Below are 57,671 nucleotides of genomic sequence, written 5' to 3'. Positions count from 1 at the left end.
GAAACGGATCTCGCTGCCGGAAAGGCCAATGCTGTCCAGCTCGCCCAGGCTGCCCGGCATATAGCGCGCGACCGCCCAGAGGTGCTCTTCACGCACCACAAAATTCACGGCCAAATCGCGCTCACGCGCTTTACGCAAACGCCAGTCCGCTAACAGCTGCAGGCAGGCCAGCTGACGCGTGCGAAGCTGCCAGGCGTTGGTGATATCACGCCAGGCCTCTTTCGGGTCAACCACTTCCTGGCGACGCTGCTGCGTCATACGGCACTCGTCCAGCGCGGCAGAGAGCCAGCCGGAGGCTTCCGCCTCTTTCATCAGCTGTCCGGCAATCGGCAGCAGGTAAAACACGTCTGCCGCCGCATATTCCAGCTGACGTTCGGTAAGTGGACGGGCCAGCCAGTCGGTACGGGATTCACTTTTATCCAGCGTCAGGCCCGTGTACTCCTCCACCATGGCGGCAAAGCCCCACGACAGCGGACGACCGCTGAACGCCGCGAGGATCTGCGTATCAATCAGCGGCTGAGGCATGATGCCAAAGGTGTTAAGAAAGACTTCCAGATCTTCACTGCCCGCGTGCAGATATTTCGTGACCGCAGTATCCAGCAGCAGGTCACGCATCGGCGCCCAGTCGGTAATGCCGAGCGGGTCGATCAGCGAGACGTGCTTACCGTCGTACATCTGTATCAAACCCAGCTGTGGATAATAGGTGCGAGTACGGACAAACTCGGTATCCAGAGCGATGGCAGGAAAGTCGCGCGTCACTTCGCACAGCGAAGCCAGCTCGTCGTTGGTCGTGATCATCTGGTAATTCAAATCGGATTCTCTTTTGTTTGCGCCCATAAAAAACGCCGGCTTAACCGGCGTCTGGGCGATTAACGTGAAGCTCAGGCCTTATTGTCTACTTTGGCACGGGCTTCGTCACGTAATTCTCGTCGTAATATCTTCCCGACGTTGGATTTCGGCAGCTCATCGCGGAATTCCACCAGCTTCGGCACTTTATAGCCCGTCAGCTGACGGCGACAAAACGTTATCAGCGCTTCCTCGGTAAGAGAAGGATCTTTCTTGACCACAAATATCTTCACCGCTTCACCGCTGCTGCCGGAAGGAACGCCCACAGCCGCCACTTCCAGCACACCGCTGTGCTGCATCACCACGTCTTCGATTTCGTTCGGATAGACGTTGAAGCCGGAGACCAGGATCATATCTTTTTTGCGATCGACGATGCGCAGGAAGCCTTCGTCATCCATTACCGCAATATCGCCGGTGTGAAGCCAGCCGTCTTTAATGATTTCGTCGGTAGCATCAGGGCGCTGCCAGTAACCCAGCATTACCTGCGGCCCTCTGACGCACAGTTCGCCCGGCTCGCCGTGAGGCACTTCGTTATCCTCATCATCCACCAGCTTTGCTTCCGTCGAGGGGACCGGCAGGCCGATGCTGCCGCTGTGGTAGTCGATATCGTGCGGGTTGACGCTCACCAGCGGGGCACACTCCGTCAGGCCGTAGCCTTCCAGCAGATATTGCCCGGTTAGCTTCACCCAGCGCTCGGCCACCGCCTGCTGAACCGGCATGCCGCCGCCCGCGGAGAGATGCAGCGTGGAGAAATCAAGCTGCTGGAACTCTTTGTTGTTGAGCAGCGCGTTAAACAGGGTGTTCACCCCGGTCATGGCGGTAAACGGGTATTTTGCCAGCTCTTTCACCAGACCCGGGATATCGCGCGGGTTGGTGATCAATACGTTTTGCCCGCCCAGCTCGATAAACAGCAGGCAGTTCATGGTCAGCGCGAAGATGTGATACAGCGGCAGCGCGGTGATTACCAGCTCTTTACCCGGATGCAGCAGCGGCCCGTAGGTGGCATTGACCTGCTCAAGGTTCGCCAGCATGTTGCGGTGGGTCAGCATCGCCCCTTTGGCCACGCCGGTGGTGCCGCCTGTGTATTGCAGGAAGGCCAGGTCTTCGGAGACGACTTCAGGCTTGACGTACTGCATGCGATAGCCCGCATGCAGCGCGCGGCGGAAAGAGATAGCATCCGGCAGATGGTATTTTGGTACCAGACGTTTGACGTATTTAACGACAAAGTTAACCAGCGTCCCTTTGGCGGTGGAAAGCTGATCGCCCATGCGCGTCAGGATGACATGCTTCACCTGGGTTTTGTCGACCACTTTTTCCAGGGTATGGGCAAAGTTAGAAACAATGACAATCGCCACCGCCCCGCTGTCGTTCAGCTGATGTTCCAGCTCGCGCGGCGTGTAAAGCGGGTTAACGTTGACCACAATCATCCCGGCACGCAGGATGCCAAACAGCGCCACCGGGTATTGCAGCAGGTTCGGCATCATCAGCGCGACGCGATCCCCTTTTTGCAGCCCAAGTCCTTCCTGCAGATAAGCCGCAAACGCCCGGCTACGCTCCTCAAGCTTACGGAACGTCATCACCTCGCCCATATTCACAAACGCGGGCTGGTCTGCGTAACGTCTTACCGAGTGCTCAAATAATTCCACCAGGGATTGATAACGGTCAGGATTGATCTCCGCAGGCACATCTGCGGGATAACGGTTAAGCCAAACCTTTTGCAATGCATCACCTCTGAAATGAGTGTTCGTCGTCATCACAGCCCCGATAATAAACAGTTTGTTAACATTATATTAACTCAGCGTACCAGTTTATTAATTGTTCAGATTGCAGGTTGCGAAGCGCGTCACTCTTTTTTTTCGTTTTATCCGTAAAAAAACAGAGACAGCGGCTGAGCCGCTGTCTCTTTCTTAACAATAACAGTAAGTTACTCAGTTACGATCGTTTGCACCTGTGCAGGGCCCGGGTTATACCAGCCCCATCCCGGATAACCGTAACGGTAAGGATGTGGGCCCCACATCCACGGGTCGATTGGCTGAGGCGGCATCACCACCTGCTGGGCGATACGCCAGCGCTTATAGCCGTTCACCTGCATGGTCATAAATTTATACGGCGTGTTGCCGATTTTGCCCTGCACCGAACCGGTAATCGGCCCGACAACGGTTACCAGCTGTCCGCGAAAATCGACCGGGTCGAGGAAACCACTAACGTCGGCATAGATACGCCCGCGAGAGGCTTCACCGAGTACGGGACGCGCGCCACTGTCGAGCGGTACCGTGGCAATTTCCAGACGGGTTTTCCCCTGCTGGTTCTGCACGTCGATCACTTTCCCACCGAAGCGGGCTTCCTGGCCGACATAAAGCTCGGGCGCATTCATTACCCGAACCAGATCCTGCTGTGGCGTCGGGCTGCTGCCCTTGATCGCATCAGGTACGGTTACGCAACCGCTCAGTGCTATGGCAACCGCGCCTGCCATAAAAAGGCGTACTACTTTAGTCTGAACCGCCATGATGCGACTCCTTTTTCTCAGTTCCTGTTACTGAGATTCATTCGCGGCCCGGAAGTTTCTTCCACGCGACGGTGTTTCGCAAATAAACCGGCTCCGCATGCTCAACGGCAACGGTTTTTCCTGCTGCAAGCAGTTGACGGGCAATCGGGAGCATATCTTCTGCCGCAGGCAGGAGCATATTGCCGTCCACCAGCGTCACGCCGGTGCCGCTCGCCATCTCTGGCCACGCCGGCCAGCCCGTGCCGACCGTCGCCCACTCGCCGGACAGCTGCTTCAGGCGTTCAGTAACGGCTTCAGGCTTAAGCACTGCTTCCGTCTCTTCGCCGTGCCAGACGCCGTTTTCATCGCGGGTATATTCCGCCCAGTAAACTTCACCCATGCGAGCGTCAATAGCGGCGAGCACGCGGGTCGCGCCCGTCATGCGCCAGGCTCCCTCCGCCATCGTCGCAAGCGTAGAGACGCCGATCATCGGCAGGTCAGCGCCCAGCGCCAGCCCCTGCGCGATGCCAATCCCAATGCGCACGCCCGTAAAGCTGCCGGGACCGCGGCCAAAGGCCAGCGCGTCGAGGTCGGTTAAGGTGGTGTTGCCCTGGGTTAAAATGGCTTTTACCAGGGGCAGAATACGCTGGGTGTGTTCCCGTGGGCACTCTTCGAAATGAGCAGAAACAGCACCGTCGTTCAACAGAGCAACAGAGCAAGCCTCTGTCGCGGTATCAATAGCCAGAATTCGCATCAGTCGTCGCGCTCTCGCAAGGGTCAGTCACAAAATGGCGCGCATCTTAGCACACTCCGGAGCGAATTACTCCGCCGTTGGGTTTGCCAGGAAACGCACCGCGCGTTTAATGTCCCGCGTACGCGGGGCGGGCGGCAGGCTGGCGAGGAAGGTTGCGCCGTAAGGACGCATCACCAGGCGGTTATCGCAGATCACCAGCACGCCGCGGTCGGTGACGTCACGGATAAGGCGCCCTACCCCCTGCTTAAGCGTGATGACCGCGTCCGGTAGTTGGACGTCGTCGAACGGATCGCCCCCGCGCAGGCGGCAGTCTTCCATCCGCGCCTTGAGCAGCGGATCGTCCGGCGACGTGAACGGCAGCTTATCGATGATCACCAGCGAGAGCGTGTCGCCGCGCACGTCCACCCCTTCCCAGAAGCTGCTGGTTGCCACCAGCAGGGCGTTACCGGCGCTGACAAACTGCTGGAGCAGCTGGCCTTTACTGGTTTCCCCCTGCAGCAGCACCGGGAGGGTCATGGTGGCGCGAAACTGCTCGGCGAGATCGCGCATCATGGCGTGTGAGGTGCAGAGCATAAAGCAGCGCCCGTTGTTGGCCTCAATCATCGGCTTGAGCATCGCCGCGAGATGCCGCGCCGCCCCCGGCTGGTTCGGCAGCGGGAGATTGCGTGGCACGCAGAGCAGCGCCTGCTTTTCGTAATCAAACGGGCTGGGCAGCAGCAGTGATTCCGCCTGCTCAATACCGAGGCGCTCGGTGAAGTGATGCAGATCGTCATTTACAGACAGGGTTGCGGAAGTGAAGATCCAGCTTCCCGGCTTCTGCGCCATCACCTCTTTGAATTTATCGGCCACCGTCAGCGGCGTGAGCGCGAGGGTAAAGTGGCGCGAGGTGCATTCATACCAGTAGCTGTACCCCGGCTGGTTGATCTCTTTTAGCCGTTTGAGCCGCCCGCGATAGAGCGTGGCGCGTTCGAAGGCGGCGTCAAGCAGCGCGGAGCGTCCGAGGGACAGCTTCGCCACGTCGTAGCAGAGCTCAAGTGCATCATCGAGCAGCAGCAGCGCGCGCTGGATATTTTTGTCCGCCAGCAGTTCGCGCAGATTGCCGCGATAGCCCGGCTCGCCAAGCTGTAAGCGGAAATCCTGCGCGCTTTGCGCCAGACGGTCGGCGCACTTCTGCAACTGCTGGGTATCTTTGAGTTCGGTCCGGTAGGCAATGGTAAAATCTTTCGCCAGATCCTGTAGCTGGCGGCTGGAGAGCGACTGGCCGAAATACTGGCTGGCGATATCCGGCAACTGATGGGCTTCATCGAAAATCATCACGTCCGCCTCCGGGATCAGCTCGCCGAAACCGCTGTCCTTAACCACCATGTCCGCGAGGAACAGGTGGTGGTTCACCACCACCACGTCTGCGTCCATCGCGGTTTTGCGCGCTTTCACCACAAAACAGTCTTTATACAGCGGGCAGTCGCTGCCGAGGCAGTTGTCGTTGGTGCTGGTCACCAGCGGCCAGGCCGGGGAGTCTTCCGGCACGCTCGCGCAGGTGCTGATATCGCCCTCTTCGGTCTGGTTCGCCCAGGCGCGCAGGATAATGACGTCGCTCAGGGTTTGTACCGGCAGATCGCCGCCGGCCAGCGCCTGCTGTTCGAGTCGCTCCAGGCAGAGATAGTTGGAGCGCCCCTTCAGCAGGGCCAGACGGCCTTTATATTTCAGCGCCTTTGCCACCGTGGGCAAGTCGCGGCTGTAGAGCTGATCCTGCAGCGCTTTCGATCCGGTGGAAATTATCACCTTCTTTTTCGCCCGCAGCGCCGGCGCAAGGTAAGCATAGGTCTTACCCGTGCCGGTTCCGGCTTCAACCACCAGCGGCTGGGCCTGATCAATGGCGCGGGCAACGGCGTGCGCCATCTGTCGCTGAGGCTCACGGGGCTTGAAGCCGGGGATCGCCTGCGCTAATTGACCTTCAGGGGAAAAATCGTCTGCCACGTTGCTCTCTCACTGTATTTTTGCACAGGGATTATGTCAGCCCATCTTCTCCTGTGCCACCCCAAATAGTGACGACGGCAGAACAATATGGCAGTCTTGCCGCCTGACGACGAAAAATAACGAGGAAACGTTTATGACAATTGTGCGCATTGATGCCGAAGCCCGCTGGTCTGATGTGGTGATCCATAACCAGACGCTGTATTACACCGGTGTACCGTCAAATCTGGACGCGGATGCGTTCGAACAGACGGCGAATACCCTGGCGCAGATTGATGCCGTGCTGGAAAAACAGGGCAGCGATAAATCCCGCATTCTGGATGCGACCATTTTCCTGGCAAATAAAGACGATTTCGCGGCGATGAATAAAGCCTGGGATGCGTGGGTGGTGGCGGGTCACGCGCCTGTACGCTGCACCGTACAGGCCACGCTGATGAAACCGGAATACAAGGTTGAGATCAAGATTATCGCGGCGGTTTAAGCCCGATTACTCTTCATCTTCATCCTCAAAACGCGCCACGATCCGCTCGCCGGTATGGGTGGCGCGCAGCTCCTCCGCCACCTGGGAAATCGCCTGTCCGCTGCTCATCCCCTGGGACATCAGTTCCTGAATTCGCTCAACCGCTTTCTGCTGCTGTTCATGGCTCAGAGAAGGTAAACCTGCAAACATCGTCAACTCCTGCTAAATTATTCGCGCTAATTATTTCACGCTGCCCGGTAGTATGCCATACATGAACATGCGCTTCCCCACTGTTGTTACCTTACCCTGGCGCGCTGACGCCGCTGAGTTCTGGTTTGCCCGTCTGAGCCATCTTCCTTTTGCCATGCTGCTGCACTCCGGCCATGCGGATCACCCGTACAGCCGCTTCGATATTATGGTAGCCGATCCCCTGAAAACGCTGACGACCGACGATCTGTCGACGACGGACGATCCGCTGATGCAGCTTCAGCAGGAAATCAACGCGCTGGGCTTATCCGCTACCCCTAACCTGGACCTGCCCTTCCAGGGCGGCGCGCTGGGCCTGTTTGGCTACGATTTGGGTCGCCGCTTCGAGATGCTGCCCGAGCATGCGCAGGCGGATATTGCCCTGCCGGACATGGCCGTGGGGCTATATGACTGGGCGTTGATTGTGGACCACCAGAAAAAAAGGGTCTCCCTGCTGAGCCATGATGACGTGCAGGCGCGTCTGGCCTGGCTTGAGGCACAACAGCCTGCTCCAGCTGAAGCGTTCACCCTGACCTCCGGCTGGCGCTCGAACATGACCGCGCTGGAATACGCGGAAAAATTCTCCCGCGTGCAGGCCTATCTGCAAAGCGGCGACTGCTATCAGGTTAACCTTGCCCAGCGTTTCCAGGCAGCATACCAGGGGGACGAGTGGCAGGCGTTTACCCGTCTCAATGCCAGTAACAGGGCTCCGTTCAGCGCGTTTGTACGTCTGGAACAGGGGGCCATCCTCAGCCTGTCGCCGGAGCGTTTTATCCATCTGGCGGAAGGGACGATTCAGACCCGCCCGATTAAAGGCACGCTGCCGCGCCTTGCCGATCCGGACGCCGATCGCCAGCAGGCGGAGAAACTCGCCGGGTCACCGAAGGATCGCGCCGAAAACCTGATGATTGTCGACCTGATGCGTAACGATATTGGCCGGGTCGCCGAACCAGGCAGCGTGCGCGTGCCGGAGCTGTTCGTCGTCGAGCCTTTCCCGGCAGTGCATCATCTGGTCAGCACCATCACCGCGCGTCTGCCCGCCTCTCGCACCGCCTGCGATCTGCTCCGGGCCGCGTTCCCGGGCGGCTCCATCACCGGTGCGCCAAAAATTCGCGCCATGGAAATCATCGACGAACTGGAACCGCACCGCCGCAACGCCTGGTGCGGCAGCATCGGCTATATCAGCCTGTGCGGCACCATGGATACCAGCATTACCATTCGCACGCTGACGGCCTGCGGCGGCAATCTGTACTGTTCTGCGGGCGGCGGCATTGTGGCGGACAGCCAGGTCGAGGCGGAATATCAGGAAACCTTTGATAAGGTGAACCGCATCCTGAAGCAACTGGAGAACTAACGGTGGAGAAAGAGAACCTGACGCTGGATGATTTTCTGTCGCGCTTTCAGCTGCTACGGCCGCAGGTCAACCGCGCCACGCTGAATCAGCGTCAGGCGGCGGTGCTGATCCCGGTGGTGCGCCGGGAACAGCCGGGCCTGCTGCTTACGCAGCGTTCGCCGCATATGCGCAAACACGCCGGTCAGGTGGCCTTCCCGGGAGGCGCGGTGGACAGCACCGATGCGTCGCTGATTGCCGCCGCGCTGCGGGAAGCGCAGGAGGAGGTGGCGATCCCGCCTGACGCGGTGGAAGTCATCGGCGTGCTGCCGCCCGTCGACAGCGTGACCGGCTTTCAGGTCACGCCGGTCGTCGGCATTATCCCCCCCAATCTTCAGTATCACGCCAGCGTCGACGAAGTCTCTGCGGTGTTTGAGATGCCGCTTGAAGAGGCGCTCCGGCTAAGCCGCTATCATCCGCTGGATATCCATCGTCGGGGGCATGACCATCGGGTCTGGTTGTCCTGGTATCAGCATTATTTTGTCTGGGGCATGACGGCGGGCATCATTCGTGAACTGGCGCTACAAATCGGCCTGAAGCCTTGACTATACTTTACATTCCAGCCTTTTTTGCAGGTTTGCGATCCGCGTCGCGCTATTAGCAAAACCCATCGTTAACCATTAGTTTAATTCATGTGAATAGTTAAGCCGAGGTTGGTGTTCCCTCTTACACTATGCGCAGTTATAACATCGTTACTGGAACCCCGGTAACCCTGTCAGGAGTGTGAAAGTGATTAGTATATTCGACATGTTCAAAGTGGGGATTGGTCCTTCTTCTTCCCACACTGTAGGGCCGATGAAGGCCGGTAAACAGTTCGTCGATGATCTGGTCGAAAAAGGATTACTGGAAAGCGTTACCCGTGTCGCCGTAGACGTTTACGGTTCACTGTCATTAACGGGTAAAGGCCACCACACCGATATCGCCATTATTATGGGTCTGGCGGGCAATATGCCGGACACTGTTGATATTGATGCCATCCCGGCATTCATCCGCGACGTGGAAGCGCGCGGTCGCCTGCTGCTGGCTAACGGTCAGCACGAAGTGGATTTCCCGCAGGATGACGGCATGCGTTTTCGCAGCGACAACCTGCCGCTGCATGAAAACGGCATGACTATCCACGCCTGGAGCGGCGAAAAAGAGATCTACAGCAAAACCTACTACTCCATCGGCGGTGGCTTCATCGTTGACGAAGAGCATTTCGGTAAAGAGAGCGCGGGCGACGTGAACGTGCCCTATCCGTTCAAATCGGCCACCGAGATGCTGGGCTACTGCAAAGAGACCGGCTTATCGCTGTCCGGCATGGTGATGCAGAACGAGCTGGCGCTGCACAGCAAAAAAGAGATCGAAGACTATTTTGCCAACGTGTGGCAAACCATGCGCGCCTGTATCGATCGCGGGATGAACACCGAAGGCGTACTGCCAGGGCCACTGCGTGTGCCGCGTCGTGCCTCTGCCCTGCGCCGTATGCTGGTGACCACGGACAAATTCTCTAACGACCCGATGAACGTAGTTGACTGGGTGAACATGTTTGCTCTGGCGGTGAACGAAGAGAACGCCGCAGGGGGGCGCGTCGTGACTGCGCCAACCAACGGTGCGTGCGGGATCGTTCCGGCGGTGCTGGCCTACTACGATCACTTTATCGAGCCTGTGACGCCGGATATTTATATTCGTTATTTCCTCGCGGCAGGCGCTATCGGTGCGCTGTACAAGATGAACGCGTCCATTTCAGGCGCTGAAGTGGGCTGTCAGGGTGAAGTAGGCGTGGCCTGCTCCATGGCGGCAGCCGGTCTGGCCGAGCTGCTCGGCGCGAGCCCTGAACAGGTTTGCGTGGCGGCGGAAATTGGCATGGAGCATAACCTCGGTCTGACCTGTGATCCGGTCGCAGGCCAGGTGCAGGTGCCGTGCATTGAGCGTAACGCGATTGCCTCCGTCAAAGCGATTAACGCCTCGCGCATGGCGATGCGCCGTACCAGCGAACCACGCGTGTCGCTGGATAAGGTTATCGAAACCATGTACGAAACCGGCAAAGACATGAACGCGAAGTACCGTGAAACGTCGCGCGGCGGTCTGGCCATTAAGGTGCAGTGCGACTAATCCTCTCTTTCGCCCATCCGCAACGGATGGGCGAATTTCTCCCTTCATTCTCGTCTCCTTCTTCTTTCCCCACTACACTTTTACGGTCGCGGCTGCTCGCGCTCGGCCTGGCATCAGGCAGCGGCTAAATAGCGAACGGGTTGAGAGAGAAGCAGGCGCGGTAGTAACGCCACAATGGCTGGCGAGAAAATCTTCCCCGCCAGAAGATCGTAACGGGCACATCGTACCCGTTAAGCAGACTTATTCGTCTTCGTCGTGTGCAGACTGTTCTTTAACAATGCGGACCAGATCGACGCGGTAGTCGTTAGCTTCAACGATAGTGATGTGCAATGGAGGAAGCTCGATCACATCCCCGACGCGCGGGATCTGACCGTTTACGGCGATAACCAGCCCCGCCACGGTTGCGATGTCTTCTTCATCGTTAACCACGTTTTCCAGCCCCAGCGTATGCGAAAGCGCGTGCAGGTCGGTCGCACCTTTGACCAGCCAGCCTTCGCCGTCGGCCACAATTTCAGGCGTTTCGTCTTCATCCGGGAATTCACCGGCAATCGCTTCAAGCACGTCCAGCGGCGTCACCAGCCCCTGTACCACACCAAACTCGTTGGTGACGATAACAAAGCTACCGCGCGCGCGACGCAATACGCCCAGCAGGTTGATCGGATCCAGCGTTTCCGGTACGACAATCGCCGGCGACGAAGCTGCAATGGCCTCCACGTTGACGCCCTCTTCCAGCGCCACCAGCATCTCTTTCGCCCGAACCACGCCGATGATTTCATCCAGCTCACCGCGGCATACCGGGAACAGGCTGTGCGGAGATGAGAGCAATTGCTGACGAATTTCATCAACGCTCAGGTTCGCATCGACCCAGCTAATTTCCCCGCGCGGCGTCATGATGCCGCGCAGCGAGCGGGAGGCCAGGGAGAGCACGCCGTTAATCATGTAGCGTTCTTCTTCCACAAACGCCCCTTCCGGAACCGGCACCGGGTTACGGTTTTCAGGGTCAGACTGGACGTTCACCTGACGGCGTCCGCCCATCAGGCGCAGAATGGCGTCCGCTGTACGGGCACGCAGCGGCTGATTTGACTGCTGCTTAATAAAGTTACGGCGCGCAATCTGGTTGAACAGTTCGATCAGGATCGAGAAGCCAATCGCGGCGTACAGGTAGCCTTTCGGAATATGGAAGCCGAAACCTTCCGCCACCAGGCTCAAACCAATCATCAGCAGGAAGCTCAGACAGAGCACGACCACCGTCGGATGCTGATTGACGAAGCGCGTCAGCGGTTTCGAGGCCAGCAGCATCACCGCCATCGCAATCACGACGGCCGCCATCATCACCGGCAGGTGGTTCACCATACCGACCGCGGTAATCACCGCATCCAGCGAGAAGACTGCATCCAGCACCACAATTTGTAGCACCACGACCCAGAAGCTGGCGTAGCCCTTACCGTGACCATCGTCGTGCTGCCGGTTCTCCAGCCGCTCATGAAGCTCTGTCGTCGCTTTGAACAGCAGGAATATCCCCCCGATTAGCATGATCAAATCACGACCGGAGAAGGTGTAATCCATGACGGAGAACAGCGGTTTGGTCAGCGTGACCATCCACGAGATCACGGAGAGCAGCCCCAGTCGCATGACCAGCGCCAGCGAGAGTCCAATCAGACGCGCTTTATCACGCTGTTTTGGCGGCAGCTTGTCCGCAAGGATGGCGATAAATACCAGGTTATCGATGCCGAGAACGATCTCCAGCACCACCAGCGTGAGCAGTCCCACCCAGATTGACGGGTCCATTAAGAATTCCATGACAAGCTCCTGCTAAAGGAATGACAAAACGGTGCCCCACTCAACGTGGGCAAATAAGAGGCAGACAGAGTTGATACGTGGCGTGGTTCGCCGGTGAAAAAGGCGCGGAATGGCCTGGAAGATGACTGACGTCGGTGACGGTCCATATAGTGGGCTGTAGCCCTATACTCCTGAACAAGTAAACGGAGGCTAAACATATCAGAGAGACTGTGTTTTTAGCAAAGATTTACGTTCCTTTGCAAAGTTCTGTTACACAGCGGCTATACGCTACAGATAATTCTGTAACGCGTGGCTAAATTACGGATCTTCATCACATAAATTATTTTTTCACTATCTAAAATAATTCGCGGAAGTCTTAGTTTTTTGAACTCTAACCCTTATCTGAATCGATTCGGTTCGCCAATACGATTCTCAGTACGTCTGCCCGGCAGGCGTATTAATGATAATAAAAGGAGGTAGCAAGTGACCATTGCTATTGTCATAGGCACACATGGTTGGGCTGCTGAGCAGCTACTCAAAACGGCAGAGATGCTGTTGGGCGAGCAGGAAAACGTCGGCTGGATCGATTTCGTTCCCGGTGAAAATGCCGAGACGCTGATTGAGAAGTACAACGCTCAACTCGCGAAGCTGGATACCAGCAAAGGCGTGCTATTTCTCGTCGATACATGGGGCGGCAGTCCGTTTAATGCTGCCAGCCGCATTGTCGTCGATAAAGAGCATTATGAAGTCGTCGCCGGGGTAAACATTCCCATGCTGGTGGAAACCTTTATGGCGCGCGACGACAACCCAGGCTTCGATGAGCTGGTCGCGCTGGCCGTTGAAACCGGCCGCGAAGGGGTGAAAGCCCTGAAGGCTCAGCCGGTTGAAAAACCCGCCCCTGCCCCGGCTGCGGCGGCACCGAAAGCTGCGGCACCGGCAAAACCGATGGGACCGAACGATTACATGGTTATCGGCCTTGCGCGTATTGATGACCGTCTGATTCACGGACAGGTTGCGACTCGCTGGACCAAAGAGACCAACGTACAGCGTATCATCGTGGTCAGTGACGAAGTGGCCGCTGACACTGTCCGTAAAACCCTTCTGACTCAGGTTGCACCACCGGGCGTTACCGCGCACGTGGTGGATGTCGCCAAGATGATCCGCGTTTACAACAACCCGAAATATGCGGGTGAACGCGTGATGCTCCTGTTTACTAACCCGACAGACGTCGAGCGCATTGTTGAAGGCGGCGTGAAAATCACCTCCGTGAACATCGGCGGTATGGCTTTCCGTCAGGGCAAAACGCAGGTCAACAACGCGATTTCAGTTGATGCGAAAGATATCGAGGCGTTCAACAAGCTGAATGCCCGCGGTATTGAGCTGGAAGCCCGTAAGGTTTCCACTGACCAGAAACTGAAAATGATGGATTTGATCGGTAAAGTTGGGAAATAAGCCCGCGCCGGTTTTTCACATAAAGCTTATGTTATAGGAGAAGTACAATGGAGATTACCACTCTTCAGATTGTGCTGGTGTTCATCGTCGCGTGTATTGCGGGTATGGAATCCGTACTTGATGAATTTCAGTTCCACCGCCCTCTGGTGGCCTGTACGTTGATCGGTGCCGTTCTGGGTGATATGAAAACCGGTATCATCATCGGTGGTACGCTGGAAATGATCGCCCTGGGCTGGATGAACATCGGTGCCGCCGTTGCGCCTGATGCCGCACTGGCCTCAATCATCTCAACCGTTCTGGTTATTGCCGGTCATCAGAGTATTGGTGCAGGTATTGCCCTTGCCATTCCTCTGGCCGCAGCAGGCCAGGTGCTAACCATCATCGTTCGTACTATCACCGTGGCCTTCCAGCACGCGGCGGATAAGGCGGCCGAGAACGGCAACCTCACGGCACTCTCCTGGATCCACGTGTCGTCCCTGTTCCTGCAGGCGATGCGTATCGCAATCCCGGCGGTTATCGTTGCGATCTCTGTCGGCACCAGTGAAGTTCAGGGCATGCTGAACGCGATTCCTGAAGTGGTCACCAGCGGTCTGAACATCGCGGGCGGTATGATCGTCGTGGTAGGTTACGCGATGGTCATCAACATGATGCGCGCGGGCTACCTGATGCCGTTCTTCTACCTCGGCTTCGTCACCGCAGCATTCACCAACTTCAACCTGGTTGCGCTGGGCGTGATTGGTGCCGTGATGGCGATTCTCTACATCCAGCTCAGCCCGAAATACAACCGTGTTGCGGGTGCCCCAGCGCAGGCTGCTGGTAACAACGATCTCGATAACGAACTGGACTAACAGGTGAGCGAAATGGTTGATATGACAAAAACTACCACCGAGAAAAAACTCACTCCGGGTGATATTCGTGGCGTGTTCATCCGTTCTAACCTGTTTCAGGGTTCATGGAACTTCGAACGTATGCAGGCGCTGGGCTTCTGCTTCTCAATGGTGCCGGCGATAAAACGCCTCTACCCTGAGAACAACGAAGCACGCCGTCAGGCGATTAAACGTCACCTGGAATTCTTCAACACCCATCCTTACGTCGCGGCTCCGGTTCTGGGCGTGACGCTGGCGATGGAAGAGCAGCGTGCGAACGGCGCGGAGATTGACGATGGTGCCATCAACGGTATCAAAGTCGGTCTGATGGGTCCGCTGGCCGGCGTGGGCGACCCTATCTTCTGGGGTACTGTTCGTCCGGTCTTCGCGGCGTTGGGTGCCGGGATCGCGATGAGCGGCAGCCTGCTCGGTCCTCTGCTGTTCTTTATCCTGTTCAACGCGGTACGTCTGCTGACCCGTTACTACGGCGTGGCCTACGGCTACCGTAAGGGCGTGGACATCGTTAAGGATATGGGCGGCGGCTTCCTGCAGAAACTGACCGAGGGGGCGTCTATTCTCGGCCTGTTTGTGATGGGGGCGCTGGTTAACAAGTGGACGCACGTGAACATCCCGCTGGTGGTTTCGACCATCACCGGTCAGGATGGTCAAACCCGCGTCACCACCGTGCAGACGATTCTGGACCAGCTGATGCCTGGCCTGGTGCCGCTGCTGTTGACCTTCGCCTGTATGTGGCTGCTGCGTAAGAAAGTGAACCCGCTGTGGATCATCGTTGGCTTCTTCGTCATCGGTATCGCGGGCTACGCTGTCGGCCTGCTGGGCCTGTAAAACATTGCGTTATCGACCGGGGGCTTGCCCCCGGTCTTTTTATCTGGAGGATGAATGACTGTTACGGACATCGTACTGGTGTTGTTTATTGTTGCCCTTCTGGCTTACGCGATCTATGACGAGTTCATTATGCCTCGCCGTAACGGCGAGACGCTGCTGACCCTTCCCCTCTTACGCCGTGGACGCATTGATGCATTTATCTTCGCCGGCCTGGTGGTCATTCTGATTTACAATAACGTGACCAGCCACGGTGCAATATTAACCACATGGTTATTATGTGCGCTGGCATTAATGGCGATTTACCTGTTCTGGATCCGCTCGCCGAAACTCATTTTTAAAAAACAGGGATTCTTCTTCGCCAACGTATGGATAGAATATAACCGCATTAAAGAGATGAATTTATCCGAAGACGGCGTGTTAGTGATGCAATTAGAACAGCGCCGTCTGCTCATTCGGGTCAAAAATATTGATGACCTTGAGAAAATCTACACATTACTCGTTAAAACTCAATAAGTTAACATTATAACCTCGGCTATATATTGTGATATTCTTTCGCAAAGAATATAGCCGTTGCTATATCTTCTCGCCTCTTTGACTTATATTTATTAACGATATTTTCACGCATAAACCTAAATGAAAATCGTTATCAAAGACGCAGATAAATTAAGCCTTGCTCGTTGTTGTTTTATATTCTCAAAATATGTTAAGGTTGCGCCCGTCGTTGGGGAGTAGCCGATTTCCTGCACGCAGGAAATGTACGCGTCAACATACTCGTTGAAAAACGTGGCGCGTACGGATCGCTTTCAGCACGCTTACCGTGCAAAAGAGATCAGGCGAGACCATAGATACATCAACTGCTGTTTACTGGGGGCAGTGATGTGTCATATGGATATCCCCGGTCTGGACGCTCTTATGAACATCTCCGCTACGATCCTTCTCGCTTTTGGCATGTCCATGGATGCATTTGCCGCCTCCATCGGCAAAGGCGCCACGCTTCACAAACCTAAATTCACAGAAGCTCTGCGCACCGGTCTGATCTTTGGTGCCATCGAAACGCTGACGCCGCTCATCGGCTGGGGTTTGGGCATGCTCGCCAGCCAGTTCGTGCTGGAGTGGAACCACTGGATTGCGTTCGTCCTGCTGGTGTTTCTCGGAGGCCGAATGATGATTGAAGGTTTTCGCGGGAATGATGATGAAGATGAAGCACCGCTGCACCGCCACGGTTTCTGGCTGCTGGTCACCACGGCAATTGCCACCAGCCTGGACGCCATGGCCGTCGGGGTGGGTCTGGCATTCCTGCAGGTCAATATTATCGCCACCGCGCTGGCCATTGGCTGTGCAACGCTGATTATGTCCACGCTGGGCATGATGGTCGGGCGGTTTATCGGCCCGCTGCTGGGTAAACGCGCCGAGATCTTAGGCGGTATCGTGCTGATCGGCATTGGTGCCCAGATCCTCTGGGCACACTTCGCGCCTTAAGCGTCGCGCTGCCAGACGTGGATACTGAAATCCGTCTGGCAGCCAAACGTCGTCCGAGCCGCTAACGCATCCCATACTTCCGGCTTTGCCCGCCACGCGAATGGCGTCATCTGCAGCAGGGCTACCGCTTCTTCCCCGTTCAAATTCATTTCATACGCCACTGAATGCTCCTGCTTCAGCGTAAAGCCTTTCAGCTGTTCAGAGTGTGGGGCATGCAGACGCACCTCGTCGTAAATGAGTCCCTTCAGCTCCATCAGGTGACGCGGGCCCGGCGTGACGGTTATCACCCAGCCTCCGGGCTTCACCACGCGCGCCAGCTCGTCTGCTTTACACGGCGCGTAGATGCGGATAACGGCATCCATACTGGCATTATCAAACGGCTGCCGGTGGCTGGATGCCACGCAAAACGTCACGCCAGCGTAACGTTTAGCCGCCGCGCGGATCGCCACTTTCGACACGTCGAGACCGAATGTCACGGCCCCCTTCTCCCGCACCACATCCGCAAACCGTGCGGTGTAGTACCCTTCCCCGCAGCCGATATCAAGCATGGCGGACGCCGAATCAGGCAGTAAGTCACCCAGCATCTGCGCCACCGTCTCCCGCAGCGGCAGATAGTGCCCGGCATCGAGAAACGCCCTGCGCGCCTGCATCATCTCTGCGCTATCGCCCGGATCGCGGGAGCGCTTGTGCTGCACCGGAAGAAGATTCACATATCCTTCTTTCGCCATATCAAACTGATGTCCCTGCGGACAGGCATAACTTTTATCTGAGCGCGTCAGTGACGCGTGGCAAAGGGGACAGCTGAAGGACATGGAAACTCCGGGAGATAAACCAAAGGGCGAAGTGTACCGCTATTCGCCCTGCTATAAAATGGCTGGATTACCGCATGACGATAAGGTGGTCTGAACCGGCCGGCAGGCCATCGGGTTTGATATTCTCCAGGCGCAGCACGTTGCCCATGATTTCGCTGAAGACCGGCGCGGAAACCGCCCCGCCATAGTAGGCCCCGTTTTGTGGATCGTTAATCACCACCACCAGGGCGAAACGCGGGTCGCTGGCAGGCGCAACGCCTGCGGTATAGGCGACGTATTTATCGACATATTTGCCGCTATCATCAATTTTCTTCGCCGTCCCGGTCTTAACCGCCACGCGATAATCGCGAACGGCGGCCTTAACGCCCCCGCCGCCGGGCAGCGCGACGCTTTCCATCATGTGCTCCACTTCATGCGCGATCTCCTCCGGCATGACGCGGTGGCCGATAACCGGGGGATCGATGCGGGTTATGGAGAGTGGACGCTCAAGCCCGAAGCCGCCAATCGTCGCGTAGACGTGGGCAAGCTGGAGCGGTGTGACCATCAGGCCGTAGCCAAAGGCAAAAGTCGCGCGGTCTAGCTGACTCCAGTATTTACGCTGTGGCAACAGCCCGGCGCTTTCGCCCGTTAAGCCCAGCCCCGTGTTGGTGCCAAACCCAAAGTTTCGATAGGTATCAATAAGATGCTGGACAGGCATCGCCAGCGAGAGCCGGGATACGCCGGTGTCGCTCGATTTTTGCAGGATCCCGGTCATGGTCAGCTCAGGATAATAACCCACGTCGCGGATACGATGCCCGTCAAGGGTATACGGGTGGGTATCAATGACGCTGTCCGGCTGGACCAGCCCCTGCTGCAGAGCCGTCATCAACACCAGCGGCTTGACGGTCGAACCGGGCTCGAACGTATCGCTGATTGCCCGGTTGCGAAAATCGTTTATCGTCGCGCCTTCCCGGTTATTGGGATTGAAATCCGGATAGCTCGCCATGGCGAGTATTTCCCCGGTGGGGATATTAATGAGCACCGATGCCCCTGACTCGGCCTTATTCCAGGCGACGGCATTGTCCAGCGCGTCTTCGGTAATGGTTTGCAGCCGCTCGTCAATACTCAACTGGATGTTATGTGCCGGCGTGGGCGCCACTTCCGTCAGGTTTTCAACCACGCGCCCGTAGCGATCCTCCCGGACCTGTCGGACACCCGCTTTACCGGTCAGCTGAGTATTGAAGCTTTTCTCCACCCCTTCAATGCCCTGCCCGTCAATATTGGTGAAGCCAATCAGGTTCGCCGCCACGTGGCCTGCCGGGTAAAAGCGGCGGGATTCATCGCGCAAATTAATGCCGGGTAAATTGAGCTTATCAATCCACTTCGCCTGAGCAGGGTCGACCTGACGCGCCAGGTAGATGAAGCGGCCCTGGGGGTTGGCGTTAATTCGTGATGAAAGGGTGCTCAACGAGAGGTGCAGCGCGCTCGCCAGCGCCTGCCAGCGTTCATCAAACCCAACGCCACCTTTTGCCAGCACCGTTTTAGGATCGGCCCATACGGCCCGGACGGGTACGCTGACCGCCAGCGGTCGCCCTTCACGATCCATAATCATCCCACGCGGCGCATCAATCGCCAGCTGACGGAGGGATCGCATATCTTCCTGCTTCACCAGATTGTCAGGTTTGATGATTTGTAGCCAGGCAACGCGGCCAAGTAAAAAGGCCAGACTGCAGAAAATAGCGAAACAGAGCAGCGCAAAACGCGCCGGCGTGAAATTGCCAGCGGTTAATATCAATTTTTTCTTCACCTGAACCCCAGAGCTGTTAAACAACGCTCTGATTTAACGAGAAAAGATGCGCTTAGGGAGGCGAAACTGTGATACTAACCTCGCAGCTTTGCAACAAGTTGCTAACAAGACCGTAGATAGTAATATTTTGAAAGATAGGGAATAAAAAAGCCCCGCATGATGCGAGGCTTTATGTCTGAGAGTGAAGCGCTATGCGCCCCAGTCAGCAGCGGTTCGATCAGATAGCAGTTACGTTAACTGCAGCTGGGCCTTTCTGGCCGTCCTGAATTTCGAACTCAACGTTCTGGCCTTCGGCCAGAGTTTTGAAGCCGTTACCCTGGATTGCAGAGAAGTGTACGAACACGTCTTTGCTGCCATCAGCAGGCGTAATGAAACCAAAACCTTTAGACTCGTTGAACCACTTAACTTGACCTTTAATCTTTGCCATTTTGCAAAATTCCTTAGAGTGTTTTCTTAGCCCGCAGGCATTAACTGAGATAAAACTGAGACATTACTGCATGAGGCACTAATATAAGGTTCGGCAGAGAAGCGGTATTCAACGACAACGTTTTTACTCAGGACTTCTTTACTGAAAATGCCACACATAAACAGAACTGTACCTCGTTTGACCCAAAACGTGTTATCACACACTATGTTTAATATGGCAAGCCATTTTTAAACATGTCTCGATCCGCCGCACAAATTCGAACACTGTCTGTAAGGAATTGCACAATTATGCGCTTCTCAAACAGACGGCTATACTCCCTTACACAGACTCAACGCTGCTTGCACAACCGCTGTAATCTAAGACTTTTTTAACATAGCTCAATCATTACATTGCGTCCAGCAGTCGGGAAAAGAAATCTTTGGCGTTGATTGAGTTAGAACAAATTGTGAAAACTTATGCTTAAATCATTGTAACGTGACCGTATTGTTTCAGCCAAAAACGATGTTAATAATCCGCACACTTCTGTATTAAAATCCATCAGGTAATTAGCAGTGTTATGCACCAAAATAATGAAATTTTTATGACTCTGCATCAAAACAAGGCAAGCAAAACGTTTCGATAAAATTAAAATTTTCCTGACGACGAATACATACACAATATACGCAACAATTCATCGCTTCGTTTATAAGGGTAAATACTCGCCAACTTTCAGTATCCTGAAAGTATTATTAACTGGTGCTACATTATCCAGCGCATCAGTTAATTCTTTTATGGGGTCATCCAGCGCTTCATCCGCCAGCTCAAACACGCCCCAGTGAACAGGGAACGCCAGCGGGCAACCTAACTGTTGCCACAGCGCAACGGCAGACTGGGGATCCATATGGTGTACGGCCATAAACCATCGTGGAGCATAGGCGCCAACGGGCAATGCTGCAGCATCAATTTTCCCCAAACGTTCCGGTATCAACAGCAGCTCAGGCGAATAGCCGGTATCACCACTAAACCAGAACCGGTGATGCCGCCCTTCAAAGACCCAGCCGCACCACAATGAGCGATTGCGGTTCCAGAGCGTGCGCATACTCCAGTGCTGCGCCGGTACGGCGGATAATGTTATCCCCTGCCAGGTAAAACTCTGCCACCAGTCGAGCTCAACCACCTGTTTTGCGCCCCGGCGGCGAAACCAGCCGCCCAGGCCTAAAGGAACAAACACGCTAACGTCCGGAAAGCGTTTGAGAATGTGGCGAACAGTGAGTTCATCAAGATGATCGTAATGGTTATGCGAGATAACGACCGCGTCAAGCTGGTGCAGCTGATCGACAGAGAGTGCCGGAGGCGTTCTACGCTGCGGCCCTAAGAAAGAAAGTGGAGAAGCGCGCCTTGAAAAAACGGGATCGGTAAGAAGGATATTGCCGTCCAGCTGCAGCAGTATGCTCGCATGTCCGAGCCACCACGCCCCATCCTGCTGCGGCTGCTGAAGATCGGCCGGTTGCCACCACCGCCGTATAAAGTCATCGTAGCCGAACGCGGGCGGCTTCGGTAAGCCAGCTGCTTTGCGTTCTTTGCGCCAGCGTTCAAGGTCGCCAGGCTGGTGTCCTGCAGAAGTGGTATTACGAAAACCGTTTGGGGTGTGATGTTTCAGGGAGGGGTCATACCAGGGATTTTTCCAGACCACTGCCACCTCCCGGAATAATACGATTAACGCTCAGCCACCAGGCGGATAAAATCGTCTTGATCGTTGTTCTCGTCAGCGACCGCTTCTTTTTGTGCTTCTTTTTCTTCCGGCTCGTTAGCCTCGCACAGACGACGCAACAGTGCATTCTGCCGTTTTTGCTGCTCAAGCAGCGCTTCCAGCAGTTCGATCTGCTCATTGGTACGTGAACTGGCACGGTTTACGAAAAACCAAATGACCAGCCCCACCAGCAGAACAACCAAAGAGATCGTCAGGGATGCCATATTTAGCAGCCCTGAATTCAGTAACTCACCCATTTCACCACCTCAATAAAAACGTCTATTTTACCACTGGCGCGAAGGAAGGAAATCACCTGAAGAAAAAATGCGTGCTACCACGGAATAAACTTATTGATTGCGCAAACGCCGCTAAAAAACTGTACATCCTGATCGCACATCACGTTGATAGTCTGCGTCCACAATACCACGCACGCTATCAGCACGATAATCAGAATCACCCAGCGTATTTTTTTCACTCCACACTCCGTTTACAGACCTGATATGACCAGGTTATCACGGTTATCTTAAACAAGGACTAACTGTAGCGCCATCAGGCTCTTTTCAGAATCCTGCACTTGTTTCATTACGTAAACCGGTTAGGCTAGCATCATGATAACAATGATAAAGAGGTAATAATGCGCTTAATTATTCGTACAATTGTTGCACTGGCGATACTCTGGATTGGCCTTCTTTTAACGGGTTATGGCGTGCTGGTGGGAAGCACCGAAAACGCCGCAGGGTTAGGCATTCAATGTAAGTATTTAACAGCACAGGGAGTCAGCACGGCGCAGTATCTCCATTCGGATAGCGGGATCATTGGGTTAACCAACTGCCCGGTACTGCGTAAGACCTCCGTCGTGATTGATAATGGCTGAGCCACAGCGTTAACGACGAATAAAAAACGCCGCAAAGATGCGGCGTTTTTTTTATGCTAACCGGGGTTAGAACGGATAGTCGTGGTAACCCATCTGTTCAGAAATCTTACGCGCGGCGGTATGCAGAATAGCCACGTACTCGTGCAGGCGCTCTTCCGAGAAGCGAAGCGTTGGGAAAGAGATGCTCAACCCTGCGATCACGACGCCAAAACGGTCAAACACCGGAACACCAATACAGCGCAGTCCTTCTTCCTGCTCTTCGTTATCTTCGCCGTACCCTTGCTCACGCACCTTGTCGAGCACCGTTAATAACTCATCGGTGTTAGTAATGGTGCGTTCAGTGCTGCGTTTGTACTCCACGCCATCGAGGATCTGTTTAACTTCTTCACGATCGCGCCACGCCAGCAGAACCTTACCGATTGCCGTGCTGTAAAGCGGGTTGCGACGACCAATGCGCGAATACATACGCAGGTTATACATGGAGTCAATTTTATGGATGTAAACAATACTGTCTTCATCCAGCGCGCCCAGGTGGATAGTCTCTTTGGTCAGGCGGGAGATCTCGCGCATCTGAATATCCGCGCTGCGGATCAGATCCACGTTTTGCAATGCCCGGGCACCCAGTTCAAACAGTTTCAGCGTCAGAGAATATTTTTCAGATTCGCCTTCCTGTGCAACGTAACCCAGTGATTTCATGGTTTGCAAAAAGCGGTAAACGGTGCTTTTCGACATCATCACGCGCTGTGACAACTCTGTGATACCAATTTCACGCTCTTCCCCGAGCGCCTGTAAGATGCCAAACACTTTCAGCACGGAAGAAACTGAATCTGGCTGTTTATCCAAATCCGCAATTGCCATTTACCACCTCATAGAGAGTGTTTTATAAAAATCAGAACCGGTTTTTATTATAAATTCCCGTCATGTTACCTGCAATCAATCCGCGTTTACTTCGTTACAAATCTGCGACATAAAACGGTGTTAACGATGTTAAAATAGTTACCCTGAGAATAATTTCACTCTGAGCTATTTATCCCCGATGGAAAAGAACCTTTCCGATGGCCTGCCTTTGCCCCAGCGGTATGGCGCTATCGCTACGATTATTATTGGTATCTCAATGGCCGTTCTTGACGGCGCGATTGCGAACGTTGCCCTTCCCACCATTGCCACCGATCTGCATGCTTCCCCGGCCAGTTCGATATGGATTGTTAACGCCTATCAGATTGCGATTGTGGTTTCCCTGCTCTCCTTCTCTTTTCTGGGCGATATGTTCGGCTACCGTCGGGTATATCAGTGCGGGCTGGTGGTATTTACCTTTACATCACTGCTGTGCGCCCTTTCGGACTCTCTGCATACGCTGACGCTGGCGCGCATCGCGCAAGGTTTTGGCGGCGCGGCGCTGATGAGCGTCAATACGGCGCTAATCCGCTTAATCTATCCGCACCGCCATCTGGGCCGCGGCATGGGGATAAATTCGTTTATTGTCGCGGTCTCTTCTGCCGCCGGGCCAACGATTGCAGCGGCCATTCTTTCTGTCGCCTCGTGGCAGTGGCTGTTCGCCATAAACGTGCCGCTGGGTATCGTGGCCATCTTCTTTGCCCTGCGATTTCTCCCCGCTAACGGCCCGAAAAGCACCATGCCGCGCTTTGACGTAGCAAGCGCGGTGATGAATGCGCTCACCTTTGGTCTGCTGATTACCGCCCTGAGCGGTTTTGCGCAGGGCCAATCCCTGATGCTAACCGCCGTGGAGCTTGCTGCCCTGCTGGTGACGGGCTTCTTCTTTGTTCGCCGCCAGCTTTCCCTGCCGGTGCCCTTACTGCCGGTCGATCTGCTGCGTATTCCCCTCTTTTCGCTTTCCATCTGCACCTCCGTCTGCTCATTCTGCGCCCAGATGCTGGCTCTGGTTTCTCTGCCCTTCTTCCTGCAAAGCGTGATAGGACGTTCCGAAGTGGAGACCGGGCTGCTGTTAACCCCCTGGCCGCTGGCGACGATGGTGATGGCACCCCTGGCAGGTTATTTAATAGAACGTGTACATGCCGGTTTGTTGGGCGCGGTGGGGCTGGCCGTGATGGCAACAGGTCTTTTCGCGCTGGCGCTGCTTCCATCATCGCCAGGGGATCTGGACATCATCTGGCGCATGATTCTGTGCGGAGCCGGGTTTGGCCTGTTTCAGTCCCCCAACAACCACACCATTATTACCTCTGCGCCGCGCCACCGCAGCGGAGGGGCCAGCGGCATGTTGGGGACCGCGCGTCTGCTGGGGCAAAGCACCGGTGCGGCGCTGGTTGCCCTGATGTTTAACCTTGCCGGGCAAAACGGCAACCACGTTGCGCTTCTCACCGCAGGTGCGCTTGCCACCCTTGCAGCCATCGTCAGCGGGTTGCGCGTGACCCAACCCGGCGTTCAGGCATAAAAAAAGCCGGGCGGAGTCTTCTCCTGCCCGGCTTATTTAAGCACTTAGCGTTACTTCAGGTATTCCCCACTGCGCAGCGCTTCAATACGTTTATCCAGCGGCGGGTGAGACATAAACAGCTCGCTCAGCGACTTTGATTTGCCGTTGATGCAGAATGCCATCATGCTGTTCGCTTCTTGCGGCTCGTAGCTGGTTTTCAGACGCTGCAGAGCAGCTATCATCTTTTCACGCCCTACCAGCTTCGCTGAACCAGCATCCGCATGGAACTCACGGTGACGGGAGAACCACATGGTGATAATGCTGGCCAGAATACCGAACACCAGTTCCAGCACCATCGATACGGCGAAGTAGATCAGCGGATTACCGTTGCTCTCTTCACCTTCATCACGGTTGCCACCCATGAAGCCAGCCGCAATCTGCGCCAGGATACGGGAGATGAAGATAACGAAGGTGTTCACCACACCCTGAATCAGGGTCATGGTCACCATGTCACCGTTGGCGATATGGCTGATTTCGTGCGCGATAACCGCTTCGGCTTCGTCACGGCTCATGTTCTGCAACAACCCGGTGCTCACGGCAACCAGCGACGCATCACGACGGGCACCCGTAGCAAACGCGTTAATATCCGGGGCATGGTAAATAGCAACCTGCGGCATCGCAATGCCTGCCTGCTTAGACTGCTGTGCCACCGTATTCATCAGCCACTGTTCCATGTCGTTACGCGGCTGTTCAATCACCTCACCGCCTACGGATTTCAGCGCCATCCACTTTGACATCAGCAGGGAAATGAAAGAGCCACCAAAACCAAACAGCAGTGCCATAATCAACAGACCCTGAACGCTGCTCGACTGAATTCCCGTCAGGCTTAGCACTAGCCCGAAAACCACCATCACCGCCAGGTTGGTGAGCAGGAAGAGCGCGATTCGCATCATAATTTTCTTTTAACCTCAGTTTAACAAAACGCACTATGCGATTACCCACATCGTATGGGTATTACGGCTATTTTCAAGCATCCGGTGGGCGTAAGTCACCAGAAAGACACAACTTTACACAATTGGAAATCAGCCTGACGGAAGGATGCAGAACAAAAAGAAACAGGCACAATTTCTTGTGCCTGTTGGGAGATTATTTTGCCGGAGCGGGCTGTACGGCAGGCTTCTCTTTTTCCAGATTCGCCAGGTCGAGCGCGATATGCACCGTCTCGTCCAGGTACGGATCCGGCTCCTGGTAATCTTTTGGCAGATCGTCCAGTTTCTTGAGCAGAGGCTTACCTTCTCGCTTGAAGCGATCGTTGATACGCGCCAGACGCGTTGCGTCGTCCTCGTTGTTCTCTTTTTCACGCTGAGCGTAGTTCAGAGAAACAATATTCCGCTTATCTTTCAGGGCATTGAAACGCGCAATGTCCTTCATGATGTACTGGAATTCCGGATCTTTCGCGATGCGTTCATTATGCGCTTTCAGCAGTTCAGGGCCAAACTGCGTCATATCACCCGCCTTCACGAATGTCGCAGCATTGATGCTGTCCCACGGCAACGCGTTATCTTCAAACTTCTCGCCGGTTTCGGTCTCTTCCGTGCCGGTCGGCATCATGATATCCGGCGTTACGCCTTTACGCTGCGTACTGCCGCCGTTAACGCGGTAGAACTTCTGAATGGTGTACTGAACGGAGCCCAGCGCAGGCCATTCCGGACGCAGCATCTGATCGTAAATACGGTTCAGCGAGCGATACTGCTGAACAGTACCTTTGCCGAAGGTGGGCTCACCCACGATTAGCGCGCGGCCATAGTCCTGCATTGCAGCGGCAAAGATTTCAGATGCGGACGCGCTGAAGCGGTCAACCAGGACCACCAGCGGGCCTTTGTAATAGACCACACCGTCGTTATCAGCATCTTCACGAACTTTACCGTTGTTATCGCGCACCTGTACAACCGGGCCAGACGGGATAAACAGGCCTGAGAGCGACACCGCTTCGGTCAGCGCACCGCCACCGTTCGTGCGCAGGTCGATGATGACACTGCTCACGTTCTGCTTCTCAAGTTTCTGCAGCTGAACTTTTACATCGTCGGTCAGCCCCACGTAGAAGCCAGGGATATCCAGGACACCCACCTTCTCTTTACCCACGGTTTTCACCGACATTTTCACCGCGCGGTCTTCCAGACGGATACGCTCGCGGGTCAGGGTCACGATACGGGTTTTGGTGCCTTTACCGGCAGGCAGAATTTCCAGACGAACTTTGCTGCCTTTCGGACCTTTGATCAGCGCAACCACATCGTCCAGACGCCAGCCAATGACATCAACCATGCTCTGACCGGTTTGTCCTACCCCCACAATGCGATCGCCTACGCTTATCGCTTTGCTTTTGGATGCCGGGCCGCCCGCGACCATGGAGTTGATCACCGTGTAGTCATCATCCATTTGCAGTACCGCGCCAATACCTTCCAGAGACAGGCTCATCTCAGTATTGAACTGTTCGGTATTACGTGGAGAGAGATAGTTGGTGTGCGGATCGATTTCGTGCGCAAAGGCGGTCATCGCCAGTGAGAAAACATCCTCACTGTTGGTCTGCGCCAGACGGCGAATGGCAAATTTGTAACGACGCGTCAGCGTGTCGCGGATCTCTTTTTCATCTTTGCCGGTCAGCTTGAGGCTTAGCTCGTCGTATTTGACCTTTCCATCCCACAGCGCGTTCAGCTCGGCTTCGTCTTTCGGCCAGGGCGCTTTGCTGCGATCGAGATTAAAGGTGTCGTTGCCGGTGAAGTCCATTGGACGTTCCAGCACTTTGAGCGCGTACTGATAGCGTTCAAAGCGGCGCTTCTGCGACAGGTTGTAGAGATCGTAGAACAGATCCAGCTTGCCTGACCGCAGCTCATCACCCACCTCGGATTTGCGCTTAGCGAACTGCTCGACATCGCTGGCGAGCAAAACGTTATGGCTGTAATCCAGCAAGTTCAGATAGCGGTCAAAGATTTTGGCCGAAAAGGCCTGATCGAGATCGAACTGACGATAGTGCGAGCGGGTAAAGCGAGAGGTTACACGCTCGCTTACCGTCGCGTGCTGCGTCTCTTCCTTGAGTACCGGAATTTGATCAACACGCGTGATATCGTCCACTGCGAAAGCGTGACCTGTTATGGCAAACAGGCCCGCCAGCGCGGTGAGCTTAAAAAAAGTGTTCATGCCAGGCTTGGCCTCCGTTTCAGAACAACAAGTGTTCTGCGCGTACAATCATTGACATACCAGAAGTCAGCTGTACACGAACGCCATCTTTGGTGATTTCCAGTACGGTGGCGTCCATTGCGTTGTTGCCCGCTTTTACTTTCAGAGCCTGACCCACGCTCAGGGCGTTAATGTCAGAAACCGGAGTATGGCGCTGCTCTTCACGAGGCGCACGAGGGGCTTTCGCTGCTGGTTTGTCTGCACGCGGTTTGCGATCGTTATTGTCGTGACGACGCGGCGCAGGACGTGGTTTACGCTCACGACGAGGCGCTTCTTCCTGGCCGTTTGCCGCTGCGGCTTCGCGTTTTTTCGCCTGCTGTTCTGCACGTTGTGCCTGAACGCGTGCTTTGGCTTCTTCCAGCTGCTTGCGCGCGTGTTCTACGTGCTGCTCGTCCAGCTCGCCACAAGGGTTGCCGTCGAGATCCACGCGGGTCGCGCCCGGTTTGATACCGTACAGGTAACGCCAGCTCGAAGTATAAAGACGTAAGGCAGAACGCAGCTGAGTTTTGCTAAGGTTCATTTCCCCTTCAACACGCGCTACCAGATCCTGAAAAATACCGACTTTCAGGGGACGTGCTTCACCTTCCGCGCTGAAGCACTGCGGGAAACGCTCGGCCAGAAATGCGATAACTTCTTTACTGCTATTCAACTTAGGTTGATTTTCCATGAAATTTCCTGATTACAACGGACGTTGCCAACAAGCGCAGGCATGAACAGGCGTCATTATAATGACGCTATCAGTAAATGCTACGTTATCCGTTGATTATCCTGCGACGCTCGCAAAGAATTTTTGATAATCGGTTGCAGCGAGGACGTTTTCCAGATTCGCCACCAGCTCGCGCAGCCCCTGTTCATCCTCGGTTGTAAAGCGACTGAAGACCGTACTGTCGATATCCAGAACGCCAATAATCTGATTTTTTACCACCAGCGGCAGAACGATCTCTGAATTGCTGGCAGCATCACAGGCGATATGCCCGTCAAACGCATGAACATCTTCCACGCGCTGAACCTGATTCTCGGCCACCGCGGTACCGCATACGCCGCGCCCTACCGGAATACGCACGCAGGCCAGTTTGCCCTGAAACGGACCCAGCACCAGCGTTTCACCTTCCAGGAGATAAAAGCCAGCCCAGTTCACATCGGATAGCCGTTCGAACAGCAATGCGCTAGTATTTGCCAGAGTGGCTAAGAAGCTGGTTTCACCTGCCATCAATGCCTTAAAATCGCGGTTCAGATCCGCGTAGAATTCTGTTTTGTTCATTATTCAATCACTTAGTTGTCTTACAAAATTACCGCATAGCCTATTAAAATAAGCAATAAATGCGCTCATGCTCAAGATGAATCCGTTCATGAGTTAATATAACGTTCAACAATACTTATTTGCGCGCAGCTGATGGCCTTAAAAACAACCAAAATTACGCCGACAAAAAAGATAACTGTCCATACGGTAAGCGACGCTTTGCCTCGTGCACATTATCAGCGTTGCCCCCAGTGCGATACGCTTTTTATGTTGCCGAAGATGAAATCGCACCAAAGCGCCTTTTGTCCCCGCTGCGACGCTAAAATTCGTGACGGCCGCGACTGGTCGTTAACCCGCCTTGCCGCTATGGCCGTTACCATGCTGCTGCTGATGCCTTTCGCCTGGACCGAACCGCTTCTGAAGCTTTACCTGCTTGGTGTGCGCATTGACGCCAACGTGCTGCAGGGTATCTGGCAGATGACGAGCCAGGGCGATCCTCTCACCGCCGCCATGGTACTGTTCTGCGTTGTCGGCGCGCCGCTGGTGCTGGTTGCAGCCATTGCCTACCTGTGGTTTGGTAACATCCTGGGAATGAACCTGCGTCCGGTATTGCTGATGCTGGAAAAGCTTAAAGAGTGGGTCATGCTGGATATCTATCTGGTGGGCGTGGGCGTGGCATCAATCAAGGTGCAGGACTATGCCTTTCTGCAGCCGGGCGTCGGGCTTTTTGCCTTTATCTGCCTGGTATTGCTCAGCATCCTGACACTGATCCACCTGAACGTTGAGCAGCTTTGGGAGCGTTTTTACCCGCAGCGCCCTGCCACCCGCCCGGATGAAAACCTCCGCGTCTGTCTGGGATGCCATTACACCGGGTTGCCCGACAAGCGTGGACGCTGCCCGCGCTGCCACATACCGTTGAGGTTACGACGCAACAACAGCCTGCAAAAATGCTGGGCGGCGCTGATTGCCTCCCTGGTGTTTCTGTTCCCGGCCAATATGCTGCCGATATCCATTATTTACGTGAACGGTGGCCGTCAGGAGGATACTATCCTCTCCGGTATTATCTCCCTTGCGCACAGTAACGTTGGGGTGGCGGCCATCGTCTTTATTGCCAGTATCCTGGTTCCCTTTACCAAAGTGGTGGTGATGTTTACCCTGCTCGTCAGCATTCACTTTAAGTGTGAACAAGGTTTACGTACCCGTATTCTGCTTCTGCGATTCGTCACCTGGATTGGCCGCTGGTCAATGCTGGATCTGTTTGTGATTTCGCTGATGATGTCGCTGATCAATCGCGACCAGCTTCTTGCTTTTACTATGGGACCCGCGGCTTTTTATTTCGGCTCTGCGGTGATATTGACTATTCTTGCTGTGGAATGGCTGGATAGCCGCTTACTTTGGGATGCACATGAGTCAGGAAACCCCCGCTTCGCCGACTGAAGCGAGAATTAAAACTAAACGCCGCATTTCGCCATTCTGGTTGCTGCCTGTCATCGCCCTGATGATTGCAGGCTGGCTTATCTGGACGAGCTATGAAGATCGCGGCAGTACCGTCACCATTGATTTTCAGACCGCCGACGGCATCGTCGCCGGACGAACCCCCGTTCGTTTTCAGGGGGTCGAAGTCGGTACGGTTCAGGACATCTCCCTTGGAAAAGGGCTTAACAAGATTCAGGTGCGGGTCAGTATTAAATCTGACATGCAGGATGCTCTTCGCAGCGAAACGCAGTTCTGGCTGGTGACGCCGAAAGCCTCCCTGGCCGGCGTGTCCGGGCTGGATGCGCTGGTTGGCGGCAACTACATCGGCATGATGCCGGGCAAGGGTGAACCGCAGGATCACTTTGTCGCGCTGGATACGCAGCCGAAATACCGCCTCAATAACGGCGATCTGATGATCCATCTTCAGGCACCGGATTTGGGCTCGCTGAACAGCGGCTCGCTGGTCTACTTCCGCAAGATTCCGGTTGGCCGCGTGTACGATTACAGCATCAACCCGAATAAACAGGGCGTCACCATTGATGTGCTGATCGAGCGTCGCTTCACCAATCTGGTGAAAAAAGGCAGCCGCTTCTGGAACGTGTCCGGCGTGGATGCCGACCTCAGTCTGAGCGGTGCAAAAGTGAAGCTTGAGAGTCTGGCCGCCCTGGTTAACGGTGCCATTGCCTTTGACTCCCCGGAAAACTCAAGCCCTGCCACGGCCGATGACACGTTCGGTTTATACCCGGATCTGGCGCACAGCCAGCGTGGCGTGATCGTTAAGCTCGTTCTGCCTGATGCCAAAGGGCTGAAAGCGGGGTCAACGCCGCTGATGTACCAGGGGCTGCAGGTCGGCCAGCTCACCAAAATGACGCTCAACCCTGGCGGCTCGGTCACGGGCGAAATGACGGTCGATCCGAGCGTGGTCGATCTCCTGCGCGAGAAAACGCGCATCGAGATGCGCAGCCCTAAACTCTCTCTGAACGATGCCAGTCTCAGCACGCTGCTGACCGGAAATACCTTTGAACTGATCCCCGGTGAAGGTCAGCCCAGCAATAGCTTCGTCATTGCCCCGGCGGATAAAGCGCTGCTACAAAAACCGGGCGTCGTGACGGTTACGCTCAATGCGCCTGAAAGTTACGGTATTGAGGCCGGTCAGCCGCTGATTCTGCACGGCGTACAGGTGGGTCAGGTGCTGGAGCGAACGCTCTCCGAAAATGGCGTGAGCTTCTCGGTAGCTATCGATCCGCAATACAGCAACCTCGTCCATGGCGACAGTAAGTTCGTGGTGAACAGCCGCGTCGACGTGAAGGTGGGTCTGGACGGCGTGGAGTTCCTCGGCGCCAGCGCCAGCGAATGGGTTAACGGCGGTATTCGCATTTTGCCGGGCAATAAAGGCGCCGTTCGAGACAGCTACCCGCTGTACGCCAACCTGGACAAAGCGATTGAAAACAGCCTGAGCGATATGCCAACCACGACCCTGACCTTAAGCGCCGAGACGCTGCCTGACGTTCAGGCGGGCTCCGTGGTGCTCTACCGCAAATTTGAGGTTGGGGAGGTGATCGCCGTTCGCCCGCGTGCGGACGCGTTTGATATCGAACTGCATATCAAGCCCGAGTACCGCAAGCTGCTGACCCCAAACAGCGTCTTCTGGGCCGAGGGCGGCGCGAAGGTGCAGCTTAACGGCAACGGCCTGACCGTGCAGGCCTCCCCGCTCTCACGCGCGCTGCGCGGGGCGATCAGCTTCGATAACCTCAGCGGCGCGGGCGCGAACCTGCGTAAAGGCGATAAGCGCATTCTCTTCCCATCCGAAACCGCCGCGCGTGCCGTGGGTGGGCAGATTACCCTGCATGCGTTCGATGCCGGCAAGCTGGCGGAAGGCATGCCAATTCGCTACCTGGGCATTGATATCGGGCAGATCCAGAAGCTGACGCTCATCACCTCGCGCAACGAGGTGCAGGCCACCGCCGTGCTTTATCCGGAATATGTGCAGACCTTCGCCCGCTCGGGTTCCCGCTTCTCGGTGGTAACCCCGCAGATTTCGGCCGCGGGCGTTGAGCATCTCGACACCATTCTGCAGCCTTACATCAACGTCGAGCCCGGTCAGGGCAAAGCCCGTCGTGATTTCGAGCTGCAGGAAGCTACCATTACCGACTCGCGCTACCTTGGCGGCCTGAGCATTGTAGTGGAAGTGCCGGAAGCGGGCTCGCTTGGCATCGGTACGCCGGTGTTGTTCCGCGGCATTGAGGTGGGTACGGTAACGGGCCTCACGCTCGGCACACTCTCCGACCGCGTGATGGTGGCGCTACGCATCAGCGAGCGTTACCAGCATCTGGTGCGTAATAACTCGGTGTTCTGGCTGGCATCCGGCTATTCGCTGGACTTCGGCCTGACGGGTGGCGTGGTGAAAACTGGTACCTTCAACCAGTTCATCCGCGGCGGTATTGCGTTTGCCACCCCGCCGGGAACGCCGCTGGCGCCGAAAGCGCAGCCGGGTAAACACTTCCTGCTGCTGGAAAGCGAACCGAAAGAGTGGCGCGAATGGGGAACGGCCCTGCCGCGTTAATCTGACAGGCTCCGGTGTCAACGCACCGGAGCCTTTATGTTACACTGCGCACCTGAACTTTTCCCTGTGGTGTGCTCGTGGCTCAAAACTCCGTATTTCTTCCCGATCAATTCCTGGCGCAGATGCGCGAGGCGCTTCCCTCTCATCTGTCGCTGGACGATTTTATCGCCGCCTGTCAGCGTCCGTTACGCCGCAGCATTCGCGTCAACACCCTGAAAATCAGCGTCGAGGATTTTCTGACGCTGGTTTCTCCGTACGGCTGGCAGCTTACGCCGGTTCCGTGGTGTGAAGAGGGATTCTGGATCGACCGCGATGACGAAGACGCGGTGCCGCTGGGAAGTACCGCAGAACATCTGAGCGGTCTGTTTTATATTCAGGAAGCGAGCTCGATGCTACCGGTTGCCGCCCTGTTCGCCGACGGCAACGCGCCTGAACGCGTGATGGATGTCGCCGCCGCGCCCGGTTCGAAAACCACGCAGATTGCCGCGCGCATGGGCAATCGCGGAGCAATCCTCGCCAACGAATTTTCCGCCAGCCGCGTGAAGGTGTTGCATGCCAATATCAGCCGCTGCGGTATTCATAATGTCGCTCTTACGCACTTCGACGGTCGCGTCTTTGGCGCCGCCCTGCCGGAAATGTTTGATGCCATCCTGCTGGATGCCCCCTGCTCCGGTGAAGGGGTAGTGCGTAAAGATCCCGATGCGTTAAAGAACTGGTCCGTGGAGAGCAATCTTGAGATCGCCGCCACGCAGCGCGAGCTGATCGACAGCGCGTTCCACGCCCTGCGCCCCGGCGGCACGCTGGTCTATTCAACATGCACCTTAAACCGCGATGAAAACGAAGACGTCTGTCTGTGGCTGAAAGCGCAATACCCTGATGCGGTCGAGTTCCTGCCGCTTAACGATCTGTTTTCCTCGGCACAGGAGGCGGTCACGCCGGAAGGTTTCCTCCACGTGTTCCCGCAGATTTACGACTGCGAAGGGTTCTTTGTGGCGCGCCTGCGTAAAACGCAGGCGGTTGCTCCCCTGCCCGCCCCCAAATTTAAGGTCGGCAATTTCCCGTTTGCGCCCCTCAAAGGGCGCGATGCAGCACAGCTTGTCGCCGCCGCCGAAAAGGTTGGCCTGGTCTGGGATGAGAGCCTGCGACTCTGGGTGCGTGATAAAGAGGTATGGTTGTTCCCGGCAGAGATCGCACCGCTCATCGGAAAGGTCCGTTTTTCCCGAATCGGGATCCGCCTGGCGGAAGTGCATAATAAAGGCTATCGCTGGCAGCATGAGGCCGTCATCGCGCTTGCCGGACACGAGAATACCTTTGCCCTGACGCATCAGGAAGCCGAAGAGTGGTACCGTGGCCGCGATGTTTATCCTGACAGCTCGCCTTCCGCAGATGAAGTGGTGGTGACCTATCAGGGATTCCCGCTGGGGCTGGCCAAAAAGGTCGGTTCAAGGCTTAAAAACAGCTATCCACGCGAACTGGTCCGGGATGGCCGACTGTTTACCGGTAACGATCGCACCGCCTGAAAAAATCGCATTTTTTTACTGGCGATTTTGCTCTCCTTGTCTACGATCAAAAATGGATGCCCATACTGGTCATACCAGATTTTGACAACCGACCCGGAGAGCACTATGACGAAAACCAGCGTGCGTATTGGCGCTTTTGAGATCGACGACGCAGAACTGCGCGGCGAAGCACAAGGCGATCGAACGTTAAGTATTCCCTGCAAATCCGACCCGGATTTGTGCATGCAGCTCGATGCATGGGATGCAGACACCAGCGTCCCGGCAATACTTGATGGCGAACACTCTGTCCTTTACCGTGAGCATTACGATAGTAAAACCGATGCCTGGGTCATGCGTCTTGCCTGACCTAAAGAGAACCCGCCCGAAGGCGGGTTATTTATTACTGCAGTTGAGCCAGCGTAAAGTAACCGTCAAATACGGCCCCCGTATCAATGTAGTGCAGATTGTCAAAATCATACCTTCTGTCGACGGGCGTATGTCCGAACCAGAAGTGATCCGCCCCGCTAATTCCCTGCCCTTTGCCCACCATAAACCCCATCAGGCGGTCGCGATCCCATAACACGCGCTGGGCGCTTACCGGTTTTTCCCAGCGGTATTCCTCCGCCGGGTAATCAGCATGAGCAATAACGTTCAACCCGTTCGCGCAGGTAATTTCGATAATATGCGGTAACGCACGACATGCGTTAAGTAACGAGCGCGCCCGCTGCTGCTCTTCATGCTCAAGCCGCGAAAACCACATTCCGCCATTCATTGTCCAGAGCGCAAAATCATTATTATCCAGGCTATCTATTGCCATTTGCTCATGATTGCCCCGCACTGCTCGAAACCATTTCTCATTGATGAGCTGCAATGATTTCACGCTGTCCGGACCACGATCGATCAGATCGCCAACGGAAATAAGTAAATCCTCATAAGGATTGAAATGACGGCGTTTCAGTTCCTCCATGAGCCTCTGGTAACAGCCGTGTATGTCGCTGACAACCCATACGTGACGCCACTCTCCACCTTCTATTCGCTGATACATAAGGCCTCCCTTTAACAGTATAGCCGCCGTCAAAAGCGCAAGAAGATCAGCGCAGCCCTTACAAAGTAAAACAAACGGTAAACCAAAGAGAAATAAAGATCCGCGCGCTCTTAATCCCTTTTTACTGGCTCCTTAGAATAAGGGGAGATAAAAACGAGAGGTCTTCACGTGTCTAATACACAGCTACATAACGATGTTTTCTATCCGCATCGCACGAATATTATTTCCGAGCTGGTGAACGGCAAACGCGTCCCGGGGCCAATCTGGCGGAAACGCGACTACCGACTGAAGTTCCTTTTACGTTCCCTGCTCTTTTGGTCTTCCACCCACCGTATGCTGGAAGCCCTCTCTGGCCGTGACGATTTCGACAAACTGCTGACATCGCAAATTACGTTGCCCAGCAAGACCCATCGGCAGTACCTGATGCGCGGCTTAACGGCTAACGATCGCGCCGACGCTATCGTTAACCATTACTACTGGATCGATCGCCTGAAGGAGAGCCGTCTTGCCCAGGCTATGACCGGCGCGCAGGAACAACCTATTGCGGAGTTCCACGTCAAAGACGGCGTGACCTACACGGTTAATGCGTCCTCAGCTGGCAAAGCCGAGCGTGAAGGTGAGAGTACGCTCTGGCTGCGCGACAACGAGGATACGCTTCTTGCCAGCCTGACCTTTAGCGTCGCCCGCAGCAATGGCCAGCCCGTTGTGGTCATTGGCGGACTTCAGGGCCCCCGTCGCTGCGTGTCACGAGATGCCATTAAACTGGCAACTCGCGCCTGCCATGGCCTGTTTCCCAAGCGCGTGCTGATGGAGGTACTTTTCCAGCTGGCAGCGCAGTCATCTGTTCGGGCCATTTTTGCCGTCAGCGATGAGGGACACGTTTTCCGCGCGCTGCGCTATCGCCTCAGCAAAGGCCGTCATTTCCACGCCAGCTATGACGAATTCTGGGATTCTTTGGGTGGAAAAAAACTTTCCGCCTTCTGCTGGCAGCTGCCGCTGCAGATGGAGCGCAAATCCCTCGACGAGATAGCCAGTAAAAAACGCGCTGAATACCGTCGTCGCTTTGAACTGCTTGATGAAATTGAGGCGTCCGTTAAGTCCCATTTCTAATCGCGACAAGCGTTTTCGCTCTCAGCACAGAGAATGCACTCGGTTTGAGAAAGGAATGATAAAGCAGAGCACTCTTGCATATGCCAGGGGTGCTCAGTTAGCATTGCGCGAAATGAAAATAGCGAATGCGTTGGAAAAGCGCAGTGTAGACGCAAATTTAAGGACTTTAATGATGATTTACGACTGCTTCTTGTATTACGATGAAGATATGCTTCTTGATATCAGGCTGAATACGCTAGCAGGCGTTGTTGATCGCTTCGTTATTGTTGAGTCAACGCATACCTTTACCGGCAAAAAGCGACAGCTTCACTTTGACATAAATAAATACGGTCCTTTTAAAGATAAAATTATTTATGTTGTGCATGATGAAACACCTCTCATGAAAGCCTCTGACGGCGGCGATCAGCATCAGGACGGTCTGGTGGTGGATGCATGGGCGAATGAAGCCGCGCAGAGAAATGCCATCATGCAGGGCCTCAAAAGTGCTAAAGATGATGATTTGATTTTAATTTCCGATGTGGACGAGATTTTTTCACCACAGGTTATCGGCTCTATCAACGCGAATAAACTCTGCACAACGCTTTATCAAAACTTTTATAATTATCAGTTTAATCTGCAGGTTTTTAATACAGATAACACCCCAAGAAAATGTAAACTGCCGAGAGCCACAAAATATAAAAACCTCGTTCATTTTTTTGGCGGCGAGCCTGAGTCGTTCAGAAATCTTAAACGCACCAGAAGCGTCAAAAACTGGTCCTGGCTTAAATGGAACTGGTTCAAACTTAACAATCGCATCATTGAAAATAGTGGCTGGCATTTCTCATGGGTTATGACCCCTGAACGCATATCAGAAAAAATGTCCACCATCTCCCACACGGAATACGATCTGCCTGAGTTCAATAACCCGGAACATATCATGAAGGTGATAAAAAACGCCGAAGATATCTGGGGACGAGACAGGAAGTTAATCAGGCAAGAGCTGTCGGCAGACAGTTTCCCCGAGTATATCGTTAACAACAAAGATAAATTCAGGGAATTCATTATTTAACTATCAGGCCGGGCCTTTACTTCACCGACGAAGATTCCACAGCGATCGCCAGGACACAATTTTTTAACAAAGATGCCAAAAAACCCTGGACGTACGCGGTCCTGAGTATGTTATGGTTTAGTAAGGATAGGGAACTGTCCAGCCATTCTCGGGGTTTTCGGTCCATAACCAAAAAACCTTTTGAGAAACATAGAGATAAAAAGAGACCGAATACGATTCCTGTTTCCGCTGCAACTAGCCCTTTTTGAAATAATTCATACAGTTACATGTCAGAAACCCGGTAAATACGGGTTTCAATGCTTACCAATACATCCATTCAAGATCAAACCTTTGCCATCTTTTTCGAGTGAGCGACGAGTGAACTTCGGGATCTTTCAGATCCGAAATTTTCCCTCTTTTGCGTATCTCCTTCCAGTTTCGCAACGCCCCGCTTTACCGCCTCGCTGACTTTCATCATCATGCCCCTGTTTCAAAATCATAACGTTTAGGTGCGCACCTGTTTTTTCTCCCTGCCCTATACTTTCAGTCTGACTGACTGGAGGTTTCTATGTGTGGACGTTTTGCACAAGCACAAACCCGTGAAGAATATCTTGCTTACCTGGCCGATGAAGCCGATCGCGACATCGCATATGACCCTGAGCCAATTGGACGCTACAACGTTGCGCCCGGCACAAAAGTCCTGCTGCTGAGCGAACGCGACGAGCAGCTGCACCTCGATCCTGTCCTGTGGTCATACGCACCCGGGTGGTGGGATAAAGCACCTCTTATAAACGCGCGCGTCGAGACTGCGGCTACCAGCAGAATGTTTAAACCGTTGTGGCAGCATGGCCGGGCGATATGCTTCGCCGATGGATGGTTCGAATGGAAAAAAGAAGGCGGCAAGAAACAGCCCTACTTCATCCACCGTGCCGACGGCCAGCCGATATTTATGGCGGCGATCGGCAGCACGCCGTTCGAACGCGGCGATGAAGCAGAAGGATTTCTCATCGTGACGTCTTCAGCTGATAAGGGCCTGGTCGACATTCACGATCGCCGTCCACTGGTTCTGTCTCCAGAAGCGGCCCGGGAATGGATGCGGCAGGATATAGGCGGGAAAGAAGCTGAGGAGATAGTCGCCGACGGCGTAGTGCCAGCCGACAAGTTTATCTGGCATGCCGTTACGCGCGCCGTGGGTAATGTAAAAAACCAGGGTCCGGAGCTAATCCAGGCATCAAAATAGTAAGGTCAAAAGAAATCTGTCATGTTCGAAATGAGCGATGAGCGGACGTTGAGGCACCTGATACATCGTCTCAATTTTCAACTTTTCTGGCCCGTAATGTCCGGAGGAGCAAATCGTACAAACTACCCACTGCAGGAGAACCCTGAGAAGCACGGCTTCTGAACAATGAGCTTCCATCGGTTCAAGGTGACTTGTCCCCAGGGTTAGATACAACCGTCAGTTAGTAATGTCGTTTTCTTTACCTTCACATTTTCCATTTGCCACCGTGCTGCAAACTCCGATTATCTTACGCTGATCGTGCCGAGTAGTGGGAGTCAATGCGGCATTTACTGTGTTAGGCTCTATGAATGGTTCTCGTTCCTCTTTACTGCTTACAATTGACTGTGAGGTAGTCCCGCACGATGTTCATCTCTGGAGCCTACGGGCCACTAAAGAGTAGGGACACAACTGAGAAGAGAACTGTTATCTGATATAGATTGTTTAGTTCAAAAGATGAATGCATGATATAATCTATCTATATCGCCTTTGAAAGTGAGAAAAAAAGTGGATAGGTTGTACGAACTGGGAAAAAGATTTGATAGATTATTATATATGAGTATTGTTGTTGTTATTTTTAGTTTCCTCACCTGCTCCTTATTAATCACATTAAGCAGCCAAAATCTATTTACTTTAATAACCTCATACAAAGATATAAAACAGCAAATCGAAGCAAAAAGAGAAAAAATAGAATTTATCGAAAAACAAATTGCAGCTATTAATGAAAACGTGTCGGATGTTCTAGGTTTTCGAGAAAGATTTAACAAATCAGAGGGGGATACAGTAAGCTATAAATCAAAAATCGAAAATGAATTTTTCTCCATTAGGAAAAAAATAATAAATGAGAGCCTGATTGAAATAGACCTTAATGAGGTGAACTCAATTAACGAGTTAAATTACTTCATGTACGATGTGTTGAAAAAAGAGATTGAAAAATCAAGTGTGGGCTATAATGTAAGGGATAAAATAGAATCGGCCCTCCCTGAAAAAAATAAAATCGCAAACTATCATGATACAATGAACTGGTTGGATGAAAAAATAAAGGATGAGAGTAATTCAAAAATAGAGATAGTCAACATAGAATCAACCTTAATTATCCCATTTAAAATAGGTGACATGGCATCTAGTGTATCATTGATAAGTATAGCAAAAATAGCTAGTTATGTTATGCCTGTATTCATGGTTATTTGGTTGGGTTCACTGTTCGTTACTCGGAGAATAGAGATGATGAATCTTATGAAAACAAAGGATATATCATTGATATACCCACATATTTTTAATATTTTCTCAGTGGACACAACAAAATCTCAAGATTTTAATCTTTATCTCTTAGGCGATGAAAAGATAAGAAAACAAATAAACGCCTCTATATTTCTAATAAAGGCAACAAAAGGTTTTTTATTTATATCATTAGCACTCGCAATGTGTGGGCCATTGTATTATGGCGAAATTATTTACCTGATGAACTACAACACAACCTCCCTGTCACTATTTATTGTTTCTTGTTTTTGCATACTAATAAATATAATCCAAGTAGTTGGGTGTGTTTACTTTGAGTCAATTTCATCCAATGTTATTTATAGAATAAAAAATGGTGTAGTTGATAGGTATGAACTTAGTTTTTAATTTAATAATAACTCCTTTTGACAATATTTTTTCCACTCATGGCTCTCCTAAAGAGGGCCTCCCACTCCTTTACTTTTCCTTCCTGTAATTGATTGAATTTATAACTCATAGGTTTTCTCTACAAAGTCACGCTCAACTAAGGTGGGAAGAGTTTCCTCCCTGTGTCAATAGCATCCATGCCGGAGAAATTCTGTGCCTGCATGTCGATGAGCCCTACCATGGTAAAGGATTTGCACAGGCACTGATGTAAAAGTGCTTTGCTGAATTTGAGGCAAAGGGATCGGATCCTGTACGGTTAGGTGTCTGGGAACATAACCCAAGGGCAATCTCTTTTTACCGTAAGCTTGGGTTTACCGAGGTGGGTGAGCATATTTTTCAGGTTGGGTCAGACCCGCAGAGAGATATCATTATGAAACGCTCAACTTACGCTAGCTGAACATACATTTTGACATCCGCTTTTGGCACAAAGCGGAGCAAGACATCAGGATAACTTATCGGACTCTTAGAAGATCTGAATATCTCGTCGTATATCGAGGCGACAACATTTCTCGCTTCATCTGCCATTGCTGCTGAATGCCCTGCCCTGCGAAATACAGTGTTCCTCTGCCGTCTCTGGCATTGAGTTGATCCAGAACCTCCATCAGTTTATCACTACCGGCCCGCGGCGCGTTTTCATCAAACAAGTTGAGTTGAGCCACGCCCTGGCTGAAGAAGTCACCGAGCATGATCCCTGCTTTCTGGTACCGGTGACCATCCTTCCAGATTTTGTCCAGGCACTTTACCGCGGCGTTGATGATGTCTCGGGAATCCTGTGTAGGGGTGAGAAGCTTCATTGAAGCACTATTGCCGTAATATGGCTCGTTAAGCGCAAAGGGAGAGGTTTTCACGAAGGCAGAGATAAAGCGGCAGTACTGATGCTCGCCGCGAAGCTTTTCGGCCCCACGCGCTGCATAGCTGCAGATAGCCTGGCGCATTTGTTCGTACTCGGTGACGCGTTCGCCAAATGACCTGCTGCAGACAATTTCCTGCTTTGCTGGTGCAAACTCTTCCAGATCGAGACATGGCTCTCCGCGCAGCTCCCTAACCGTTCGCTCGAGTACCACGTTAAAGTGTTTACGGATAATCCAGGTGCTTTGTTCTGAGAGGTCCAGAGCCGTTTTGATACCCATTGCGTTCAGCTTCTTACTGATGCGCCTACCTACGCCCCATACATCCTCCACAGGCACAATAGCCAACAGCCGACGCTGGCGATCAATATTGGACAGGTCCACTACCCCGCCCGTTTGCCGCTGCCATTTCTTCGCGGCGTGGTTGGCCAGCTTGGCCAGTGTCTTCGTCTGGGCAATGCCAACCCCGACTGTCAGATGCGTACGCTTCAGAATCGTAGAGCGGATTTCTTTCCCGAAGTCAGTCAGGTTTCGGCAGTTGCGAACACCACTCAGGTCGCAAAAAGCTTCGTCGATGCTGTAAATTTCGACGCGAGGGCTCATTTCCTCAAGAGTCGTCATTACCCGGTTCGACATGTCTGCGTATAGCTCGTAATTACTGCTGAAGCAAACAACACCAGCGCGCCGGAATAAGTCCCTTTGTTTGAAGAAAGGCTCTCCCATTGTAATTCCGGCGACTTTGGCCTCGGCACTGCGTGCGATTACACAGCCATCATTATTCGAGAGCACGACCACCGGCCGCCCCCTTAAATCGGGCCGAAACACCGTCTCGCATGATGCGTAGAACGAATTCACATCACAGAGAGCAAACATATTCAGCTAGCAGATTTAACGATGAAAGTCACGACGCCGAATACATCCAGCGTGTCTTCGCTACCAACAACAATCGGACTGTAGGCGCTGTTCATAGGATTGAGTTGCACAGTCGGGCGCAGTTGCAGGCGTTTAACAGTGAACTCCCCCTCCACCGCGGCGATGACAATGTCTCCATGCTCAGCAGTCCTGGAGCTGTCCACCACCAGCAGATCGCCATCACTGATCCCGGCCTCAATCATCGAGTCGCCTGCAGCTTTAACGAAATATGTCGAGCTCGGGTGAGCGACAAGTAACTCATTGAGATCGATGCGCTGTTCAACGTAATCAGCCGCGGGGCTCGGGAAACCACACTGGACTAAGTCACTGAAAAGCGGGAGAGCGATGATTTCTCGCAATTCTGTTGGCCTAATGAATTCCATTGTACACACCTCAAACACTGTTTTTATATACAGTAGTTTTATTTGTAAGTGTCCGCAAGATGCATGCCCTACCGTCACTGCTTAAAGCTTCGCCGTTTCGTTTCTAAGTTTCTATTCAGCTTCGAGTTATGAGTTTTGTAAATTTTATGGCCGTAACTCAGGGTGAACAGATTTAAGCCGATTTCGAAACTGGGAACTTTTTATACATTGTACAAACCGCCACATCATAGATGATTGCCACCTGCTTCCTGTCCGCGCCGTTCGCTATCAGTCGACCCGCCTGCGCCCATTGTTCCTGGGTGAGCTTTGGCCTCCTCCCGCCGATTCGTCCTTTCTCACGAGCTGCGGCCAACCCTGCCCGGGTGCGCTCTACTATCAATTCCCTCTCCATTTCTGCCAGCGCTGACATGATATGAAAGATGAAGCGCCCCATCGGGCTTGATGTGTCGATGCTGTCCGTGAGGCTCTTAAAGTGGATGCCGCGTTGCCGGAGTTCGTCCACCAGCAGCACCAGATTCCGCATGCTGCGACCGAGTCGATCCAGTTTCCAGACCACCAGCGTATCCCCCTCATTTAATGCCTTGAGAAGCCTTTTGAGTGCTGGCCGATTCGCTACCGTTCCGCTCATTTTTTCTTCGAAAATTTGTTCACATCCTGCGCGTTCGAGCGCTTGCCGCTGAAGATCCGTATTTTGGTCATTTGTTGACACCCTAACGTAGCCAATTTGCATATTTTTCACCCAGTTATTTTTGCAAAAAAATCAGGTGAAGTTATCGGCCAGGCCGCTCAAGAGCAATCTATAAAACGTCGGTTTTGGAAACAGCGCCACCAGGAACGTTGGAACGGCGGCGGGAACCGTGGCGGCCGGGGATGATTCGCGGTTTAATACTGTCGATAAAAAAACAGGGGGAAATGTTACTGGCAGTTTGATGGTAACTCAGGGCAATAGTATTGGAGTATCCACTCAGGCCGGCGGTGATAAGACCATTAAGCTATACAACATCACAGGGGATGGGACTGAAGGAGGTTATGTAAACGCGGTGGGAGGGGCCTGGTATGGCGGGAACTGGACTCTTGGCGGCGTTCGGGGAGGCGCGTCTAATTTAGACAGAGCGCAGTTAAATGTTAATAGCGGAACTGGTACGGCGGGGTCATTTTTATTTTACCCTGATGAAAGATTCAAATCATCTTCGTGTGGAGCTGATGGGGCTGGATATGGTGGCTCTTGGTCAGACATTAACACATGGCAAAGGAATATCTCTTTTTTTAGGGGGAACTTAGCTGTTAATAATGATGCAGGGTTTATTCCCTTTGCCCGCTGGCATAGTCAATGCAGTGGCGGATATTCTTCCACTGTAGGGCTTGGCTCTATAGCTACCGGGCCTAGTTCATGGGCGGATGTCGCAATAACAACACTCGGGGATGGTGGCTCTGCCGGACAGCGTATATTTCAATTCACGACAGCAAACGGTGATATATATGCTAATGCTGGTGGAAATCTTTCCGGTAACTATATTTTCCAGAAACAGCCTAACTGTGATATTACGCTAAAGCACGATGTGAAATATGATGATGGTTATCAGTCATACGCGAATATAAAGAAGCTCCTGCCAGCAACTTACGTCTACAACGACGACCCTCGTGAGAGGGTTCGCCGGGGTATCATTGCCCAGGATGTCATGAAAATTGACAGCGAGTACGTCAAACTGGTTCCTGCATCACCAGCGTTCGACAGTGAGGGCAACAGGATTGATGCTGATGATACGTTGGCGCTTGATACGAACGTCATTATGCTTGATACGGTGCTGGCCCTGAATTACGTCATCAAGAAGCTGGAGGCTACACAGAACGAGCTGGAGGATCTTAAGCTAAAAATAGCGGCATCATGAAGCCCGAGCATTCAGTTGCAGCCCGTTCCGGCAAATGACGGGCTGCAAAATATTCAGCTTCCTGATTCCAGTTTTTCAACCTTACTCGTCAAATCATCGACCTTAACCATTAGGGCAAGAATGGCCTCATGGTGCAGAGCTGCCGCCACACCTGATGTGTCTAAGGCCAGTGTTTTTTCCACAATCTCGCCATTTCCCAGCCTTGTTTCCCCATACTCTTTTACCGCTTCAGGGAAAATTTTTTTAACCTCCTGAGCGATAAAACCGTAACCATGCAGATTGTTATCTTTACGATCCCACTCTACCCCCCTGAATAATTTCATCTTATCCAGAGCATCCTCGATAGTTTTAATATTGTCTTTGATTCTGGCATCAGATGTATTTACCCAATTGCCGACCGCACGGCCATCGACATTAAAACTCCATACAGGGTTACCTCTTGGAGCATTTACCCCGATCAATATTTGCTCAGTCTCATAATCATTCGTGCTATAAGCGGCAACAATAAATCCCTGTGAATTTGGTCTTTTTAGTTTCATCCCTCCATAAATAGCCCCTTGGTCACCCGGCTTTACCGTTTCAAGCATCGTTGTATGGCCGTAGGAGTGATCAATATATAAAGCGTCACCATTGATAGATGTACCGCCATTGATAGTACCTCCGCTCTTTCCGTTCACAGTTCCGAACCGTGAATCATCCCCGGCCGCCACGGTTCCCGCCGCCGTTCCAACGTTCCTGGTGGCGCTGTTTCCAAAACCGAGGTTTGTGCGAGCGTCTGCGGCATTCGTTGCGCCGGTTCCGCCGTCTGCGACAGCAACCGCACCGTTGCTCCCTTTCTGTGCCAGTTTACCGATGCCAGGGATGGTGACGGAGGTGCCGTTGATCGTAACGGTAATACTCTGGTTGGCTGAGGTTGTGGCGAACGTCTCCCACGCGCCAATGTTCTCGTCATAATCTTTGATGAGCTGTGACATCGCCTGTGCCAGCCCGTCTACAGAGATATTGTCGGACACCAGGATTCCATACTTCTGACCACTCAGTGCCGGAGCGGCAGCAGGTGTAACCGTCATCGAGGTGGAGCTGTCCACGCTTGAGATCTGGAAAATTTGAACCGGGCTCGACATGACGATAATCGTCTGGCCAGCGCGGACCTGGCTGGCTGGCGCCGTCCAGTTTGTACCCGTCCCGGTGGCGGTATTTCCGTTGATAGCAATAGTGCCAGTGTTATAAAGCATGAACTACCTCACGATAATAACGATCGTTTAAAGCGATCAATAATGTAAAATTGATCGCTCTTATCAATCTGACTATTTTTTAAACTCAAATAAAATGGATATTCCCGCAGATACAGGAATGTAGAAATGAAACGATTATTTGCCGTGGCACTTTTGCTGGCGGCTGGCTGTGCCGATAAAGACAGAGACTATGCATTCAAAATGGATTACCCGGTGGATGCGGCGCGCTTATCCCTTGGGGGAGATATTCACGTGAATATTGACTGCGCTACGAGGGAAGTTAACGTAATTTCAGACAGCAGTAATGGCATCTTCAGCCGACATGTAAATAAGCGGCTCAGCAATATCTGTTATAAGAAAACGGATAAGCTTGATGTTGTATACCGATTCGAACCTGCAAAGGGTGTAAAGCAAGACATGATCGCTACTCAATACCCCCGCGTCCCGCCAGTATCAAATTCCGACAAACTGAGCGATGGGAATTCGTAACCCTCGTCCCTGTAGTGTCTGGCTCCAGTTGCGCTGATTTTTGGATATATACCTGCCCTGCAGCTGTGAGCCAGTCCATTTTAAAGCGATCCCTGAGTAACCCGTCGCCCCGCCATCATCACTTAGATTTCCCGGACAGTTGTTAACCAGAATCCACGGGTTAAAGCCGAGGTTTATCGTAAAGGTATTGTTCTGCAGATCATAACTCGCTGGCACATCAAAAAAACCAACTACCCTGGGCATTTTCGATGCTGATGCAGCGCTCCAAATAAGGTTTCCACCAGCGTCGAAAACATCAAGGTAACCGCTCTGCATTCCAATATTTCGCGTCGTGCGTATCATCCTCCCTGCATTATCTTCAAGAAGATCGGCGCCGGGTAAACCATACTTATTTGCATCCAGTTGAAGCCAGCGCAAATTCCCGTCATTCCAGAATTGTTGCTGGGTAAATCCCAGCGTGCTTCCGTCACCAAACGGGCTGTCTACACGGTAAAACCCTTTTTCAGTCACAGCCCCCAGAGAGCGCTGATCATAAAAAAGGGTGGACCTGTTTTGCGAATCGACGAGCAACTTGCCGGCACTGTTGTAAACTTCAAATCCACTCATTGAAAGTTATAAACCTCAACATTAAAAGTGAATGCCGGGCTACCTGTGATAGGCAAATAGAATGCAGTAAAGCCGCCATTATAAGCACGACAGTAATATTCGTTTGCAGTAACGCCAGCCGTGACAATCGATATAAATGTACCGTCTTGAGTAATGCCGGGATAGGAAACATCCTTAGTCGTTTCCCCCGCCGCAAATGTTACTGAAGTGCTTCCAATATACCGAATAGCGTAATCACTTAAATCGACGGCAATACGCCCCGCGCCGTCCCAGCACTGTAAACCCTGTGGCATTACCATAACCCCATTCTGACGCGCAGCACGTTGTTGCTGTCGTAGATTTGAATGAGCGTGCTGGATATCAGCATCCTTCCGCCGCCGCCCACACCGTTAATTTCAAACGTTCCCCCTTTATCGAGTCTCCAGCCGGCAGATCCCGCCACATAGTTATTGGACTGAATAAAGTTGCCGATTTTGGCGTTTTCAATAGTACCGTCCTGAATGAAGCTGGCCCGGATAAACGTCTGCCCGTTCTGGATAACAAACGGTAACGCCACACCGTTGCCAGCTGCCGTGGTGACAGCAAAACGGTCGGCCAGGAAGATAACCTGAGACTGCATACCGGATGGCGTATTCTCAACGCCGATCCCCATGCCTGCCGCGTAATACTGGCCGTTACTCGTTAACCCAACTTTGATGTTGTACATCGCGCTGAGTTCGCCGTTTACGTTCGCAATTGCTTGGGCATTCGTTGTAATCGCCGCCGTATGACCGTTAACGGTCGCCGTGATGGAGTTTATCTGCGTGGACGTGGCCTGCTGATAATTCGAAACCGTCTGGCTCAGGCTGTTGATGGATGCTGTATTGCCGTTGACATCTGTCTGCAGGCTCAGCAATGCGCGTGCTGTTGCCTCCTTCTCGTTTACTATCACTTCGTCGAGACGGTCTAACTGCGCGCTGTTACCTGCGACCGATGCCGACAGCGTTTTACGCGCGGCCACCTGCGCCAGCCCGTTCTGAATAATGGCTATTGCTGAGTTTTTTACGCCTCCTATCATGCCGTCCATAGAGACATACATTTCATCGATTTTCACCTCAGCCTTGGCCAGTCCGTCAGAGTTTTTCTGTATGGCAAGCGCCTGCTGTTCGAGTTCATTGTTTGCCTGCAGGATATCGTCAGCCATACCAGCAATTTTTTCGCTGGTATCTACAGCATTCTCTATCAGGTCCTTGAACGTCTCAGACCCTTTGATGTCCTCCAGGATCACATCGGTTATGTCGGAAACATCGATACTGGCCTGCCCGCGCACCCAATCCGTATACCCGGACTCGTTACCCGTTCTGTCGACCAGCTGCGCGCGGTACCAGAAAATCTGTCCTGCCTTCAATCCCATCTGCTGATATTTACGCTGCGGGTATGGCACATCTGCCAGCAGCATCGCATCGTCCTCAGTACCCGTCAGGCTGTACTGAATTTCGTTCTTCAGCGTGTCGTCGGTATTCGCCGGGAATCCCCAGTTCAGCTCGATACCGAAAACCACGTTTTCAGAAGCGATGAAGCCAACCGGCTTCGGTGGATTGCCCACTTTACCCGTCAGCGTTTTCTCTTCTGAATACCCCCATCCAGATGAAATTTCAGCGGCGTTGATTGCGCGCACGCGCACCAGATAGCGCCCGGCATAAATCCCCGGGACGTCGAATGACGTGGTGGAGCTGCGCGGCACGTTAACCCAGTTCCCGTCATTGCGGCGCCATTGCGCTTCATAGGCGATAGCGTTCTGCGCCTGGTCCCAGCTCACGCGCATCGTTTCGACGCTGATATTTTGCTGAACCACGGAAAACGAGCTGATCACGATGTTCGCAGGCGGCGACTGGTTGCCCGGCGGGATCACGCTCACCGGCCGCTGGTCAATGATGGCTCCGGTATCAATGCGATCGAATTTATCCGGATCGTGATTTGCCCCCGTGATGGTATATGTCCCGTCATTGTTATCGGTGACACTAATTACCCTGTACTGCTGCGCATAGAGTTCATCAGATTCAATAACCCATACAGCCTCGGCCTGTGGAAGCTCGTTAAAGGCGGTTGTCACGGTAACCATTCCACCTGACAGGGACTGAATCGTCCGGGATTGGGTAATACCCGACGGCAGGTTTACCATTATCCTGTCGCCGACCTTAGCACTTGGTACCCGGTCAAGTTTGAGTACACGACCATTAACCGCAGATAATCGACCGCCTAAATCTCGGCCAGAGAGATTTCGGTCAGCGACAGCAATTATGTAGCCAGGCTGCGGGATATTGCCGTCCAGACCAACGTCAAAGGTGACAACCCTGTCTTTATTGTTGGTCAGGATCCCCCAGCGCCCTTTTCTGTTAGCCTCAGACTGCCGGGTGCAACCGATGGCGGTGATCTCAAGCTGGTTGAAACCATAGCGCGCCACCAGCTCCTGTTCGAAGACTGGCTCCATTGCATCAGCATAGCCATTTGCCGGATCAGACCAGGAAACAAGAGCGTTCGTGTAGCGACTTTTGGTTGTACTGCTGGAATATACGAATTTGCCGTCAACAACGTTTGCATGCGTGTAGGTAAAATCGACATCTCTGGGCATGTCTGCAAGGGCAACAATCTGGTCGTCGCCCCAGTAGGTCACCCCACGGAAGATTGCAGCAAAATCACGGAGGACGGTGTAAGCGTCATTTCGATCCTGAATGTATACGTTGCAGGTGTAACGAGGTTCAGTTCCGCTGCCGCCCTTACCATCCGGTACCGATTGATCACAATATTGAGCGACCTGATAAAGCGTCCATTTGTCGATATTGGCTGCCGTTAGCCGATTACCAAGGCCGAAGCGGTCAGTGACCACCAGATCGTAAAATATCCACGCAGGGTTATCCGTCCATGCCCACTTAAATGCGCCCGTCCAGGTGCCGCTGTATGTTCGTGTTTCAGGGTCATAGTTATCGGGCACACGAATAACACGCCCGCGGGGCTCGCAGGAAATTTGCGGAATTGAACCATTGAACTGGCTCGAGTCAAATTCAATGTACAGAAGCGCGGTATTCGGATAACGCAGTTTCGCGTCGATTACTTCTGTGAAGCTTTGCAGCGTCATCGTGTCGCCAATCTTCGCGCTATTGGCATCGGCTGTAATCTTGCGCAGCCTGATGGTCCATGTGCTGCCCGCCTGAGGTAAATCAATACGGTGGCTGCGTTCATAACCGGAGGTGGTTTTCCCGGTCACGCTGGTATTTAGCACCGTCTGCCAGGTACCGCCATCTGTCTGAAGGTCAATTGCGTAGTTGACCGAATAGCCAACCAGCTCGCCATCGTCCTCCTGTTTGAAGAGAGAAGGCCATTTTAGACGCAGGCGAACAGCTGAAAGCTGCGTATTGGTGAACGTGCGCGTCCATGCAGTGGTGCTGGAAACTTCGGAACCTACATTGATTTCATTTTCGGTACCCGGGATCCCTTGAATGTATTTTTGCGCCTGAGTTCCAGAACGAAACTCCCACGCCACACCGCTGAAGTTCTGCGAACCATCTGCGTTCTCAAGTGCAGTGCCATCGAGATAAATATCGCGCGCAGTCAGGCCACCAGCAAACTCCCCCTCTCCCAGCGCGAGAAGGATTTTTGCCTTGGCTACTGACTGCAGATCGTCTGGCTGTTCCGTAGGAGTTCTTGAGCTTGAACTGCCGCCCTTGCGGCCTTTAATAGCGGTTGCTATAGCCATATTGCGCCCATAAAAAAAGCCACCCGGAGGTGGCTTATTGAAATGTATTTAATCTAGTAGAATTCAACTTTCGTATTCGCTGTCATTAATACTGGCTTCGGCACAGGATTCCCTGCGCTCTGCATTGTTAATTTACATATTTCAGGTACAAGCTTTTCGCTATAATGACAAGTATTCGTTGCTGTATAACCTTCCGAGTAAACTGATGTGTTTATAATTTTATAATCAAGAGGCTTCCTGTCTTTATCAACATAAGATATTTCGTTTTTAGAGAGGACCTTACCAGAACCATAAAACTCAGAACGTATCAAATTAGAATTATCATCATAAAAATGCTCAGATATTTTCTTACCCAAATAATAGGTGTCTTTAATTAAGCCATTCGAGTAAAGAATATATCGCAACTCGTCACCATTTTCATTTTTAGTCAAAATATTACATTTTTCATCGAGCTGTATAGAGAAAGGCTTACCATCTCTTTGGCCAACAAGACTACCATTGCTATTTTTTAGATTTGTTTCATGACCAGACGAAACGTTATCAAGATCTAAGCTTTCGACACAACCATTCTTAGCTAGTTTGATGGCTATTTTATAAGTGACCTTACCATTTTCTTCAACATCAGTATCTAATGATTTGACAGCTCCTTTAACTGGATTGAAATCAAACATAGTAGATAAATTATAGAGGAGAGGTAGGTAATTGTTATCAGCTAAAGCCATGCCTGAAAATAAGGAAGTACAAAGGAAAAGAGTAGATATTTTTTTCATTTTTGAATCTAAGCTCAAGTTACCCCATATTAAGTAAGCTCATTACACGATGCTTACTGCTGATCTTCAACATAGATACCGGCGGAGATGATCGCGCCACCTATACGGCGCCGTCCGTACAAGAGAGGTACCGGATTGCCCTGAGCTGTCGTATTTGTTACTCCACCAAAGGCATAACTAGCCTTGTTGTCTGCCGATTGCTTGCTCGCAAGTCCGGTTGTCTGTGGAGATAGCATCTGCACAACACCGCCAAGGGCCATCGCAGCGCCAAATTGCATTAGAGGTACGCCAACAGCACCACCTCCAAAGTATGACGCCACAGCACCAACTGCGACCAAAGCCACGCCTAAGATGGTCTGGAATACTCCACCACGTTTACTCCCGAGGATAACCGGCGCGATACGGATATCAGCGGTGCTCTGATCCATAGAGAGTTCATCATCGTTCAGGTTACGCTTTCCACTGAATACAGCGTAAGTAAGCCCGCGCTGCTTACTAGTATTCAGGAAACGCTCAAAACCCGGCACGATCACACACAATGCACGAACGGCTTCTTTAGGCGAAGCAACAGAAAGTTTGAATTCACGACCAAATGTTGAGCCAAGTATTCCATAGAGGCGTATGGTTCTCATCGGCTGACCAGTTAAAAATGTCATACATGCCTCCAAAGTCTCTCTTGACTAAGAGAGACTGTTAATGTTGATAGACTTTTTGATGTTTTTACCACGCAATCCAAGAATTCAAATCAACTTACTTATTATTGGCTGACGGATTAGCAACTTCTGGGTGTTTTTTATTGAATTCTATAAAGCTACTTGGGCATTCCTTTGAAAGTAAATAATAATTTACTAAACATGCATCCGCCTTAGCTTCATCGCTCGAATGATACACACCATCTGCCAAAGATAATGTCGGAGCTAAATACCTGGCTTTAATCAACTCTTGCCCCAACGCCAAAGCATCCTTAGAAGTAGCTGCTAAACAAGACGTAAGAGCACCGTCAAATAACGTCTTATTACCTTTGCAATTTAAGGACGCATCTAAGAAGGACTCCTGTAAATCGGTGCGCACTTGAATAAATGCAGGATCAGTAATATTTGAACCAGCCAAGATTCCTATCAGACCTAACCCACCTCCGATTGTAGCAATGGCTGAACCGTTGGCGAGGTTCAAATCTCCCCATACCAACCATCGCAACAGGAAAAAACTCACTGCTACGGACGTTATCAAATATCCAAACCCAGTCCATAGATTGTGACTGTGCCCGAAGAAACTCAAGCATGCAAGCCCGACCCCAACGACAAATGGAACGCAGACCACGACCATTTTAATATAAAAATTATTCAAGTTGACAAATGCCACATTAATATCCGTTAATGAAGTAAGTTGGACTCATTATTATATAAACTTCGATTGATGGCGAAGGATTTTGTTTGTCCTCTCACGCCAATACCCACCATATGGCACACGCTGGCTTAAATGACCGTAAAGATGATGAAGTAAGATATCACCTTCAAGCAATATGCCGGCATGGTTCCACTTGCTAGACTGAACTTGCATGATCACCATATCCCCCGGTTGCAGCGGCCCGTCGAATTCACGGAAACCACACTCATACCAGCAATCCTGATAGAAATTGTCCGGATAGCAGTCCTCCCACCACGGATAATCAACACGGTAATCTTTCAATTCGATACCATGTTCCTGCCTGTAATAGCTCATCACCAGTCCCCAACAGTCATAGTGTCCAAGCACAAACGGCCGCCCGATCAGTGGCAAATCACCGCGGGGAGTGATGGTGCGAAAGTCGCCTTCCGGCCAACTGACAATATGCCAGGGCAGCAACGTTGCATCGCATTGAGCCTTGTCCAGTTCGCTTGGTTGGGTCGTCGCGTCGGGGTGGCTATGTACGATTCCCGTTATCGTCCCCCAGTCTTCAGCAGCAGCGTAATCCTCTGGCGAAAGGTGAAACTGTTCCGTTGGTTCGGCAGCCAGATTACGGCATGGGAAATAGCGTTCCACCCGACTTTTCTGCGCTATTACACCACAGCATTCGCGGGGATATTCTTTCGCGGCATGCACCAGGATGTCCTGAATTGTTTTCTGACGCATGTTAACTCCTGATCAAAGATGTTCCAGGAAAACCACCGAAAGGAAGTTCATTGTGTTCACCAAACCGAAGCTTGCAGGCGGTGAGCGTGCCGTTACATTCATCCAATGAGGGATCGCTTACCGGATTGTTGTTTTTGTCGAAGTAAAGCGTGCCCGTATAATCGCACCCATCGCCGGTGCGGTACTTATTCCGGATGCACCAGGTACACAGGGAATGAAGCTGCCTGGTCGGGATCATCAACCCCTGCAGATCCATCGGGCTGGTAAGAACAAACTCGATACTTTCACCGGGAAGCTCGCTATTTTTACCGTCGATATAGAAAACCCGCTTTCTCACCTGCAAGGGATCTGCTGTTGGATTTCCATCCGGGAAATTGCGCTCATCCAGGTAATGCGCAAAAGTTTCATGAATCGTAACTTTGGCCTGCAGCATATCGTCATAGGCCAGACAGAGCGCAGTGATAGAACTGTCAATGTTGGCAACGGTGAGCGTCGGCTGGGCGCTACTGCCATCGGTTGAAGCTTCCAATCCCTCGAGCTTATATGGCCAGGCACCATACTCTTCGCCCTGCCACCAGATACTCTTCGCCTTTAACTTTGATTCGTCGCCACCAGCAGCCGCAATCTCTTCTTCAGTATGCGGGAGGTTATAAGCGTGAAAGCGCAGAACGTCGTCCAGACCAAACGCAGAACCGTCTACCTCAAGAAGACGTATTTTTTCACCCGGTTCGAGGCGTTGATAATCTTCAGTAATCATGGTGCGTATGCCTGTTTGAAGGTTGCTTTTATGGTCATCACTTTGCTGGATAGCGGCTGGGCTTTAATGGAATCAGCTTCAATCCGGTATAAACCGGTTTCGCCAACAGGAGACGTCCAGATAAAGGATTTTGTGATGTGCTTGCGGCAAAAACTCAGCGCATCGAGCATCTCTGCCTTTTTTCCCGTTAAGGTCATCGGCCATGACTGTTTTTCAGGGTTGATGCCTTCACCGGCGATCTGTTCAAAGCCGTCTCCAAAGGATGCAGAGCGTGTAGTGTAAGTGAGCTCCCCTTCCATTCCAGCCTGAATCTGGGTCCGCCAGATGAACGTTTCTAAGGCCATGTTTGCTCCATAAAAAAAGCCACCCGAGGGTGGCTTGTGACAGTATGAGAAGGAAATTAGCGGGTTTCACAACCAAGCTGAGATTTGTCGATAATCTGCGTGCCTTCAACACGGTAACCATATGTGCCGAACAGAAATGCGTGGTTTAATTGATAAATAACAACGTCGCTTAAGCCTACGGAACACTTATCTTTTTCAATAGCCCGATCCATTGCAGTTTTAACGCTTGGAATGCCCAGCGGGAAAATAACAATTGGAGCTTTGTCTTCACCAGTCACACGCTGACCTTTTTCAAACTTAGCTGCGTTCAGGTTGTAATTTTTGGTACTACCAACAGTCATATCAGCAACACGAACAGTACAGCCAGACAACATTAAAGCCCCAACAGCTAAAGCCACTACCTTCTTCATTTTAAGTTTCCTTTGATTGCAATCGGAAACATCTTAACATGATGAATAATATGATCAAAAAAAACACCGATTCGTCTTATCTTGATTTTGTTGCATTCCAGATGAGACCACCAGGCTGGAGCTGTTTGGCAATACCTGCGCGCACTGACTGATCAATGGTCTGCTTGTAAGCCCGCGAAATAGCGTCGTTGTCACCAGAAGTCTGCTGCTGAGTATTCTGGTTATGAACGGTCACGGACGTTTGAACGGTTACGCCGCTCGTTGCCGAAGATTGCAGCCCATACATCGGGGCACGGCCAACATAGCCGCCGTTTACATACCCTTGGGCGCCCCGCATAAGTGCATAAAGATTACCGACACCCAGCGCACTGGTCGCTTCCTTCGTAAAGACAAACTCACCACCGTGAACTACGCCTTTCGGTTGGTATTTACCGCCATCACCGGTGTAACCACCGCTATCGAACCTCGGCACCAGACCGCCACCAGAGAAACCAAAAAACGCCCCGATACCCGTTCCACCAAAGGCTGACTTCATTCCATTAACCAGAGCCAGTTGAGTCAGCATCTGGGCGATGCCCTTCAGGAAGGTAGTCAGGAAATCTGAGAAGTTAGATTTACCAGTAGTAAAAAAGTCAGTAAGTGTGCTGGCCATCCCGGTGAACGCATTGCTGGTAATCGTCTGCACCTGCGAGTAAACATTGGTCGCGCTGTCCTCAAATTCAGCCCAGCCCTTTTTCGCGCCGGTCAGCCAGTCGCCACGCAACCTGTCCTCTGCATCATAGTAATCATTCGCCGCTTTAAGCTGCTTCTGATAGCCCTCGTCGTCAAGCGAACCTCCAGCATTCTTCCAGCCAGCGGCAAGCTGACTTTTCGCGAGTTCACGTTGTGCCTGACGGTCACTCATCCCGGCACCGTTCACTAATGCAGCCTGCTTCTCTGCCATCTGAGTGACGTATTTCTGCGAGGTATCCATTCGCTTGTTCAGCTGTTCCTGTGCGGTAATCTGATCACCTAACAGGGCTTTCTGCCGTGCCAACTGAAGCACCTGTTCTTTATTCGCCAGCAGGGATTTCTCCTGCTTTGTCAAAGAACGTGAACGCGAGGCCTCCTCCAGCACCTGAAATTTCGCTTCAGTCGTCCACAGATCTTTGCGCTGCTGGCTGATAGTGTCGTTCAGCCCTTTATGCTGCTGCAGCGCGCGTAACTGTGCCTGAAGCGCCAGTAATTCGGCCTGGGCAGCATCCGTGCTGCGATCGCCAGCCGATAAAGTGCCCTGCTTTCCGGTTTGGGTCTTTTTGCCAAAAGCAGCGACTCCTTCCCGATCCTTCTGGGTGGTTGCGGTACTTATCTTTCTGGTCGTATCGAGGTATTTACCTGCACTGATATCAGCCGCATCCCAGTCTTTTTTCAGCTGAGAGACGCTGTCACCATATGCGCCGGCCATTTGTTCGTTGTAGTCCTGCCATCCCTGCAAGGTATCTGTTTTCGCCCAGTCAGGAACGAGGTTAATCGCGGCAGCGATAGAGGATGAAATGATCTGGTTCAGCTTCTGGAAAACGATCGCAACGCTGTAATAAATTGCGTTGAATTCCTTCAGTGTGTTTGATGCCAGCTCAGCTACCCACTGACCGATACTCTGCATGGCCTCAGACGCCCAGCCCTTGATATCCAGCCACAGGCGACCAAACGGTGTCAGCGAGTCGTAAGCCTGCTCCCCACGTTTTGCCATCGTATCGCCAAACAGGTCCATAGCCTGCGTAACGGCCGCGGTCTGGTCCTTTTGCTTTATCAGATCGTCAACATGCTTAAGTTGTGAAACGGTCAGGAAATTATATTGTTCGTTGAGACTCTGCAGCGCTTTAACAGGGTCTTTTTCGATGTCCTTATAGGCTTTGGCGATGTCCTGCGCCGAGACTATACCGGTCTGAACCGCCAACGCCGTGGAGCCCGCTGCTTTTTCAAGTTGCTGCTGTGTCAGCGATCCCATGTCAACCAGCTCAGTCATCAAGCTCTGAACGGTTCCTACAGTAGCCCCAGTAGAGGCAGCAATAGAGTGAGAGGAAGCCATAATCTGGAGCGCTGACGTGCCGGCAATATTGCCAGTCCTGATAATGGCCTTGTTGATTTCGTCGTAGGCGGTGAAGTAGTCCGATCCCGCTTTGGCCGCGATCAGTACAGCGCCAGCCAGGCCACCAATGGCCACTCGGGCAGGAGTCACCATCGACAACATTGCTTTCAGAGCATTGCCCACACCGCCAAACGAGTCACGGAGCTGACCGCCCTGCTGAATAGCAACCATATAAATCGGCATACCGGAAGCCAGTGAAGTCACAATATCGGTCATTTGCATCGGGAGATAA

General features: G+C 52.7%; 55 protein-coding genes, 1 pseudogene and 1 riboswitch (1 of these 57 running past the window's edge). Of the genes and pseudogenes, 21 read left to right on the top strand and 35 right to left on the bottom strand.

Features of this window, described 5'->3' with window-relative positions:
* The 5 genes from rnd to HBA26_RS09195 form a co-directional block, all read right to left on the bottom strand.
* On the bottom strand, positions 1–810 hold the 5' portion of the coding sequence (rnd, locus tag HBA26_RS09215) for a ribonuclease D (protein WP_028013523.1). 318 nt of this gene lie to the left of the window's left edge; the window shows 810 of its 1,128 coding nt (coding positions 1–810); the start codon lies at positions 808–810; its stop codon lies off the left edge, out of view.
* A gap of 71 nt (positions 811–881) precedes the next feature.
* Positions 882–2,567 (bottom strand): long-chain-fatty-acid--CoA ligase FadD, encoded by a 1,686-nt coding sequence (fadD, locus tag HBA26_RS09210; protein WP_072252102.1) that lies wholly within the window; start codon positions 2,565–2,567, stop codon positions 882–884.
* Between the two features lie 203 nt (positions 2,568–2,770).
* A complete protein-coding gene (locus HBA26_RS09205; protein ID WP_041909497.1) occupies positions 2,771–3,352 on the bottom strand; it encodes a Slp family lipoprotein in 582 nt (193 codons plus the stop codon).
* A 37-nt stretch (positions 3,353–3,389) separates the two neighbouring features.
* Positions 3,390–4,085, bottom strand: coding sequence for a tRNA (adenosine(37)-N6)-threonylcarbamoyltransferase complex dimerization subunit type 1 TsaB (gene tsaB, locus HBA26_RS09200; protein ID WP_047367799.1), 696 nt, complete (start codon positions 4,083–4,085; stop codon positions 3,390–3,392).
* Positions 4,086–4,151: 66 nt separating this feature from the next.
* A complete protein-coding gene (locus tag HBA26_RS09195) occupies positions 4,152–6,062 on the bottom strand; it encodes an ATP-dependent DNA helicase (RefSeq protein ID WP_045260293.1) in 1,911 nt (636 codons plus the stop codon).
* Between the two features lie 133 nt (positions 6,063–6,195).
* Here HBA26_RS09195 and HBA26_RS09190 point away from each other — a divergent pair, with 133 nt between their 5' ends.
* Positions 6,196–6,540 (top strand): RidA family protein, encoded by a 345-nt coding sequence (locus HBA26_RS09190; protein WP_028013528.1) that lies wholly within the window; start codon positions 6,196–6,198, stop codon positions 6,538–6,540.
* Positions 6,541–6,546: 6 nt separating this feature from the next.
* Here the strand turns inward: HBA26_RS09190 and HBA26_RS09185 are convergent, their stop codons facing one another.
* Positions 6,547–6,729: a YoaH family protein gene (locus HBA26_RS09185; protein ID WP_008500497.1), complete on the bottom strand. Its 183-nt coding sequence runs from the start codon at positions 6,727–6,729 to the stop codon at positions 6,547–6,549.
* Positions 6,730–6,790: 61 nt separating this feature from the next.
* Between HBA26_RS09185 and pabB the strand changes: the two genes are divergently transcribed.
* From pabB to sdaA, 3 genes are all read left to right on the top strand, one after another.
* Positions 6,791–8,119 (top strand): aminodeoxychorismate synthase component 1, encoded by a 1,329-nt coding sequence (gene pabB, locus HBA26_RS09180; protein ID WP_047367800.1) that lies wholly within the window; start codon positions 6,791–6,793, stop codon positions 8,117–8,119.
* 2 nt (positions 8,120–8,121) lie between these two features.
* Positions 8,122–8,700, top strand: a complete 579-nt coding sequence (locus tag HBA26_RS09175; RefSeq protein ID WP_028013530.1) for a CoA pyrophosphatase — start codon at positions 8,122–8,124, stop codon at positions 8,698–8,700.
* Between the two features lie 184 nt (positions 8,701–8,884).
* A complete protein-coding gene (sdaA, locus tag HBA26_RS09170; RefSeq protein ID WP_028013531.1) occupies positions 8,885–10,249 on the top strand; it encodes an L-serine ammonia-lyase in 1,365 nt (454 codons plus the stop codon).
* A gap of 240 nt (positions 10,250–10,489) precedes the next feature.
* Here sdaA and yoaE read toward each other — a convergent pair whose 3' ends face one another.
* Positions 10,490–12,049, bottom strand: a complete 1,560-nt coding sequence (yoaE, locus tag HBA26_RS09165) for a CNNM family cation transport protein YoaE (protein ID WP_028013532.1) — start codon at positions 12,047–12,049, stop codon at positions 10,490–10,492.
* 462 nt (positions 12,050–12,511) lie between these two features.
* Here yoaE and manX point away from each other — a divergent pair, with 462 nt between their 5' ends.
* The 5 genes from manX to mntP all read left to right on the top strand — a co-directional run bounded on the left by manX (position 12,512) and on the right by mntP (position 16,671).
* Complete coding sequence (manX, locus tag HBA26_RS09160; protein ID WP_028013533.1) at positions 12,512–13,480, top strand: PTS mannose transporter subunit IIAB; 969 nt, start codon at positions 12,512–12,514, stop codon at positions 13,478–13,480.
* A gap of 47 nt (positions 13,481–13,527) precedes the next feature.
* Complete coding sequence (gene manY / locus HBA26_RS09155) at positions 13,528–14,328, top strand: PTS mannose transporter subunit IIC (RefSeq protein WP_003859914.1); 801 nt, start codon at positions 13,528–13,530, stop codon at positions 14,326–14,328.
* Positions 14,329–14,340: 12 nt separating this feature from the next.
* Positions 14,341–15,192 (top strand): PTS mannose transporter subunit IID, encoded by an 852-nt coding sequence (locus tag HBA26_RS09150; protein ID WP_006810994.1) that lies wholly within the window; start codon positions 14,341–14,343, stop codon positions 15,190–15,192.
* Between the two features lie 54 nt (positions 15,193–15,246).
* Complete coding sequence (locus HBA26_RS09145) at positions 15,247–15,705, top strand: DUF986 family protein (protein WP_047367801.1); 459 nt, start codon at positions 15,247–15,249, stop codon at positions 15,703–15,705.
* 198 nt (positions 15,706–15,903) lie between these two features.
* Positions 15,904–16,094, top strand: a riboswitch (yybP-ykoY riboswitch).
* 10 nt (positions 16,095–16,104) lie between these two features.
* Positions 16,105–16,671: a manganese efflux pump MntP gene (gene mntP / locus HBA26_RS09140; RefSeq protein WP_041911997.1), complete on the top strand. Its 567-nt coding sequence runs from the start codon at positions 16,105–16,107 to the stop codon at positions 16,669–16,671.
* Here the strand turns inward: mntP and rlmA are convergent.
* From rlmA to mgrB, 7 genes and pseudogenes are all read right to left on the bottom strand, one after another.
* A complete protein-coding gene (rlmA, locus tag HBA26_RS09135; RefSeq protein ID WP_166720891.1) occupies positions 16,668–17,483 on the bottom strand; it encodes a 23S rRNA (guanine(745)-N(1))-methyltransferase in 816 nt (271 codons plus the stop codon). The two genes, mntP and rlmA, sit on opposite strands and share 4 nt — an antisense overlap.
* Positions 17,484–17,550: 67 nt before the next feature.
* Positions 17,551–19,269 carry a peptidoglycan glycosyltransferase FtsI gene (ftsI, locus tag HBA26_RS09130; protein WP_028013537.1) on the bottom strand — a complete coding sequence of 573 codons (1,719 nt, stop codon included), beginning with the start codon at positions 19,267–19,269 and terminating at the stop codon, positions 17,551–17,553.
* 217 nt (positions 19,270–19,486) lie between these two features.
* Positions 19,487–19,696: a transcription antiterminator/RNA stability regulator CspE gene (cspE, locus tag HBA26_RS09125; RefSeq protein ID WP_001062678.1), complete on the bottom strand. Its 210-nt coding sequence runs from the start codon at positions 19,694–19,696 to the stop codon at positions 19,487–19,489.
* A 13-nt stretch (positions 19,697–19,709) separates the two neighbouring features.
* Positions 19,710–19,854: pseudogene (locus tag HBA26_RS09120) on the bottom strand (DUF2627 domain-containing protein).
* Between the two features lie 524 nt (positions 19,855–20,378).
* Positions 20,379–21,368, bottom strand: coding sequence for an MBL fold metallo-hydrolase (locus tag HBA26_RS09115; protein WP_126345750.1), 990 nt, complete (start codon positions 21,366–21,368; stop codon positions 20,379–20,381).
* A gap of 23 nt (positions 21,369–21,391) precedes the next feature.
* On the bottom strand, positions 21,392–21,682 hold the full coding sequence (locus tag HBA26_RS09110) for a YebO family protein (RefSeq protein ID WP_047364849.1): 291 nt from the start codon (positions 21,680–21,682) through the stop codon (positions 21,392–21,394).
* Positions 21,683–21,756: 74 nt separating this feature from the next.
* On the bottom strand, positions 21,757–21,900 hold the full coding sequence (gene mgrB, locus HBA26_RS09105) for a PhoP/PhoQ regulator MgrB (RefSeq protein WP_006175995.1): 144 nt from the start codon (positions 21,898–21,900) through the stop codon (positions 21,757–21,759).
* 159 nt (positions 21,901–22,059) lie between these two features.
* Between mgrB and HBA26_RS09100 the strand changes: the two genes are divergently transcribed.
* The gene (locus tag HBA26_RS09100) at positions 22,060–22,299 is read left to right on the top strand and encodes a YobH family protein (RefSeq protein ID WP_041909477.1); all 240 of its coding nucleotides are present in this window, start codon (positions 22,060–22,062) and stop codon (positions 22,297–22,299) included.
* Positions 22,300–22,365: 66 nt separating this feature from the next.
* Here HBA26_RS09100 and kdgR read toward each other — a convergent pair whose 3' ends face one another.
* Complete coding sequence (gene kdgR / locus HBA26_RS09095) at positions 22,366–23,157, bottom strand: DNA-binding transcriptional regulator KdgR (RefSeq protein WP_014884288.1); 792 nt, start codon at positions 23,155–23,157, stop codon at positions 22,366–22,368.
* Between the two features lie 178 nt (positions 23,158–23,335).
* Between kdgR and HBA26_RS09090 the strand changes: the two genes are divergently transcribed.
* Positions 23,336–24,709, top strand: a complete 1,374-nt coding sequence (locus tag HBA26_RS09090; protein ID WP_126345751.1) for an MFS transporter — start codon at positions 23,336–23,338, stop codon at positions 24,707–24,709.
* Between the two features lie 50 nt (positions 24,710–24,759).
* Here HBA26_RS09090 and htpX read toward each other — a convergent pair whose 3' ends face one another.
* The 4 genes from htpX to HBA26_RS09070 form a co-directional block, all read right to left on the bottom strand.
* Positions 24,760–25,641: a protease HtpX gene (gene htpX, locus HBA26_RS09085; protein ID WP_010432647.1), complete on the bottom strand. Its 882-nt coding sequence runs from the start codon at positions 25,639–25,641 to the stop codon at positions 24,760–24,762.
* A 193-nt stretch (positions 25,642–25,834) separates the two neighbouring features.
* A complete protein-coding gene (gene prc, locus HBA26_RS09080) occupies positions 25,835–27,883 on the bottom strand; it encodes a carboxy terminal-processing peptidase (protein ID WP_028013542.1) in 2,049 nt (682 codons plus the stop codon).
* 19 nt (positions 27,884–27,902) lie between these two features.
* Positions 27,903–28,589 carry an RNA chaperone ProQ gene (gene proQ / locus HBA26_RS09075; protein WP_028013543.1) on the bottom strand — a complete coding sequence of 229 codons (687 nt, stop codon included), beginning with the start codon at positions 28,587–28,589 and terminating at the stop codon, positions 27,903–27,905.
* A 96-nt stretch (positions 28,590–28,685) separates the two neighbouring features.
* On the bottom strand, positions 28,686–29,183 hold the full coding sequence (locus HBA26_RS09070) for a GAF domain-containing protein (protein WP_008500476.1): 498 nt from the start codon (positions 29,181–29,183) through the stop codon (positions 28,686–28,688).
* A 132-nt stretch (positions 29,184–29,315) separates the two neighbouring features.
* Between HBA26_RS09070 and yebS the strand changes: the two genes are divergently transcribed.
* The 4 genes from yebS to HBA26_RS09050 all read left to right on the top strand — a co-directional run bounded on the left by yebS (position 29,316) and on the right by HBA26_RS09050 (position 35,066).
* The gene (yebS, locus tag HBA26_RS09065; RefSeq protein ID WP_041909475.1) at positions 29,316–30,599 is read left to right on the top strand and encodes a membrane integrity lipid transport subunit YebS; all 1,284 of its coding nucleotides are present in this window, start codon (positions 29,316–29,318) and stop codon (positions 30,597–30,599) included.
* Positions 30,568–33,201, top strand: a complete 2,634-nt coding sequence (locus HBA26_RS09060; RefSeq protein ID WP_045260305.1) for a PqiB family protein — start codon at positions 30,568–30,570, stop codon at positions 33,199–33,201. Before yebS ends, HBA26_RS09060 begins: the two co-directional genes overlap by 32 nt.
* A gap of 71 nt (positions 33,202–33,272) precedes the next feature.
* Positions 33,273–34,721 carry a 16S rRNA (cytosine(1407)-C(5))-methyltransferase RsmF gene (gene rsmF / locus HBA26_RS09055; protein WP_206512923.1) on the top strand — a complete coding sequence of 483 codons (1,449 nt, stop codon included), beginning with the start codon at positions 33,273–33,275 and terminating at the stop codon, positions 34,719–34,721.
* 105 nt (positions 34,722–34,826) lie between these two features.
* The gene (locus HBA26_RS09050) at positions 34,827–35,066 is read left to right on the top strand and encodes a YebV family protein (RefSeq protein WP_008500472.1); all 240 of its coding nucleotides are present in this window, start codon (positions 34,827–34,829) and stop codon (positions 35,064–35,066) included.
* A 34-nt stretch (positions 35,067–35,100) separates the two neighbouring features.
* Here HBA26_RS09050 and pphA read toward each other — a convergent pair whose 3' ends face one another.
* Positions 35,101–35,745 (bottom strand): protein-serine/threonine phosphatase, encoded by a 645-nt coding sequence (gene pphA, locus HBA26_RS09045; protein ID WP_041909471.1) that lies wholly within the window; start codon positions 35,743–35,745, stop codon positions 35,101–35,103.
* 168 nt (positions 35,746–35,913) lie between these two features.
* On the opposite strand from pphA, the gene HBA26_RS09040 reads away from it, so the two are divergent.
* The 4 genes from HBA26_RS09040 (at position 35,914) to HBA26_RS09025 (ending at position 40,784) form a co-directional block, all read left to right on the top strand.
* Positions 35,914–36,855, top strand: coding sequence for a VirK/YbjX family protein (locus tag HBA26_RS09040; protein ID WP_028013548.1), 942 nt, complete (start codon positions 35,914–35,916; stop codon positions 36,853–36,855).
* Positions 36,856–37,027: 172 nt separating this feature from the next.
* The gene (locus HBA26_RS09035; protein ID WP_028013549.1) at positions 37,028–37,903 is read left to right on the top strand and encodes a benzoate transporter; all 876 of its coding nucleotides are present in this window, start codon (positions 37,028–37,030) and stop codon (positions 37,901–37,903) included.
* Between the two features lie 547 nt (positions 37,904–38,450).
* Complete coding sequence (locus HBA26_RS09030) at positions 38,451–39,122, top strand: SOS response-associated peptidase (protein WP_166720890.1); 672 nt, start codon at positions 38,451–38,453, stop codon at positions 39,120–39,122.
* A 591-nt stretch (positions 39,123–39,713) separates the two neighbouring features.
* Positions 39,714–40,784, top strand: coding sequence for a hypothetical protein (locus HBA26_RS09025; protein ID WP_166720889.1), 1,071 nt, complete (start codon positions 39,714–39,716; stop codon positions 40,782–40,784).
* A gap of 491 nt (positions 40,785–41,275) precedes the next feature.
* On the opposite strand, the gene HBA26_RS09020 is transcribed toward HBA26_RS09025, so the two are convergent.
* The 3 genes from HBA26_RS09020 to HBA26_RS09010 form a co-directional block, all read right to left on the bottom strand.
* On the bottom strand, positions 41,276–42,544 hold the full coding sequence (locus HBA26_RS09020) for a Y-family DNA polymerase (protein WP_166720888.1): 1,269 nt from the start codon (positions 42,542–42,544) through the stop codon (positions 41,276–41,278).
* A 2-nt stretch (positions 42,545–42,546) separates the two neighbouring features.
* Positions 42,547–42,966 (bottom strand): translesion error-prone DNA polymerase V autoproteolytic subunit, encoded by a 420-nt coding sequence (locus HBA26_RS09015; protein WP_020884462.1) that lies wholly within the window; start codon positions 42,964–42,966, stop codon positions 42,547–42,549.
* Between the two features lie 172 nt (positions 42,967–43,138).
* Complete coding sequence (locus tag HBA26_RS09010) at positions 43,139–43,696, bottom strand: recombinase family protein (protein ID WP_166720887.1); 558 nt, start codon at positions 43,694–43,696, stop codon at positions 43,139–43,141.
* Between the two features lie 127 nt (positions 43,697–43,823).
* Here HBA26_RS09010 and HBA26_RS09005 point away from each other — a divergent pair, with 127 nt between their 5' ends.
* A complete protein-coding gene (locus tag HBA26_RS09005; protein WP_166720886.1) occupies positions 43,824–44,855 on the top strand; it encodes a tail fiber domain-containing protein in 1,032 nt (343 codons plus the stop codon).
* 53 nt (positions 44,856–44,908) lie between these two features.
* Here the strand turns inward: HBA26_RS09005 and HBA26_RS09000 are convergent, their stop codons facing one another.
* The gene (locus HBA26_RS09000) at positions 44,909–46,090 is read right to left on the bottom strand and encodes a tail fiber domain-containing protein (RefSeq protein WP_166720885.1); all 1,182 of its coding nucleotides are present in this window, start codon (positions 46,088–46,090) and stop codon (positions 44,909–44,911) included.
* Positions 46,091–46,216: 126 nt separating this feature from the next.
* Here HBA26_RS09000 and HBA26_RS08995 point away from each other — a divergent pair, with 126 nt between their 5' ends.
* A complete protein-coding gene (locus HBA26_RS08995; RefSeq protein WP_166720884.1) occupies positions 46,217–46,579 on the top strand; it encodes a hypothetical protein in 363 nt (120 codons plus the stop codon).
* On the opposite strand, the gene HBA26_RS08990 is transcribed toward HBA26_RS08995, so the two are convergent.
* The 11 genes from HBA26_RS08990 to HBA26_RS08940 form a co-directional block, all read right to left on the bottom strand.
* Positions 46,544–47,185: a hypothetical protein gene (locus HBA26_RS08990; RefSeq protein WP_166720883.1), complete on the bottom strand. Its 642-nt coding sequence runs from the start codon at positions 47,183–47,185 to the stop codon at positions 46,544–46,546. The genes HBA26_RS08995 and HBA26_RS08990 overlap by 36 nt on opposite strands.
* Positions 47,182–47,484, bottom strand: a complete 303-nt coding sequence (locus HBA26_RS08985; RefSeq protein WP_224065694.1) for a hypothetical protein — start codon at positions 47,482–47,484, stop codon at positions 47,182–47,184. The genes HBA26_RS08990 and HBA26_RS08985 overlap by 4 nt, the downstream gene beginning before the upstream one ends.
* Positions 47,478–50,918 (bottom strand): phage tail protein, encoded by a 3,441-nt coding sequence (locus tag HBA26_RS08980; protein ID WP_166720882.1) that lies wholly within the window; start codon positions 50,916–50,918, stop codon positions 47,478–47,480. The genes HBA26_RS08985 and HBA26_RS08980 overlap by 7 nt, the downstream gene beginning before the upstream one ends.
* A 53-nt stretch (positions 50,919–50,971) precedes the next feature.
* Complete coding sequence (locus HBA26_RS08975) at positions 50,972–51,706, bottom strand: YnfC family lipoprotein (RefSeq protein ID WP_243854833.1); 735 nt, start codon at positions 51,704–51,706, stop codon at positions 50,972–50,974.
* Positions 51,707–51,741: 35 nt separating this feature from the next.
* Positions 51,742–52,344 (bottom strand): tail assembly protein, encoded by a 603-nt coding sequence (locus HBA26_RS08970; RefSeq protein WP_143347122.1) that lies wholly within the window; start codon positions 52,342–52,344, stop codon positions 51,742–51,744.
* A gap of 94 nt (positions 52,345–52,438) precedes the next feature.
* Positions 52,439–53,050, bottom strand: a complete 612-nt coding sequence (locus tag HBA26_RS08965; protein ID WP_126327719.1) for a hypothetical protein — start codon at positions 53,048–53,050, stop codon at positions 52,439–52,441.
* A gap of 36 nt (positions 53,051–53,086) precedes the next feature.
* The gene (locus HBA26_RS08960) at positions 53,087–53,800 is read right to left on the bottom strand and encodes a C40 family peptidase (RefSeq protein ID WP_136431267.1); all 714 of its coding nucleotides are present in this window, start codon (positions 53,798–53,800) and stop codon (positions 53,087–53,089) included.
* Between the two features lies 1 nt (position 53,801).
* On the bottom strand, positions 53,802–54,557 hold the full coding sequence (locus tag HBA26_RS08955; RefSeq protein ID WP_166720881.1) for a phage minor tail protein L: 756 nt from the start codon (positions 54,555–54,557) through the stop codon (positions 53,802–53,804).
* Positions 54,554–54,901 carry a phage tail protein gene (locus HBA26_RS08950; protein ID WP_166720880.1) on the bottom strand — a complete coding sequence of 116 codons (348 nt, stop codon included), beginning with the start codon at positions 54,899–54,901 and terminating at the stop codon, positions 54,554–54,556. Before HBA26_RS08950 ends, HBA26_RS08955 begins: the two co-directional genes overlap by 4 nt.
* A 56-nt stretch (positions 54,902–54,957) precedes the next feature.
* Positions 54,958–55,311 carry a hypothetical protein gene (locus HBA26_RS08945; RefSeq protein WP_023617196.1) on the bottom strand — a complete coding sequence of 118 codons (354 nt, stop codon included), beginning with the start codon at positions 55,309–55,311 and terminating at the stop codon, positions 54,958–54,960.
* 76 nt (positions 55,312–55,387) lie between these two features.
* Positions 55,388–57,671, bottom strand: a 2,284-nt coding sequence (locus HBA26_RS08940) for a phage tail tape measure protein (protein ID WP_166720879.1), incomplete at its 5' end; no start/stop codon positions are given.

Source organism: Enterobacter sp. 725m/11, assembly GCF_011683705.1.
GTDB lineage: Bacteria > Pseudomonadota > Gammaproteobacteria > Enterobacterales > Enterobacteriaceae > Enterobacter > Enterobacter bugandensis.
The sequence above is the reverse complement of the archived record's forward strand: the minus strand, read 5'-3'. Positions and strand labels throughout refer to the sequence as shown.

Bases quoted from the DNA above. Each gene is read 5' to 3' on its own strand.
- HBA26_RS08995 (WP_166720884.1), top strand. From the start codon at position 46,217: ATGAAACGATTATTTGCCGTGGCACTTTTGCTGGCGGCTGGCTGTGCC.
- HBA26_RS08955 (WP_166720881.1), bottom strand. From the start codon at position 54,557: ATGATTACTGAAGATTATCAACGCCTCGAACCGGGTGAAAAAATACGT.
- HBA26_RS09035 (WP_028013549.1), top strand. From the start codon at position 37,028: ATGATTTACGACTGCTTCTTGTATTACGATGAAGATATGCTTCTTGAT.
- HBA26_RS09020 (WP_166720888.1), bottom strand. From the start codon at position 42,544: ATGTTTGCTCTCTGTGATGTGAATTCGTTCTACGCATCATGCGAGACG.
- HBA26_RS08990 (WP_166720883.1), bottom strand. From the start codon at position 47,185: ATGAGTGGATTTGAAGTTTACAACAGTGCCGGCAAGTTGCTCGTCGAT.
- kdgR (WP_014884288.1), bottom strand. From the start codon at position 23,157: ATGGCAATTGCGGATTTGGATAAACAGCCAGATTCAGTTTCTTCCGTG.
- HBA26_RS08970 (WP_143347122.1), bottom strand. From the start codon at position 52,344: ATGACATTTTTAACTGGTCAGCCGATGAGAACCATACGCCTCTATGGA.
- HBA26_RS09060 (WP_045260305.1), top strand. From the start codon at position 30,568: ATGAGTCAGGAAACCCCCGCTTCGCCGACTGAAGCGAGAATTAAAACT.
- HBA26_RS08980 (WP_166720882.1), bottom strand. From the start codon at position 50,918: ATGGCTATAGCAACCGCTATTAAAGGCCGCAAGGGCGGCAGTTCAAGC.
- rlmA (WP_166720891.1), bottom strand. From the start codon at position 17,483: ATGTCCTTCAGCTGTCCCCTTTGCCACGCGTCACTGACGCGCTCAGAT.
- HBA26_RS09015 (WP_020884462.1), bottom strand. From the start codon at position 42,966: ATGGAATTCATTAGGCCAACAGAATTGCGAGAAATCATCGCTCTCCCG.
- HBA26_RS09025 (WP_166720889.1), top strand. From the start codon at position 39,714: ATGAGTATTGTTGTTGTTATTTTTAGTTTCCTCACCTGCTCCTTATTA.
- HBA26_RS08950 (WP_166720880.1), bottom strand. From the start codon at position 54,901: ATGGCCTTAGAAACGTTCATCTGGCGGACCCAGATTCAGGCTGGAATG.
- HBA26_RS09100 (WP_041909477.1), top strand. From the start codon at position 22,060: ATGCGCTTAATTATTCGTACAATTGTTGCACTGGCGATACTCTGGATT.
- tsaB (WP_047367799.1), bottom strand. From the start codon at position 4,085: ATGCGAATTCTGGCTATTGATACCGCGACAGAGGCTTGCTCTGTTGCT.
- HBA26_RS09145 (WP_047367801.1), top strand. From the start codon at position 15,247: ATGACTGTTACGGACATCGTACTGGTGTTGTTTATTGTTGCCCTTCTG.
- manY (WP_003859914.1), top strand. From the start codon at position 13,528: ATGGAGATTACCACTCTTCAGATTGTGCTGGTGTTCATCGTCGCGTGT.
- HBA26_RS09090 (WP_126345751.1), top strand. From the start codon at position 23,336: ATGGAAAAGAACCTTTCCGATGGCCTGCCTTTGCCCCAGCGGTATGGC.
- HBA26_RS09110 (WP_047364849.1), bottom strand. From the start codon at position 21,682: ATGGGTGAGTTACTGAATTCAGGGCTGCTAAATATGGCATCCCTGACG.
- yoaE (WP_028013532.1), bottom strand. From the start codon at position 12,049: ATGGAATTCTTAATGGACCCGTCAATCTGGGTGGGACTGCTCACGCTG.
- HBA26_RS09030 (WP_166720890.1), top strand. From the start codon at position 38,451: ATGTGTGGACGTTTTGCACAAGCACAAACCCGTGAAGAATATCTTGCT.
- HBA26_RS09150 (WP_006810994.1), top strand. From the start codon at position 14,341: ATGGTTGATATGACAAAAACTACCACCGAGAAAAAACTCACTCCGGGT.
- prc (WP_028013542.1), bottom strand. From the start codon at position 27,883: ATGAACACTTTTTTTAAGCTCACCGCGCTGGCGGGCCTGTTTGCCATA.
- yebS (WP_041909475.1), top strand. From the start codon at position 29,316: ATGGCCTTAAAAACAACCAAAATTACGCCGACAAAAAAGATAACTGTC.
- HBA26_RS09185 (WP_008500497.1), bottom strand. From the start codon at position 6,729: ATGTTTGCAGGTTTACCTTCTCTGAGCCATGAACAGCAGCAGAAAGCG.
- pabB (WP_047367800.1), top strand. From the start codon at position 6,791: ATGAACATGCGCTTCCCCACTGTTGTTACCTTACCCTGGCGCGCTGAC.
- htpX (WP_010432647.1), bottom strand. From the start codon at position 25,641: ATGATGCGAATCGCGCTCTTCCTGCTCACCAACCTGGCGGTGATGGTG.
- HBA26_RS09050 (WP_008500472.1), top strand. From the start codon at position 34,827: ATGACGAAAACCAGCGTGCGTATTGGCGCTTTTGAGATCGACGACGCA.
- cspE (WP_001062678.1), bottom strand. From the start codon at position 19,696: ATGGCAAAGATTAAAGGTCAAGTTAAGTGGTTCAACGAGTCTAAAGGT.
- HBA26_RS08945 (WP_023617196.1), bottom strand. From the start codon at position 55,311: ATGAAGAAGGTAGTGGCTTTAGCTGTTGGGGCTTTAATGTTGTCTGGC.
- HBA26_RS09010 (WP_166720887.1), bottom strand. From the start codon at position 43,696: ATGCAAATTGGCTACGTTAGGGTGTCAACAAATGACCAAAATACGGAT.
- HBA26_RS09000 (WP_166720885.1), bottom strand. From the start codon at position 46,090: ATGCTTTATAACACTGGCACTATTGCTATCAACGGAAATACCGCCACC.
- HBA26_RS09190 (WP_028013528.1), top strand. From the start codon at position 6,196: ATGACAATTGTGCGCATTGATGCCGAAGCCCGCTGGTCTGATGTGGTG.
- HBA26_RS08960 (WP_136431267.1), bottom strand. From the start codon at position 53,800: ATGCGTCAGAAAACAATTCAGGACATCCTGGTGCATGCCGCGAAAGAA.
- mntP (WP_041911997.1), top strand. From the start codon at position 16,105: ATGAACATCTCCGCTACGATCCTTCTCGCTTTTGGCATGTCCATGGAT.
- HBA26_RS09070 (WP_008500476.1), bottom strand. From the start codon at position 29,183: ATGAACAAAACAGAATTCTACGCGGATCTGAACCGCGATTTTAAGGCA.
- HBA26_RS09205 (WP_041909497.1), bottom strand. From the start codon at position 3,352: ATGGCGGTTCAGACTAAAGTAGTACGCCTTTTTATGGCAGGCGCGGTT.
- pphA (WP_041909471.1), bottom strand. From the start codon at position 35,745: ATGTATCAGCGAATAGAAGGTGGAGAGTGGCGTCACGTATGGGTTGTC.
- HBA26_RS08985 (WP_224065694.1), bottom strand. From the start codon at position 47,484: ATGGTAATGCCACAGGGTTTACAGTGCTGGGACGGCGCGGGGCGTATT.
- proQ (WP_028013543.1), bottom strand. From the start codon at position 28,589: ATGGAAAATCAACCTAAGTTGAATAGCAGTAAAGAAGTTATCGCATTT.